Raw genomic sequence first — 57,671 nt, forward strand, 5'->3', positions numbered from 1 at the left:
TATTGAGCATGTAACGGGCAAATGGAGCCGACTGCCATGCATCCACATAATTGTTCCAGCGGAACGTCTCGGGCCAGAAGGTCGGCGGAAATTGCCAGATCTCATCATTGGTCTTGAAGCCGCTGATCACCATCCAGTAAAAAGGGAAGGCCATCGCCAGGCTGATTAACGCCAGCAGAACATATCGGATGGCAGTACCCAGTACTTTTCCCACACGGGGAGCCTTTTCTTTTTGGGTATTTTCACGACTTGAACCTTTACTTGTTTGTTTACTTATCGCGGTCATGTCCATTAGTAGTGCACCAGGCGTCTGCTGAGCAGGAACGATACACCCGACAGCAGTACGCAGATCAGAATAATGACAACAGCAATGGCCGATGCCTCGCCTACATTGAAGGATTCAAATGCAGACTGATAATACATATAGAGCAGTGTTCTTGTTGATCCGGCAGGTCCCCCCTGCGTCATTACATTAATCTGATCATAGGCCTGCAAGGACTGGATCGTCAGAATGATCGACAGGAAGAACGTGGTTGGCGAGATCAACGGCAATGTAATGCTTCGAAACTTGTCCCAGCTGCCTGCACCATCAATGGATGCGGCCTCGAGCAGATCGGATGGCAGGTTACGCAGCGCAACCAGGTAGAATACCATGGACCAGCCAATGGATTTCCACAGCGTTACAATGAGCACAGCTACAAGTGCCCAGTCCGCATCCCTAAGCCAGCCGATGGGAGATACGCCGACCCAGCCCAGCATCAGATTGGCAAGTCCCACCTCGGGTTCAAATATCCATGACCATGCAATGGATACGGCTACCGTTGGTGTAACCCATGGAGAAAACAGCAGCGTCCGAAACAGACCGGATGATTTGATTCGGCTGTTCATGAGCATCGCCAGTGCCAGTCCGCCAACGATGGTAGGGATCACACTCCCTAATCCGAACAGCAGAGTCACCTTCAGTGATTTGTAAAACTCGGAGTTGGTCAGCAGATAACTGTAGTTCTCCAAACCAACGAATAACTTGTCCGGACTCATAAAATCCCAATCCGTAAAACTTAGATAAACGATGTATCCCAGAGGCCCCAGCCAGAATACCAACAGCGGGACCAGAGCGGGAAGGGTGAACAGAATTGCCTCTGTTTCCCTCCATAATTTCACACGCAATTCACACACTCCTCGTCGTTCAATTTTTATTTAACACTAGGGATAAACTCGATTAAAAATGCTCCATATTCTCTTCTGTACAAAAATGATTGTATAATACATTTGAAAAATCAATTTCCGGGTTATGTTAAAATCACAGGAAGTCATGTAAAATATGAAGACGTAAAAGGAAATCCCATCCATGTACTAGAGGTGAGATTGTGGGAAAAAAAATGGCCGGGGAACAGGAGCCCAAAGTGGTGTCCTATCGGCAGGAACTCAGGGAGAAAGTCATAGACGCCATTGCCCATACCATGGATTTATACGGAGTTAATCATTCCTTTGGCAAGCTGTATGGCATTATGTATTTCGAGGATCGGCCCATGACATTGGAAGAAATGAAGACGTCGATGAACATGAGCAAAAGCAATATGAGCTATGCGGTACGTTCTCTTACCGAGTCACAGATGGTTTACAAACTGGAGGAGAAGCGAGAGCGGCAGGATCTTTACTTGGCAGAAACAGACTTTTTCCGTACATTTCAAAACTTCTTTGGCGCCAAACTCCAACGGGAGATTGACGTTATGCAGGAGAGTCTTCAGGAGGTCATCCCGGAGTTATCCGAGATTATCCTCGCCAGAACAACCCTGCCAGAGGAGCGGGAAGAAGCTTTGCGGGATTTGCATAAACTTCAGCATGCGGAGCAGTATTATCAGTGGCTGCAGGGATTTGTAAACCAGCTGCGGGATGGTGGGTTTTATGGCAATGCTCCAGTTGAACATAATTAAAGCCGTGTAAATGGAGTGGCTAAAGAGCAGACAGTAGGAGAAATATGGTTCGTGGCAGTAAGGTTATGTGGAATTTTTGCATCTAATAAGATATGATTCGTTCTTTAGAATACAAATAAGGTCACTCGATGGGTGGCCTTATTTATTATTGATTTTACGACTGATTATTGCTGTGCTGCAGCTTCGATATCTGCGTATGCCCAGTGAGACGCGGGTACGTCAGAGAACGATTGTGAACCTGTACTCGCTGCTGGTGTACGCTTGAACAATACATTTAATACTTTTACTGCTTCAGCCCGGGTCAATTGGTTATCCGGTTTGAACGTACCATCTGTGTATCCAGTCATCAGACCAGCAGATTGTACATACGCGATCGCTTCTGCAGCCCAGGAATCTGTGGACACATCCGTAAAGGATGCGCTGGCTTCCGTTGCTGCGGATACACTTCCTGATTGCTGCTGCATCCAGCGGTATGCAATCGTCGCCATCTGCGCACGTGTGATCGAACCCTCTGGTACAAATTGAGTTACGCTCATGCCATTCATGATCCCTGCGGATTGAGCTTGTGCAATTTCGCTGTTTGCCCAGTGCGTTGCCGCTACGTCGGCAAAATTACCGGAAATTGTAGATTTAGATTCATCCGTCAGGTTACGCGCCAGCATGGCTGCCATTTGTGCACGAGTCACGAATGCATCTGGACGGAACTCGTCACCAAAACCTTTGATATACGGTTTATTTGGTGTTTCTGCCGCTTTCAGTCCATCGACCACAACCAGTGTGAACGTACTGAATTTGCTCACAGTAAATTCGATGCCTTCACTGCCATCGTTCAGCTGAACCAACTTGCCTTGAAGCAATTCTTTGGTACCGTCACTGTGTTCAATATAGATGGCCAGGTTGTCCAAGGCCTTCTGACGTGCTGCTGCATCTGTCGGCAGACTATCACGCAGTGGCAATGTCAGTGTTACTTCACGGCTCTGCATATTCGTTTCGATTTCGACTGGACGAGCCAGTACGGTTACATTTGCATCAGGCGTAATTTGCTGAATCAATTGCTCTTGCTTCGCGCGTTCTTCCACTTGCTTGCGCTCGGATTCCTGCTTCATTGGCACAATGCGGAAGTACAAGTCTTGGTCGAAACCAGCGGTCGAAGCCGTAGGAATCGAAATGATCGCATTCTCTGTCGAGATCTCCAGCTTAAGTCCACCGTCATTCAGCTGTTTTACTGCTGCTTTTGGCAGTTCAACGCGAGTCTCGGATACGGAATCTTTGGCATCCGGAATGACGATGCGTGCTGTATCCATGCCAAGTTGTTTCGCTTTTTCTACCGATTCTTTGGCAGTCGCTTCAGACATCGTTACGAGGTCCTTCACCTTACCATTTGTTTCTGTTGTACGTGTAATCGTTGTTTTCACCAAATTGGTCCCGTTGGTACCATTCACATCCACCGTAAGTGTTTCTTTGTTGGTTGCAGGCGTTGATGTTACAGGTGTAGATGAAGATCCCCCACCGCTTCCGCCACTGCTTGGCGGAGTGACAACCGGGGTCTTAGGTTCAAAAAACTCATCAAATGCCGATTGAACCTCGGCATAGCTTCCATAACCGTTAGCCGGTTTTTTCTCCAGCATCCATTGTGCGAGTTTTTCGATCTTAGACTCATCACTCGATGCATCTGCTAATTTCGAGAAATTCAATGGGAAATCATCCAGTTTCTCATGATCCGATTGTTTGTTGTACTCCTCCACCTCTTGTTGAATCATCAGAAGTGTAAACAGGGTTTGGCTCATCTCTTCTGCTGTGTTTACATTAAGAGACGGAGAAATGGTCAAGATCATAACCATGCCGAGCACAGCCTTATCCACTGACAGACCCTCTTCTTTGAAGATGAGGCGAGCCATATAAGCGATCAATTTTTGATCTACAACAGATCCCTCTACGTACTTTTTGCTAAGCTCACGGAATTCCTCATAATCTTCGAAGTCTTCAATCGAGATATATTCATTGACTTGAGAAAGCTTCATATAGAAATGATCCAGATGATTTTGCATCTCGGCCTGACTCGTTGCCTTATAAGCAAGCACAGCTTCATATGCCAGCTCAACGATATATCTTACTTGTCCTTCATTTTCATAATCATATTTATCCGGAAGCAAATCAATCAAAGCTTGAGCTACAGCTAACTGCTCTTCAGGAGTAAGATCATTGAATCCCGCAGGAAGAATTACAAGCTCAGGGCTGTTGCGGATAATAGATAGAACCTCATCTAGATTTTCTGCATCTACTGCATCGTTTAATTGCTCCATGGGTGATAATGGGCCAAAGAAAGCATTAAACGTTTGTTGGATAGCTTGGTAGCTTGCGTAACCCTCTACTGGACGATTATCAACCATCCACTGGGCGAGTTCTTGATAGGTGTTGTGCTCCAATTGGTCAACCTTATTTAGATTAAGTGGAAACTCTTCCAAATGTCCAAGGTAAGGATCATTGTTAAATTGCGCCGACTCCTTCTGTAGTAATCGAAGGTTAACCAATGCACTGTGCATTTCAAGCTGGTTACTCAAGTTATTGATCGGGATATAAGTTGATAATTCAGCAGATAACTGATCTTTATATTGATATAAAGGTGTTGAACTGCGAATAAGTTCAAAGGTAATATTGTACACCAAAATCTGCTTATCTACTGCCGACAGATTGTTATACTTTTTCCCAACACTATAAATGGTAGAGATGCTGGAATCCATATTTCCACTGAATACGTCAGGCAGACCTCTCAGCATGTCAAAATACGTTGTAACCCTCTGTTCCACGCTCAGCAAATCACGCGTTTCAAGGAGGTTCCGAGGGTAAACAACCAGGTCAATCACATATTGCACTTGATCTTTATTTATATATCCTTTGCTGCCGTTCATAAACGTCAGAAACTCAGCCATGGATTCTTTCTCATCCTCGGTCCAGTTGCCAAAATCCTGAGGAAGAATTACTCCAACTTGAGGATCTTGAACTGCAGTAAGCACACCGGCTACATCTTCATTACTTTTTGCCAAGTTTATTGCCTCAAGTGGATCTGCTCCTCTATTCTCGGTGAAGGTCAATGTCACGTAAGGACCTACTGGAGTACTTTCAGTTGCTTTCACACGTACCCATACCGTTTGCACACCGTCAAATTGAGGTTGATTAGCAGAACTGTGAACAAACCAATCCACGCCAGCATTCGTGCTATATTCCATTGTATCGTCCGCACCTAAGATCACATTGGCCTCATCATCCGCTGTCACTGCTGGCGCAGCCACTGCGAAGAATGCGTCAAAGGCGGCTTGTACTTCTGCTGTGGTATTGTACCCTTCAACACCGGGTCTTTTATAAATCATCCAATCTGCCAGTTCCGCCCGTCTCTGCTCATTACTCTGGATGGTAGACATCTTCTCCATGTTGATTGGAAAAGGGTGAACTGTAGCATTTGGATCCATACCAATCATCCAAGTCATTTGATAGTGTGCATAGAGACTATTCAGTGCAGCATCCATGTCTGATCCAGTGATGGGTCTGTTAATTGGAAGATAATCCGACATCAGCACGTTCAGTAATTGAATCTGACCCTTATAATTAATGGGTGTTTGGTGTTGACCTAAAGCAGGTCCAAACATCACAATATTTGTGAATATTTCCTTATCAGCACCTCTTAGCATGCTGTAGGCAGCACTCGCCTCAACCATTGGTTGTGCTTGTTCAGAAGGTAGGAAGTCTCTGGCCCGACTAAAATAAAAATTATATATATTATCCAAATAAAATTGTGCGGTACTTAAATCCGTCGCTTTAGGCAATTCTACTAGAAAGTATAAGAGGAAGAAAATGTCGTTAACCTGACTTTGATTCACATAATCTGTCCCAATTGGCAGCAAAAGAATCAATCCTCGTGCCAGTTCCCTCTTTTGTTCTTCATCCAGCCCATCATAGAGCGTTGTTTTATCGGTATTATCGATTAGACTGCTGTTCTCTATGAGACTTTGAACTTGTGAAATGGTTTGCTCAATATCCTGATCTGATTTTCTGATTCCATTTAATTGCTCCAGTGGTGTAGATGCTGCATTCGCTACCCCACCCACACTAACAACCTGCAAAAACAGAACTGCAACTAATATACAACTTACTAACTTTCTATAAAGCATAAACCTGCATCCTCCCCTTCTATTCCATTCAAATGGTCCGCAATTAGGTCTATTGTAGTACACAACTCTGAACGGATTCTGAACAATCGATCTAAAAAATGGAAAAAGATCCTTCCTGAAGATAAAAAACAGGCTGAATCTCTACATTTTTCGTCATAATTCATCATTTTTTAATTCACATATAATCTCGAAGACCTAATACCCTCTATGTCGAGCCTATCAAATCAACGTCTAGTGAACATCTACAAAATTCTAGTCCAAGAACCTTAACGAATCAGAGCGGGAACTGGGACAGGATTATATCATCACTCGCGCAATCAAGTTGAATATGTCATTTGTGTAAGCCTTATCAGTCCTTTATAATTTCGTTCATATGAACAATGTAGATAGATATGCCAACATTCGAAATAACGGATGACCTATATTTAAGCAAAATGAATAGAAAGGGGGAAATAGCGTTGCTGCAGCTCACCGAGAGACAGGCACAGGAAATCGTCGACAAAATGATGCAGGACATCCCGTATAACATCAACATCATGAATGAACAGGGCATTATTATTGGAAGCGGCCAGAAGGAGCGAGTCGGAACTGTTCATCAGGGGGCTGTTCGGGCACTGACAACAGGAAGCCGAATTGAGGTCTGGCAGGACGGGAAATTAGAGAAAATGGGCACCAATGAACCGATTACGATCAACAACCAGCATGTGGGTGTCATCGGAATCTCCGGCCATCCGGATGAGGTCCGCCCGTTCTGTAACATTGTACGGACAACGGTAGCGCTCCTCATTGAACAACGTAACCAATTGGAAAGTCTGGCTCATGAAACATCGCGCAAGAAGGCCTTTCTGGAACGCCTATTGAATCATTACGGCTCCTATTCCTTGAAGATCAGGAAAGAAGCATTGCAATACAAACTGGATCTGCAGCTGCCAACCGTCCTCCTCTACATCAAGGCCAGTGGAAGTACTCCTGAATTCAATGAAAGTATAGGCAAAGTATTGCTGCAATTCCCCTCGTTCTCCATGGAGGACGAAGGTGACGCACAGATTATCATGATTCAAAGCGAAACAGATCTTGATTCACTCCTTGAGCGATTACGTCAAGAACAGCCTCACTGCTTTATTTCAGTCAGCCGAAAAGAACCCAACGTCGCCGTTTGTTATGAGCAGGCAAAATCCGTCATGAATATTTTGATGGCACTTCAGCCGGCTACTCCTCACCTCTATTATGATGATGTGCACTTTCTGGTAAGCTTCAGCAAGGCTCGCCTGACGTCTCAAGCCAACATCATTAGCAGGCTGGAAGATCATGCAGATCTGCTGGAAACCTTGCGCAGCTTCATCCACCATAACGGCAGCATGACCATGACGGCTACCGATCTGAACATTCATCGCAATACGCTGCAGTATCGCCTCAAACGCATAGAGAGCATTACGGGCAGAGACCCTCACAACTGGTTCGAACTGATCGAACTTACCCATGGCCTGCTCTCACTCCATCAGTAACACCAGCCATCCATAACAAAGAGAGACGGGCATGCAGCATCTGCACGCTGGCAGATCCGCAACCCGTCTCCGTTATACTCTCATTTATCATTTCATCCCGATTGATAATCAAGATCACAAACCCAACTTCAGCACTCTTGCAATATTCTCCATGGTCCGCTCCACATTCTCCGGCCCTTCACGAAGCAGCTTACCCAGATCGGCTGCCCCCGGTACAATACCGAATACAGCATCAATACCTTCCGTGTACAGCGTATCAATGCCTTCACCAACGTACCCTGCAATGGCGATGACTGGTTTGCCCGCTTTTTTGGCAGCCTGTGCAACGCCATACGGGGTCTTGCCGAATTTTGTTTGAAAATCGATGCCGCCCTCACCTGTAAACACCACATCTGCATCAATCAGCTTGCCCTGCAAACCTGTGTATTCGATGACAATCTCAATACCTTTACGCAGAACGGCCTGGGTAAAAATCAGCAATCCTGCACCCAGTCCACCCGCTGCTCCTGCGCCTGGAACATCCCGAATATCCTTGCCCAGCTGCTGTTTCACCACCTCCGCATAATGAGAGAGATTGGCATCCAGCAGCTGTACCATTTCCGGTGCAGCCCCCTTCTGCGGCCCGAACACCCTTGAAGCACCATGCTCTCCGCATAATGGATTGGTCACATCACAGGCTACAATGAGCTCTACTTCCTGCAAACGCGGGTCCAAACCCGACACATCGATATGGGTCAACTCGTTCAGAGCCCCACCGCCACGAGCAAGTGGCTGCCCTTGGGCATCCAGAAACTTCGCGCCGAGCGCCTCAGCCATGCCTGTGCCGCCATCGTTGGTGGCACTGCCACCAATTCCGATAATGATTTTGCGAATGCCAAGATCCAGACATGCCCGAATCAATTCGCCTGTTCCATAAGTGGTCGTGCGGAGCGGGTCCCTGCTGTCCGGGGTTACCAGATGAATGCCGCTGGCTGATGCCATCTCAATGGCTGCCGTGGTGCCGTCGCCCAGAATGCCATACTGCGCCATGACCGGTTGACCAAGCGGCCCGCTCACCTCTTTCCGGTGAATGACACCGTTCGAAGCATCCACCAATGATTGCACGGTCCCCTCCCCGCCGTCTGCCATCGGCACATGGATGTAACTGGCGGTCGGATAGATTTTACGCAATCCTTTTTCCATCGCAATACAGACTTCCTTCGCCGTCATGCTCTCCTTGAACGAATCCGGTGCCAGTACAAATGTCTTCTTTCCCATTCTTCTCACCCCATCCTTGTTATTAGAGGATAAATCCGTATAGTAATGTGGCTACAGTCGCCATCGTCCCACCTACAATAGCTTCATAAGGAATGACACCCATCCGCTGCCGGATCGTCATTTTCATGCTGTCAGCCGAAACGTGGAAGTAATTGCCCTGAGGCAGAGAATCAATGACGGTCGCCCCGGTGTGCACCATAACCGCTGCTGCGAGCGGAGCCGTTCCCATGTTCAGAATCGCGTCGCCGAACGAGCCTGTTGCCAGAATGACACCGGTTGATGTAGAGGCAGTGGCTGCTGCCATCAGAATACCCGCAATCGGCGCCAGGAAAGTACCTGAGATGCCGGATGCTTCAATTAAACTAACCACCTGACCTGACAGGTCGGATGCAGAGATCAGACCCGCAATCCCGCCCGCGCCGATCAGAATAAGCACGGTCGCTGTCATTTTATTCAATCCGGAAGTTGTGTACTTCACAATGTTTCTACCTTGTCCCATCGCCAGCATGCCGATGATGCCGGCAAGCGGCAGAATATACATCGCATCCACTTTGAACGTGGATAGTACTTCTACCCCTGTTATGGAACCAATCGGGTTAATCATTAACAAAATGATGGCTACCAGAGGTGCAACAATCGCCTTTTTCAGTGGCGGGTACTGTGAGGTATCCACTTCACCTTGTTCCGCTTCCTGATCAGTAACCATTACGCCTTTATTTTTGAGCATCGAAGCGACGATAACGGTTACAATTAATCCGCAGATGGCTGGAATCACCCCTGCCAGCATGACATTGCTGAGATCCAGATCGAATCCACGTGCCGCTGCAATCGTATTGGGATTCGGAGAGATAATGTTGCCCGCCTTACCACCGCCAGATAGCGCAAGAATCAGGGCCAATTTGGAAATGCCCATTTTGTTACCCACAGACAGTGCGATTGGTGCCACTATAAGTACGGCAACGGGGATGAATACCCCAACAGCTGTAATAATCATCGTGGCCAGTGCCAATGCCAGAATTGCCTTGCTTCCACCAAATTTTCGCACAATCGCCTGAGCTATTGTCTCTGCAGCTCCAGACTCCATCATGACACCTGCCAGAACCCCTGCCGCAAGAACGCGGAGCACGGTGCCCATGACGCTTTGCGTACCATTCACCAATATATTTACGGTCTCTTCCAGGTTTGCTCCACCAATTAAAGCGCCTACAATTGCCCCCAGAAATAAAGAATAGACCGGGTTCAGCTTCCTTAAGATCAATATGATGGCAATAGCAAGCCCTGCCAGTGCGCCAATCCAACTAATAGTTAAAGCCTCCATTGTGATTGCCCCCTTGCTCTCGTTGAACACGCTTTCATTATAGAGGCTGGCGCATCAAATAAATATTGATGAAAGGACGAAATTCATTGTGCATATGCACAACAAGATAAAAGTAAAAAATGCTCCGGTTCATCCCCCAAACGGCGAAGTCATTGAGTTTATTGAAGAAGTGGACTTTGATCATTCGGCGAGATCCTCCCTGTAACAAGAACAGCCTGCTGCTCAATGATCCGAGACAGCAGGCTGTTCTGCATTTAGGTGACTGGCTTATAGTCGCTTAACTTTCCTTCGTACACCAGCTTCAGGCGATCGCTTTGTCGAAAATCATCAGGGGTCACCAGTGCAGGCAGCTTATTCCACAGCTTAATTCCCGAACGTTGAAGGATTTCCGCCACGAACTGGGAGCAAAAGTAAGAGTTGCTGAATTCCACTGGCTCCTTCAGGGTAATGCCGATGACCCCCAGCAGATTATACATGTACTTCTGACGGCTGCGGATGAAGATCTGCAGCACGCGTTTCATTTTTTCCACCTCGCGATCCGTAACCTGAAGCTCATAAATAACACATGTCGTATTTGGATATTTGCTATATGTACCCGTCTGAATATCCTCCTTCACAAAACCGCCATTCAGCGGATTGTTCGGGTGCTTGCGGCCGAAGCTGTACAGCTCGGATAATTCCCGGTTGAAAGAGATCGAGGCATGATTGTATGGTGCTCTGGTGTAACTCTGAATAACCTTGGTAAACAGTGTCCCTGTATTCGTAAGCAGGATGTAGATTGAACGGTCGGCTGTCATAACGAAATTTCCCCTTATCAAGTTGGCACTATTCCTTCATAATAACATAGGTACCCAATTATGGGATCTTACTTCTGGAATAAGCAGGTGATTGGTTCGTGAGCAGCTCGCTCTTCACATTAACGCTCATTTTTGCAGCATTACTCGTCATACATATCGTGTACAAAATCATTGCCAAGCTTCAGCCGGATAAGGACTATTCGGGCATCGGCAACAAAATCAAGACCTGGTGGGGCATGCTCGTCATTTTCTGTCTCGCTACGCTCTTCAATCCGATTGTTTCCCTCATCTCGTTGATGGTACTCGCGTTCTTCGCGCTCAAAGAGTATTTCTCCATGATCCGCAGCACCCGAAAGGCTGACCGCCGGCTGTTCCTATGGGCTTATCTCGCTATACCAGTGCAGTTCTATTGGATCTATATTGGATGGTATGGGATGTTTATCGTCTTTATTCCGCTGTATGTCTTCCTCGTGCTGCCTCTGCCCCGCTTGATTAATAAGGGAACAGTCGGCTTCCTGCGAAGTGTAAGTTCTACGCAGTGGGGATTGATGCTAATGGTATTTGGACTCAGCCATCTGGCCTACTTTCCGTTCGCAACACCGGAGTATGGGTCGAAGCTGGTCCTCTTCCTTGTAGTGTTAACACAGCTTAACGATGTGGTCCACTATCTGGTCTCCCTCTATCTGGGGAAACGAAAAGTGGTACCCACAGCCAATCCATTTTTGACATGGGAAGGATTCGCCTGTGCATTCGTCATCACAACGGCAGCCTCCTATTTCATTCACCCTTATCTGACTCCGTTCGATTGGCAATTCGGGATCTTTATCGGTGTATTGATCAGCCTTGCCGGTTTCTTCGGAAGTCTGACGGTGTCTGTACTCAAGCGCGACTTGTTAATCGGGGACGACAACAAATTCGATGCACTCAAAAAAAGCTATCTAAGTCGGGTCGACAGCCTGACCTACACTTCTCCGGTCATGTTTCATGTCGTTCGTTATTTCTTCGATTTCATGTAGAGCAGACCACGCTTAACGCAAGATGCATTTTTAGATATCGTGCCAAACGAAAAAACTGCACCTCCAATCGTTAGATGGTGTCCAACAATTGGGGTGCAGTTCAATATCGGCTGCATTCTTTATTTCTTCAACTGAACTTCCTGCTCGGCCAGTATTTCCTTACCCGCTTCATTCTTGTAGACAAGTGTGATTTTACCCCGTTCACCCTTCATCTCATCCGAATACATAAAGCCGGAGAACTGTCCGTTCCCGCTAATATAGAAGCCTTCTTTACCGTCACCACCATGCTGAATGGCCTCTGCAGGTGAGTTAATAATGGTAATCTGGTTGGATGTCCAACGCAGCTCAGAGAGGGTGTAGCCCTCTGGCACCTGGCTCACAGAGAAGTCAAAGCTTTTGTTATTTTCTGTCGGCTTGTCCGATTGGTCAATTTGAATGGTGATCTGTTCGTCATTTGCTGATGAATCGGATTGGGCAGTCAGCTTCCCTTCATCGCCATCCGCCGTATTCGCCGGGTCCTCATTGCCCTGTTTGGCATCCGAGTTCGGAATGGAGCCTTTTCCCGCTTCCTCGATAGGCTGCTTGGATTGCGGATAAGCGTGTTCCTGAACCGATTCATTGTTATTTTTCGCGCCACAGGCGCTGATCAGCAGCAGGATGCAAAGCACTGATGCCCAAAGAGCAAATGTATTCGTGTTCTTTTTCATCATTGGAACTCCTTCCATCTTGGTCTAATCCATGTAAACGACACATGCCTTATTAATCACTACACCATATCGTCCCTCATGAAGCTCCATAATATGTAAACCCACCGAATTTGATCATTACAGCCACACTTCGATGAGTTCTTAACTATTGACGTGTTACCTTGGTTAGACAAAGGCATTACCGAATTTAGGGGGGGAACATATTGAATCGCTTGGTTTACATCATACTTGTCATCATTGCCACTTCGCTTATGGGTTCTTCTTTTGCTGTTGGCAAAATCGGGCTCGCTTATATCTCTCCACTTCTTCTCGTAGGTATCCGTTTTACACTGGCTGGGGGACTCATGGCACTATGGGTGTGGAACAAAAATCTTCCCTCCACCTTACTGGACTGGACCCGATTATTCGTTATTGGTATGTTCCAGACGACCGGGGTTATGGCCTGCATCTTTCTTAGTATGCGTACCATTCCTTCTGGAGAGACCTCTATTCTTACGTTTACCAATCCGTTATTGGTTGTTATTCTGGGAGGTCTGTTTCTCCATCTGAAGTACCGGTTTTATCAGTGGATAGGTGTCGTTATTGGTATTATAGGAGTGTTTGTTACGTTGGGATTTCACTTGCAGTTATCAGAAGGAACGTGGCTGGGCATAGGCTCCGCCTTGTCTTGGGCCATTGCTACTTTACTCGTAAAAAAGTGGGGGACCCGCTTTAGCACCTGGGTATTGACCGCTTACCAGATGTTATTCGGCGGCCTGCTCCTATTACTGCTCAGTTTAACGCTGGAGACACCACATCTGGAGCTTAACGCCATTTCCATTCGCGCTGTTCTATACCTGGCATTGCTTGGCTCCATTGTTCAGTTTGCTACATGGTACTACCTGCTGAGCAAAGGTGATCCTGGCAAAACAAGTGCCTTTCTTTTTCTAGCCCCGTTCTTTGGCATACTATCCGGCTGGCTGCTTCTTGGGGAGGTTATTCAGAGCTACGTTTATATTGGCGGGTTATTTATATTCCTGGGGATCTTTTTGGTAAACTGGACTGGAGGAAAGAAACACATTGCATTGAAATAAAAATATTCATGCCTGATTTTCGGCGATGCCCTGCGCATCGTTTTTTTATAATAACAAAGACAGATGTGACTTCCGAAAGGACTGCATCTTGCTAGCTGGAACAAAAACCGTAAGGACGTGCGTTTAATGATCTCTGCTGAACTGAAAGAACAATATTATCAGGCTCTGGTTGCCAAAGATTCGGAATACGAAGGTTTATTCTATGTTGGTGTCAAAACGACAGGTGTATTCTGCCGCCCTACCTGCCCTGCACGGAAGCCCAAATATGAAAACTGTGAATTTTACGAGACCGCACAGCAGGCACTGCTCGCTTCATTTCGCCCCTGTCAGCGCTGCCGTCCATTATCCCACCCCAACCAGGTATCCGATGTAGTCCGAATACTGGTCGAGGCCGTGGAGAACAATCCAGAAAAGCGCTGGAAAGGCCAGGATTTCAAGGATTTGTCCATCGATGAGTCCACGGCACGCCGCCAGTTCAAAAAGCGGTTCGGCATGACCTTTGTGGAGTATGCTCGCGCACGTCGTATGGGACTAGCTTTGAAGAATATCCGCTCAGGCCGTACCATTATCGATGCCCAGCTCTCGACCGGTTATGAATCCAGCAGCGGCTTCCGGGATGCTTTCTCCCGAATTATGGGCGCTGCTCCTACTCAAGTGGATGATGGTCAGGTATTGAAGGCTTCCTGGATCGATACACGTCTCGGACCCATGATGGCTGTGGCAGATGATACAGCCCTGTATTTGCTTGAATTTGTGGATCGCAGAGGTCTGGAGCGGGAAGTGGAGCGCCTTCGGAAACGAACCAGGTCCGCCATTGTGCCTGGTGTAACTGAACCTATTCGCTCCATAGAGAAGGAACTGGCGGCGTATTTTGACGGGACTTTAACGGCATTTCATACACCGTTGTTCTGTTTAGGAACACCATTTCAAAAGAGTGTCTGGGAGCAGCTTATCGCGATTCCGCCAGGCGAAACAAGGTCATATCAGGATATCGCTGTTGCACTGGGTAAACCATCCGCATGCCGTGCAGTCGCACAGGCCAATGGAGCGAATCAACTGGCCATTGTAATCCCGTGCCACAGGGTCATTAATACAAGTGGTGATCTGGGTGGGTACGGCGGTGGCCTCACTCGCAAGAACTGGCTATTAACCCATGAGAAGACTGCTTATGAACAAATTCGTTGAGACATAGTCAGTGAAGTAATCCATTAATAACGATATAACGGAGGAGAATCATCCTATGCATACCCTGAAGGAACAAGCAGAGCTATTTCACCAGCTGCACATCAAAGGTAATCCACTCGTGCTAATCAATGTGTGGGATGCCGGAAGTACAAAAGCCATTGAATCGATTGGAGCCACAGCCATAGCCACCGGAAGCTGGTCTGTTGCCGCGGCTCATGGTGAGCAGGACGGAGAGATCATGCCGTTTGAATGGGTGCTTTCCAATCTGGCTCGCATCACAACCAGCACTAAACTGCCTGTTACCATCGATATTGAGGGAGGGCATGGCAGGTATGCGTCAGAAGTGAAGGAGAATATCATCCGAATAATTGAACATGGTGCTGTCGGCATTAACATCGAAGATCAACTTCCTGGTGGAACAGGTCTCTATGCCATTGAGGAACTCGTCCTGCGCTTGAGAGCCGCTCGGGAAGCCGCTGAACGGATGGACATTCCCCTATTCATCAACGCTCGTACGGATATATTTCTGCAAACGGCCCCAGCGCAGCATACCTCATCCCACCTGGAAGAAGCCCTAGTACGATCCCACGCTTATGCAGAGGCAGGAGCCAGCGGGCTATTCGTTCCAGGTCTACAGGACCCACAACTCATTCAGGAATTATGTGAACGCTCCCCGATTCCAGTAAACGTAATGGTGACATCTAATGAACCAACACCAGCACAGCTCGCAAGGCTCGGGGTAGCCCGAGTAAGCTATGGACCTTATCCCTATCAGAGTGCCATGGAACACTTGAAGGATCTCGGACGAAGCATTCTACTCGAAACAAGCTAAGAAGATTACAGGTGCAGGCAGTTATATACAGAAAAACACGAGGCAGTGATGCACTCGTGTTTGTTTACGTTTGATTCCAGAGATCCACACAGCCTTCTAACGTATACCGGTAACTCTGCTACTCTCTTCTGCCCTTCATCGTAAGCGGCGCATTCTTCATCATGGGATAGGTGCATAGAATCAACCCCCAGCTCAAAGCCCCCAAGACCGTGGCAAACACCAGGATGTTGATACTCGTGAACCATTTTACTAGAACACTCAGGTCGGACAAAACGAAAGCCAGTGTAAGAATCAGGCCCAAGCCGAAGAACAGGATCAGGAAATTGCGCATCCCCAGCCGTATCCAGCAAACCGTCAAAAAGATAGATAACCCGAGGACAAGAAATCCGATCATCAAGTCAATCCAGAGATAGGACAGGAATTGATAATCACTTGAGTGCAGCCTACCCAACTGATAAAAGGTTACACCAAGCCATCCCGCTTCATGAAGCAGATGCATAATTAGATAGATCACATTCAGAATGGTAATGGTACCAACCACCATCCATGCAGAGATGAGATAGAAGGATTTCAGAAACTGAATCCGGGTGCTCCCCAGTCCAATTGCAACGGGGTACAGCGTAATGAGGCCTGCCACGGCAAATGCACAGATTCCCCCGTACATGGGCCCGAACAGCTGAGTGGTAAAAGCAACATCAAATATGAAACCCACTGCCAGATATACTGCCGTAAGCATAAGTGTAATGAGTGAGAAGAGCATCAGATACCAACGCATATCATCCAGAATCAGTCGATTTGTGCCTTTTACTGCATTCATCCCTTAAGCACCTCCTGTTTCCGCGTCAGGTTTACTAAATAGTCCTGCAGGGTAGCTTTTTCAATGGAAAGACCATGTGCCTGCGCTATATCTCTCCACTCCTTGGAGTAAGCAGCATCGATCATCACTTTTTTTGTTGACCCGAGCTGTGCAGACTCAATGATGTTTTCGCTTTGGGTAACCCGATCAACATCACGAATTAACCCTGTTAGGAGAATTCCCTTTTCGCGCATCTCTTCCATCTGTTCATGACACAGTACGCCGCCTTGATGGAGCACGATGAGTGACTCACATAACGGCTGAATCTCTTCAATATGATGGGTAGAAACCAGAATCAAACGGGGATGCTCTTCATAACTTTCAAGCAAGACATTATAGAAAAATTTGCGCTTCTCTGCATCCAGCCCGTTGGTCGGCTCATCCAGAATGGTAACACTCGCATGGCTTGCGAGGCCAAGAACCATCTGTGCAGCTGTTTTCATTCCTTTGGAAAATTTGACGATCTTCCTTTTGGACGGTAACTCAAACAGATCAATTAACCGCTCCGCCAAATCCTGATTCCACTCTGGATGGAAATACTGACCGAATCGTACCAGGTCACTTATCGTCCAATTCCTGCCCAGTGGGTGATTCTCCTGAACGTAGCAGAGATGCTTCTGAGCAGCCAGATTATTATAGGGGTCCTCCCCCATGACTTGAATGCTGCCCTGATCAGGACGGTTATGTCCAGCAAGCAAACTCATAAGTGTTGTCTTCCCGGCTCCGTTTCTCCCCCAGATCGCACTAATGACAGGCTCACTTTCATGCAATGTGACATGGTCCAAAACAGGTGTCTGATGATAACCGTAGCTTACCTGATCTACACGAATCATGACTCACTCTCCTTGTCTCTCTTGCCTTTAATCAGATCAATAATCATGTCTTCATTCATATGAATCCGTCTGGCTTCCTCGAGCAGTGGCATAATGTATTCTTCGTAAAAATGCTGCTTTCGCTCGACCAGCAGTGCATCTCTTGCTCCTTTGGCGACAAACATCCCAACACCTCGCTGTTTATAAATGATTCCTCTGTCCACAAGCTCCTGCAGCCCTTTGCGCGCTGTTGCCGGATTGATATTGTAGAACCGCGAGAGCTCATTCGTCGATGGAACCTGCTCTTCCGCTTGTAATCTGCCTTCCACAATATCATCCATAATCATCATGGCAATTTGATGAAATATGGGCTGTGATTCATCCAAAGTCGATTTCATGCCAATCCAACTTTCGTTATTTAGGTTAATTGGTTAGTTACTCATGTAACTAACTATAGTACACAGATATCCAAAAGTAAATAGCCGACTATCCCGTATTTTGATTTTTTGAATCAACAGGATCAAGTTAGTTCATCCATTTAAGATGGAGCCACCCCTCCTTTGTCATGGCAAAGGCAAACAAAAAAACGCCTCTGAATGAAAATTCAGAAGCGTTCCCATTTTCTAATCGGGTTAAGTGCCAAATCCATGATCAGCGGTTCTCATAATTGCAGGGTTTGGAGCATCCGTACTTAAGTCAGGCTCACTTGCAGGAGTTAGTATGCTTACCACAATGCTACATGTAGCTATCAGCAAAGCCAACTTTCTCTTCATTGAGTTTCTGCACCTCACTAATGATCATTTTGTACTGCTGCTTGGCTGTATCGGTCGCATAATCCCTATACTGTTCAAACAATCCGATACCCCTTAGCATACCCCTGCCGCTGCTAATTTCAATAGAAAATCTTAAACTATCAAGCACAAATCCCAAGCCTTTATGATATTCATCTTTCTTTAGATAATACGCTCCGAGATCAGCTAAAAGACGTAAATAACGATCATCTGTAACCTGCTTGCTAACCTTTCCAATTCGATTACTCTGTTCCTGATACGTAAAATAGGATTGATACTGTTCAAGAACATAATCGATATTTTCACCATAACGATTAGCGGCGGTGACTATATCGCAAAGCGCAGGAAAGATTTCATTTTCCTTGGTAGATATATATTCTAAATAGGAAGGCAGTACCTCAAACTGCCCAGCCATCAATTGATAGATATAACGATTTGCTTCAGCCCATTCCTGGAACTGAGTCATAACCAGAATTTCATCCTGATCGGGGTCTTTAACCCAGCTGTTATCCGCATATAATGAAACATATTTTAAAGCACTGTCGTAATCCTTAAGATGATAACATGCGCTTCCAGCAGCCAAATCAGAATAAAGGATATAGAAAACTATAGGCCTTTTGGTTTCTTCCTGTTTTCTTCTGCCATTCAATTCATAATGAATAGTTGCCTTCACCTTTAGCTTCTCAGACAGCTCCTGCACTTTGCTCCATCGGTGTAACGCTCCAAAAGCATTGATCAGTTCATTAAGAGCATCCAACTGATATCGTTCATCCAGGCGATCGACATAATACTCGAATTTGGCTGCGATGATCAGGTTTCTCTGCTGGTCATTGGTCAAACCCAACTTGAACAGCCGATACTGACATAGAGCGAGACGCTCCGAATGCTGCATTTTCTCACTCTCGGCGATCGTTTCATATAAGAGAATGGCTGGTTTAAATCTACCTTCGTGGTAGAATTCCTCTGCCAGATCAAATAAAAGGGGAATATACGATAGATTATCCATCATCAATTGGATAACCTCTTCAATACAATTTAGCTTGTCTAACTCCGCACAACGGTGAAGGAAGGGGCCCAGTCTTCGCCAATCGGGGGTAGCATGAACGAAACACTCATCTATATACAATTCATAGAAATGGCCTTCTTCAAGCTTCATGGCTGAAGTGATTCGGTCCAACTGCTGCATCGCAATCGGGCGATTTTTGTTCAAAATATTGCTCAGCGTACCCGAATTAATACCCGATGCTTCCGAAAAAAAACTGATGGACATCTGCTCGCGCTTTAGATAATTCTCTAAATGATCGCGAATCGTGGTTGTCGGCTCCAAACGAACACCACCCTCCCAAATTAAAGCCATATACAGGATTAACGGTTTGCAAAAGTAATTATATGTAATCCAAAAGAAAGGGTCAACATAATAATTTCAACTAATTTGTATTAATTACAATTTAATCCTTTTGGTAAAATAAACCCCGTTCCCCTATTTTATACCGGGAATGAACTCGCATCAAATCAGGAAAAAACAAAAAACACGAGCCGAATAAACGCTCGTGTTTTCGTATAAGAGAGAGTAGACTCCACGACTCTGTTTGTGAATCAGATTTAAGGCAGGATGTTGCCGGCAGCACGATAGATTTCGTACCACTCCTGGCGTGTAAGATGAACATCTCCGGCTTTCACACAGTCCTTCAGGCGTTCAATATTCGTTGTGCCAGTTACAGGCTGCATTTGAGCTGGGTGACGCAGCAACCACGCAATCGCGATGGTGGTGTTGCTCACATCATATTTGGCTGCAATCTCGTCGATCTTGGCATTCAGTTCCGGGAACTTGTCGCTGCCCAGGAATACACCTTCGAAGAAGCCATATTGGAACGGAGACCATGGCTGAATCGTGATATCGTGCAAACGGCAATAATCCAGAATACTGCCATCACGGTTCACAGCTGCATCGTTCTCCATGTTCACGTTGATCCCGCTGGAGATCATTGTTGTGTTGGTAATACTCAGCTGCAGCTGGTTGGCTACCAGCGGCTGTTTCACGTATTTTTTCAACAGTTCAATCTGGTTCGGATTCTGGTTGGATACGCCGAAATGACGCACTTTGCCTTCACGTTCCAGTTGATCAAAGGCTTCAGCCACTTCTTCTGGCTCAACCAATGCATCCGGACGGTGCAGCAGCAGAACATCAAGATACTCGGTTTTCAGACGCTGCAGAATGCCATCCACTGAATTCAGGATATGCTCTTTGGAGAAATCAAACATGCCCTTGCGGATACCGCATTTGGATTGCAAAATCATATTTTCACGAATCTGGGGATTCATCTGTATCGCCTCTGCAAAAATCTCTTCACATGCCCCGTTTCCATAAATATCAGCATGGTCGAAGAAGTTCGCACCGACTTCCATGGCGGAATGAACAAATTGTTCTGCCTCTTTGTTGCTGAGTGAATTGATTCGCATGCAGCCTACGGCCACAACTGGTACTTCAAGTGAGCTGCTGCCAAGTTTTATTGTTCTCAAGGTGATTTCCCTCCATATTCGGATATTGGTATATACTTGTCTTCCAGCTTTGATTGTGACACAGATCTGCAATCGGTTTCAATGGATTTTTAGACATCTTATATGGAAAAATGGTCGTTTTTGTCTCCATTTCTCGGCAGGCTTACATTTCTTGAGGCACGATCACTTCAATATGTTGAGGCAGGACGCTGATCTGGATAGGCAGTGCAGGCCCTTCCTCCCCGTCCACATTGGTGCGAACCGATTCCGTGCAGCTTACCCGGATCTCTTTTGCCGTAAAATAATCCACATCCTTATGGTCCTTCAGATGCCCAAACAATAAGGAGGTTCCCAGTGTCAGGCTGTTGAACACACTGATATTGCGGATTACAAAACAATGAATCAGTCCATCGTCCACGACTGCATCCGGAGACAGCTTCTCAAATCCGCCAACCGAATTGGTTAGCGCAGCAAGAAACAATGGGGATTCACCCTCCCACGTCAGCCCATCGTATTCAATCTTCAAAGGATAGGCGTGCGAGGATACGAGGTCCTTCAATCCCTCCTTCAAATAAGCCAGGGAGCCCAGCTTCGACTTGTCTTCTGATGAGACAGAAGATAACGCCTCAGCCAAAGAACCGGCTGCCACCACATTAGCGAATAGACGATCATTAATTCTCCCCAGATCCACCTTGCGTATCTGTTCTGAACCAAGCTGCTTAATGGCTTCATCCGGATCGAGAGACAGATGGAGCGCACGGGCAAAATCATTCACTGTACCTAGTGGCACAATACCCAGCCTGGGACGATGCTTCTGATCCATCATGCCATTAATGGTCTCATGCAGTGTGCCGTCTCCCCCAATGGATATGACCAGATCACAGCCACCTTGGCAGGCGTCCAGACAGTAACTGGTTGCATCACCTACCCCAGCTGTCTCATTAATCATTACTTGATATTGCTGCGATTCCAAAATTGCCTGAACTTGGGCCACGTACTGCTGCGCCTCTTCTTTTCCCGATGACGGATTGCTAATGATCATGGCTTGACGCATAAACGCCTCTCCCCTCCACCTGCACATATTTACTTCTTCTATACCCCTTCTCAGGGGAGAATGAATAACGCTCGCAGTCCAAAAGATTTTTTTGGTAAAGTTCACCTGAAGGAGTACAGATCAAGGCTTGTTTCATATAGAATAGAAGTAGAGTTGTTACCTGTCCCCTGAAATTGATGTTCCTTTTCTCGGCTGACGGGTTAATAACTAGAGAAATGTTGAGGATTCATTCCTGTTGACCTGACCTTTACAATGCGTGGATTACATAAAAGCTAGAAGAACTTTTGAATATCGGAGGGAATGCGTGCAATGAAAAGAATGGCACTACTATGTCTAATATTCATTCTAAGTATCAGTGCGTCGGGGCAAGCCATGGCCTACGCAACGATCGACTCAGGCAAAGGCATCATTGAAGATCCTGCACTGGAAAACGGACTTAAACTGATCTTGAACAAACCAGTAGATTCACCCTTAACTTCCTCCGACCTGGAACAGCTTACCGTTGTTGATCTGAGTAATGCAGGTATACAGAGCCTGTCGGGGCTCGAATATGCAACCAACCTGACACATCTCCGCCTATACGGCAATGAGATTGAGGATCTGACCCCGCTGAAGCATCTGGACCAGCTCCGGGAAATCGACGTAAGCAACAATTATATTACCTCCATTGAGGCACTCGCTGACCTGAAGGAACTGGGACGGCTGTACATCAGCAACAACTCGATCTCTTCCATAGAAGTGGTTCGTGGCTTCACCCGATTACATACGTTTTATGCCAGTGGCAATCAGATTTACAGCCTCTCCGCTTTGTCTGAACTAGAGCATCTAAAATTGCTGGAGATTTCCAACAACAAGATTACAGATCTGACTCCACTGGCTAATCAATCCGGGCTGCAGCAGCTGAACGCAGCAAATAATCAGCTTCAATCGCTGGCTCCGCTGGACGAGTTGGATAATACATTATTGAGGTTAAACGTGGCAGGCAATGAGATCTCCGACCTGACACCTCTGCAGCATATGACGCGTCTTCAGGCGCTAGACATCTCGAATAACCAAATTCAACACCTAAACGCACTTGAAGGATTGCTGCGATTAACCGAGCTTAATGCCGAATCCAATCAGGTCTACGATCTGGAGCCATTACGACAGCTCACCAAGCTGGAGGTGCTGAAGCTTGCGAACAATCGTGTATGGGATCTGACGCCGATTGCCGATTTTAATTTTACACAGGCTGTTCCCGTGAATACGGTACAGGACATCGGAGCCTCCACCTCTGTATCTCCTAACGTACTGACCCCGACGACGGAAGGGGAATCCGCCGGATTGACTGTGCAAAATAACTACCTGGATGTATCGAGTGGCAGCAGTACCATGAGTCTTCTTAACCAGATGAATGTCCGGGAACAGAAACGCACACCGCAAGGCCGTTTCCAGCGTCTGATCGAAGGATCGACCACAGCCTATGTGGGTGATCGCACATATGCCCTGGAAGCTGCACCTTTTATCCATGAAGGGCGTACGTATGTGCCACTGCGCTTTGTGTCCGAACAACTGAATGCCCAGGTGGGTTGGGATCGCAACAAACAGGAGGCCGTAATCAGGCAAGGTGATAAAACCATTCGCTGGACTGCTGGCAACAAACAGGTAGTTGTAGATGGTTCGCTCCTGATGAATGATGCTCCCTTGTTGATCGAGAACGGCACGGCTTTTGTACCTGTTCGCTTTGTTTCGGAGCAGCTTAATACGACCGTCGGATATATCGGAAGAAGCAAAACGATTCTGATTTTTGAGAATAAACAGATGGACAACAGTATTGAATCTTAAAGGTGTTACGATAAATAAGCCTACCGCAGGTTCTTGTATGAACGACATGCGATAGGCTTATTCTTTTCTTGCTATGTCTCTTGCAGAACAAGGGATAGGGCGGCGATCTCCTCTGAATGAAGGCCTCTAGCTGTGTGCTAGCTCCTTGATCTCCTGAATAAAAGAGTCCACCTGGATGCCATTCGTTTGTTCCGTAAATTCACGCAGCTCCTCGGATTCCCCTTCATATGCAGATAGCACATAATCCCCATCCACAATATAGTACGTTCCGTACCGGGTAAACGAATAACCTCCGACCTGCTCCCCTGCTGTCCCTTTCTTGACCACGGTGACGATTCTCATGCCTGGCTTGAGTTCCGGTTCCATACCTGCAAAGTCAGCATTATAAAAGAGAAATGTGTCCTCATTCACGTCCTCACCTGTTACAACCTGATGTACTTTCACCTTGTACGTAATGAACTCAGGCTTATAAGGAGCAATACCGGCAGCCCAATCCTTCATTGCAGAATCCCCTTCAGGTGTACCCGGTTCGGCCCTCAAGTCGACGCTAAAATTCGGGAGTTCGCTCACTACCTCTGCAACAATGACGGCTTCCCCGAAATTCATCATTTCTCTGAAACTCACTTCCCTCATATTGATCGTCGGTGGGACGCCAGTGGAAATTGGATATTCTTCTCTAAGTTCCTCTATCCGGTTCTGGGACAGTCTGTTCCCTGCATCTTCATGAGATTTGGAAAAAGGGTTAGAGCAACTCGTTAAAGTAATCAGTAATAAAACACTTATTAACCAATGCGTGGCACGAACCCGTTTCACAACCCCATCCCCTCCCTCATCCGGCGTACTCAGGTTCATACAGTCTGGTTTAATCCTGCGGCACATCCCAGTTAGCCATCATCCCCCTCGCCATCTCCATGGTCGACTCTTCCCCTGTGATTAGAGCAAACTTAGCAACCAGTACCGGGTAAGCAGCCCACTGCTCCCGAATATGCTCAAACATCCGGGGCCATGTTCTTCCCCCTGCCTTTTCGTACCTCTTTAACAGATCGCGCAATCCAGCATCCTGGAAAAGCCCATACAAGATCACAAAATCCTTCCCTGGATCGGCGATCTCCGCTTCCGTCCAGTCGATAAGCCCGGTTACCTGCTGTGTAGGATCGACGATAATATGCGGTGGATGCAGATCACCATGATTGAATGTGACGTGCTCAGGCCAGAAATGGTCTGTAGACACCCAATTCTCCCACCGCTCGGCGAGTTGCTCCGGCACCGTGAAGCTCTGCTTAATCTGCTCCATATTGGCGGCAAACTCCTGGCGCACTTCCCTAGGCGTCTTGCTCCGCACTCCGCCTTGTACCGCTGCATTCGCATCAATGCCATGCAGTTGTACGAGTGCAGCGGCCAGCGAATCGAAAAATACATCCGACAGGTCTTCCTGCGGAAAGCGCCATGCATATCCTCCCCCAGCAGGATCGACCACAGCAATCGGTTCACCGTCCAGCAAGGGGTAAGCAATCAGCTCCGGTGTACAAATTTTCCAATCCGGCACCTTAACAGACAGGTGCTTCTTCACAACCCCCAGCACTTGACGCTCATTTTCAGCACGCTCCCATACGTCTCCACGTCTCGGCTGTCGCAGAACCCACTTTTGCCCACTCTCATCCGTAGCAAAGGCCACCCTGAAGTCCATCCCGGACTCATTGATTTCCATCGAATCTTTGCGGATTCGAAGCCCATTCTGTTCAGCAAGCAGCCATATATCCTGCTGAAGTTTTACCTGTTCATTCGAAATTGGTCCTGTCATACCCATTCCTCCTCTTTTCCTCAGAAAAATAAAAAACACAGACATTCACGCCTGTGCCTTGATCTCGGATTAAGGGATATACCTAAATATGTGCAGTCCAATAGTGGTACATCAAAGAACCACTCCTACGCAAGAGTGTCCACTATCGATTACGGCATACGTGTAAATAGGCAAACCTCTCCCGATTATCTGCACACAGGCAGCAAGCAGCAACGCGCAAACAAACGTTTCGCTACTATCTCAATCGGAAAAAATGTGCCACACGTATCCCTCCGTTCAGTAAGTTACCCCTATGCTAACATATTCCAATTCCTGGTTCCAGCATGAGTTTCCTGATTTGCCCATTCACCCAGATCAATTCCTTCGCTGGCCTTCCTGCATATAGAGTATAATGAACAGGTATACGATATAGGTATGGTGTAATGCTTATAGTAAGCATCCTGCACGTCTCTGGTATGAGTACTTAAAACTAATGCAAAAGAGGTTAACAATGAGCAAGCAACAATTCAAAGATTATAAACTTGGCGAAGAGATCGTCCGGGCACTGGATAGCCTGGGTTATGAAACGCCAACAGAGGTTCAGACTGAAGTAGTTCCGGTCGCTTTGGAAAATAAAGACCTCGTGGTCAAATCACAGACTGGCAGTGGTAAAACAGCTGCGTATGGTATTCCGATCTGTGAGCTGGTGGAATGGAATGAAAATAAACCGCAGGCTTTGATTCTCACACCAACCCGTGAACTGGCCTTGCAGGTCAATGAAGACATCACCAACATTGGACGCTATAAGCGGATTAAAGCCACGGCACTCTATGGACAATCTCCTTTTTATATTCAAAAAGCAGAGCTAAAACAAAGAACACATGTCGCCGTAGGTACGCCGGGACGTGTGCTGGACCATATCGAACGCGGCACGCTGCCGCTCGAACGGATTGCCTATCTCGTCATTGACGAGGCGGATGAAATGCTGAACATGGGCTTTATTGAAACGGTACAAGCTATCATTCAGGCCCTGCCTCGCGAGCGCGTAACGATGTTATTCTCCGCTACATTCCCTGAGGATGTTGCCCGTCTCTCACGCAAGTATATGGATAATCCGGTAGAGATCGAGATCAAAGCAAGTGGTCTCACAACAGCTACAATAGAACACGAGGTTGTTCGGGTTTCCGAAGTCAACAAGACGGCTGTGCTGGAGGATCTGTTCATCGTGGAAAATCCGGACAGCTGCATTGTCTTCTGTCGTACGCAGGAGAACGTGGATAAATTGTTCCGGGTGATGGCTGACCTGGACTACCCAGCAGACCGAATCCACGGAGGCATGGAGCAGGACGAGCGGATTGAAGTCATGAATGCATTCAGAAGAGGCCAATTCCGTTATTTGGTTGCAACCGATGTTGCAGCACGCGGGATTGATATCACGAATATCACTCATGTCATCAACTATGATATTCCGCTTGAAAAAGAGAGCTATGTGCACCGCACAGGCCGTACCGGACGTGCTGGTAAGACAGGTAAGGCCATCACGCTGGTTACGCCGAAGGATGGCAGACGCCTGGCCGAGATTGAATCCTATATCGGATTCGAGATCCCGGTCGTTCCGGCCCCATCTGAAGAAGCTGTCGATCGCCGCAGGGAAGAATTCGAGAAACGTCTGAAGATTGTACCTGAACGCAAAAAAGACAAGCGTGAGCAGCTGAACCAGCAGATCATGAAGCTGAACTTCAACGGCGGCAAGAAGAAAAAGCTGCGTGCCGTGGACTTTGTAGGTACCATCGCCAAACTGGAGGGCGTCACCGCAGATGATATCGGGATTATTACCATTCTCGATAATGTGACCGATGTGGAGATTCTGAACGGCAAAGGCCCGCTTGTACTGGAAATGATGCAAAACACAACGGTCAAGGGGAAACAGCTGAAGGTCCGCAAAGGGAAGCATGTGTAAGCAGAAGATACGAATTTAATATATCTGAGAAGAGGGAGTGTCTTGAGGCACTCCCTCTTTGATTTATGCAGGTTTTCAGCAAGTGGATGAACACGTCTTATAAAAAACGCCCTGCTCTCGCCGCTTTATATCGAAAAGCACTCCTTTGTTCATCAATGGATGAATTGTTCACTTGAAACGAATGGAAGTCCAGCTAGAATATATGTGAAAGCGCTACACTTTGCTCATAACCTTGGGGAGGTGCATGTAATGAGAAGCAGGAAGCATGCATGGATTCTGGTTCTGACCCTGACACTGACGATGTTTGGCTTCCATCCAGAACGAACGGACGCGGCAAATGTAACCATTAGCAATGGCTCCGATTGGCTGGATACCTCAGGTAACCCCATTCATGCAAACAGCGGCAATATTCTGAAAGTGGGGAGCACGTATTATTGGTATGGTGAGCATGCGGTAGGTGGCAAGTTTGACAGTGTTAACGTCTATACTTCAACCGATCTGAAAAACTGGACATTCAGCAATGCCATCCTCACCAAGGATTCCGCAACGGAGCTTGCCTCCAGCAAGATTGAGCGCCCCAAAGTGATCTACAATCCCGCTACGCAGCAGTATGTGCTCTGGGCACATTATGAGAACGGAACGGATTACAATCTGGGACGTGTCGCCGTAGCGACCAGTAATACACCGAATGGCAAATTTACCTATGAGGGCAGCTTTCGGCCACTGGACTATGAGTCCCGTGATATGACGGTGTTTGTAGACACCGATGGTACGGGCTATCTCATCAGTGCCTCACGCAAGAATGGCGGCGCGAACGATACGATGGCCATTTTCAAAATGAATGCAAGTTATACAGGTGTTGAATCCTTTGTTGGCTGGTTATTTGAGAACAGCTACCGAGAGGCTCCTGCCGTTGTGAAAAAGGGAAACCGCTATTACCTCTTCACCTCCCAGGCCGCTGGCTGGTATCCGAATCAGGGGGCTTATGCGACAGCCACATCTATGACTGGACCATGGTCTGCACTGACCCCTTATGGCAATCCTTCTGCCTTTGGATCACAGATTCATGATATTGCCACGATTACGGGCAGCAGCACCACGTCCTATATTTATATGGGAGACCGCTGGAATCCAATGAATCTGGGCGAGCATAAACATATCTGGCTCCCTCTGACCCTGAACGATACCAACGGAACGGCATCACTGGAGTGGTATAAGGATTGGAGTATCGATGCTGCGACAGGTACAGTAGCGCCGTCCTCTCTCGTCAACCACGCTCAAGGCAAAACAGCTACGGCCATATCGACAGCCTCCGGTTCGTCCGCTGCCCATGTGAATGACGGCAACTACCAGACTTCGTGGGCGGCCTCTTCCAATACATGGCCTGCATGGTGGCAGGTTGACTTCGGAGCGCCGAAGACCATTACCGAGATCGATATCTCCTGGTTTATGTATAAAGGATCGGAGGGGTATTACAAATACAAGATTGAGATCAGCAACGATGGCGTCAACTATTCCACACTGGATCGGACCAATAACCTGACCTATGGGTTTACCACAGATGCAGTGCACTTTACGGCCCGCTATGTACGTATCAACATGGTGAATGCCGTGCTGTGGAACAACCCTGGTAATTGGTACACTCCAACGCTGCACGAGGTCAAAATGCTGGGTCCTGCTGCCCCGGAAGCGACAGGCTACAGCCAGTTCAGCTCACATAACTATCCGGACCGTTATATCCGGCATTCCAATTTCACAGCTCGTATTGATGCGAATGTCTCGCCTGTACTGGACTCCCAATTCCGCGTTGTTCCTGGTCTCGCCAGCTCTACAGGCATTTCGCTGGAGTCAGTCAACTACCCGGGGTATTTCCTGAAGCGTAACAGCAGCAACAAAATTGTGCTTGAAGCCTATGCAGACACAGCCGCTTATAAGGGAGATGCAACATTCCTGAGCAGCCCCGGCTGGGCAGACAGCTCCAAAATATCACTTCAATCGTACAGCCAACCCGGGTATTACATCCGGCACTATGACTACGTACTTCAGCTGGATACCATTAATGCATCCAGCAGCTCTACCGTGAGAAGTGATGCCACGTTTGGGCGAACCAACTTCTAGTTTGACGTTGTGAAGTCTGATCTCATCTGTAGGATCCCACTATCCAAAAGGCTGCATCTTAGAATTTGATCTAAGAGTGCAGCCTTTTGTTATCTTGATCGTTTCGTATCATGCTACTCTTTTACTTCATAAGCGATATCTTGCAATTCTTTGATATTATAGGTGTCGTCCTGAATACGCCATTCGCCTTGGTCCTGTAAAAAGGTGATATCACCCGATAACGGAATGTTTTTCAACTGTTGGCCTTCTCGATCTGCAAAGACCAGATTCAGTGTGTATTCTACGAGGATCCAATCGTTCTTGCTCTCTTTGATCTCGACGAGTATATTTTCCGGATGGAGTAGAGCCTTCTCCTTGTCTGCCACCATAAGAGGTAACGTTGCATACCGATTAGCCATGTAGGACTCATAGTTCTTCTCCGTCAAAAATGGTTTCATCGTCTCCCCTTTGGCCAATAGACCCTCTACGGTTAGAGTATCTTCATAATCTGCGTAATCAACAGTTAATTCTGTTTTCTTATATTCCAGGGACATATCCAGAGCCTTCTGTTCATCCTGAGCCGTAGCCTTCTCGCTCGTTGGTATATTCTGCTGGCTGGTTGGGGGTGTGCTCTCCTGAACAGGATTAGTCGTATTGGATTCAGTACATCCCATAATAATTCCTGAAAGTAATAACGTACTCATAACGCAGACTAATTTACGCATTCCACCAAATCCTTTCGCATCTTCATTACTTTCAATTATCGCCTTTATTTGGTTAAAATGTCCAGTAATTAGACAGATTCGCATGAATTACATTATCGATCTCATAAGGCTGGTTCTTCATAATCGATTATGTTATAGTCGACGTGAATTGATTGGGAGGCGATAATATGATGAACAAAATCATTACAACTGGACCCATTTCGAAGGATAGCGCCTGCTTGGTCCAATAACTGCGTGGTTCCTTCACCTATGAAGGTGTGAATGCAATGTCAACATATCAAGTCGTTCCGATGATATATGATTCTAAGGAACAGATTGGTTCCATTATTATACTTGAACAGCAATGTAAACAACTCGATTCCATTCATCTGAAAGCAGACCTTGATCATATCAGCAGAAAAGATGGAGACCATGCACTCCTATGTTACCTTAACGACCAACTGGTCGGACTCCTTAGTTGGTACCCCTCAGACGGGGTAACCGGAAACATCAATGCCATTGTACATCCACACCATCGCCGCAAAGGTGTGTTTCACAGCTTACTAGGGCGAGCAGTTGAAGACATGAAACCGCAAGGAATTACCCAGCTCAGCTATCGTGTACCTCAGAGCTTGCCTCCCGGGCTTCTTACCGCTCAGTCACTTGGTGCTGTTCATGATCGTTCGGAGTACTCCATGCAGCTTATGAACATGTCCCTCCCAGCTAATGAACAGGTTGAGCTAACCTTGTCAGTGGCTAAACCGCAAGATTTTGAGTTTATGGTCAGCTGCTCAGCGCAGGCTTTTGGAGATTCAGAAGGTTGGACCCGCAATTATTTCACGCAAACGAACGAACCCAGTCGGGTAACCTACATTGCCTGGAGGGATGAACTACCTGTTGGACTGGTTCGGATCAATTCCATTAATGAGACAACAGCATTTATTCATAACTTCTGTATCCTGCCTGCATATCAAGGCCAGAAGCTGGGCCGCCAAGTTCTTACCCTGCTCGTTGAGCTGCTTCTGAAGCAGAAAAATACGGATATTCGCTTGTCCGTTGTTACTGAAAACGAGCGTGCTCTGAGTTTATACCGCAGTGTTGGCTTTGAGGTGAATTCCGAGTATCAATATTTCATCGGCAGCTTATAAAGGGTAGGTGCTGAGGACTGTTTTCCCCATAAGGAAAGCGGTCTTTTTTATGTCCCTTTTCATCAACGGTTTGAAAATCTGAAGATCAACTTATAACCATCCGTCGTTTGTCCGTATAATTCTTCGTACTTTCCCTTGGTGTAATTGGACAGTGTTTTACGCCAGAACTGCTGCCCTGTCCTATTCTTCTCTGATGGATTCGTGAATAATTCCCAGTCCCCTTTAAACTTGTCGAAGACATTCGATGCAGCATATTCTGCAATTCCTCTACCTCTGTAAGGCTGCATCAAAAAGAACTCGTGTACAAAAAAATCAACATCTTTTGAGCAATAGGGCGAAGTTGCCACCAGGACAAAACCCGCTGGAACCTCATCTGCCATGATCAGAAACGGATAGAGGGAGCCCGGTTTTTCCCACCATATGTTTTGGACATCGTATTGATCCTGTAATGTCCGATAATCATTGCTGTTCTCAAAGATGCCATGTTGATTCGGAGTATGGTCTGCCTCTAACCCATAATGCCCGGAAAGGTCATGCAGATATAGAGGATACATATTTTTGATAATATACGCTTGGTCTTCAGTCGTTAAAATCACTTCAATGTTCATACGTAAACAACCTCCGTATTCAATCTACAAATCCCGTTGTACAGGGTGATAATTTCATTGTATGTTCTTTCACTATATATGAAGGTGTAACGAACATTTAATAACGGATCTTTACACAAAAAAACCACATTAGATTTCTCTAATGCGGCTCTTCATCTTTATTTCTTGGAATACACAATTTTCTTGATACTATCGATGGACAGGAAAAAACGTTCGGTCAGCTCATGCACGGTTAAACCTGCAGCGAACAGGCGCCGGATCTGCTCATTACGCTCTCTCACAACAGCCCTGCTGCCCGATTTTTCGCCCCACCTTTTATGAGCTTCCTTGGGTTTTGGAATGTAAACTAGCCCACCTGGGATGTGCCTCTGGATCTCTTTTAATAATTCTTCCGGCAAGATCGCATCTGCATTGATATAATTCATGCTGCTCCGCTCCTTAAAATTAGTCTTTAAGGCAGCAGAGTCCTACGACGTACACTTCTGAGTTCTATGTGGCGGAAAGGAAAGTCATGGCTCTATGCAAACAACCGCCGTTGTTCATCGCATGGACTCTGCATAGAGCGGATCGTGAAACTTCTTATGAATTGAATCATGGTAGCCCCCCATTCGGCACCCATATGTTAGGCGCTGTTTGATTCCTGCACGTTAATCCATTCGATCGACGCACGGCGATATCCTCCTGATCAGCATCATTCCATCGCCTCCACATTAAGAATACTGGCTCCAACTCTTCTCCAGCATCTCCCGAACAGCCTGCTGCAATGGTTCTGGCGAGACCACTTTAACTTCAGGACCGTAGGCAAGCAGCTTCCGTGCAGTGAATGGGAATTCCTCCAGGGGAACCAGCCCTCGCCATTCATGGCCTTGAATCGACTGGAACAGCACATCCGAATGTGCGAGCCTTGTACCAAACTCGGTGAACTGCAGCACCACTTCCACGCCTTCCCTGTTGTCGTCGGATTTAAACCACGCTTGCAAACTGGGAATGGACTCATCTATGGAATCAAGCACGCTCAATTGCTGCATGCGGTCCACGCGATATAACAACACGTGCTCCTTATGACGTGCAGGCATATACCAAAATCCATTTTCATAGTAGATGCCAATGGGATAGGCCTGTGTTTCTTTTCTTCCTTTTCGGGAATGATACGTAAATTCAATTTCTCTTTTATCTACAGCAGCATGAAGGATTTCCGTCGTCAACATCTCTGCGTGCTCACCCGGATGCTGTACAAATGTCACATGCTCTCTCATGCGTACAATCAGGTCCTGCACATCCTGCGGCAAACTGGAGAAATACTGTTCGGCCAAATGCTCGCGCATGGATCCGTACGGAAAATCCGGGACCTGCTGCAAATATTCGATCATCAGAAACAGACCGAGCGCCTCGTTCTGTGTCAGCTGCAGGGGCGGCAGAATTCGATTAGGCAAAACCCTGTAACCCCCATTCACGCCGACCTCCGTGTACAATGGAAACCCCATCTCCTGCAGCGCATCCAAGTCACGCTGAATGGTACGGACGGATACACCGAATCGTTCCGCCAGTTCACGAGCTGTAAACTTTTTTCTTGAATCCATCAGTCTCATTATGGCTAGTTTTCGACCATTCATGATTCCACCACCTAACTACGTCAACATTTGTCATAGTTAGAGTGTATCATATGAAACAGAAGGGAGCGATCTATAATGTCCAATAAAGTAGTGCTGTATATTGCGATGAGTCTGGATGGTTATATTGCAAGAAAGGACGGTTCGGTAGATTGGCTGTTTGACGTGGAAGGGGACGGTGGAGATAACGGGTATGCTGCATTTTATCAAACGATTGGAACGGTGGTCATGGGCCGGACCACGTACGAAGATGTGCTTAAGCTATCCGAAGATTTCCCTTATGCAGACCGACCCACATATGTACTCTCCCGTTCGGAGCAGCCACCCGCCCCACATGTGCAGTTTACAACCGAGCAAGTGGAGAGCCTGATTCCCCATTTACAGCAGGCATCCGATGCCGATGTATGGATCGTTGGCGGCGGCCAGGTGGTTCAGGCTGTTATGGAAAAACGGCTGCTTCATGAAATTGAAGTGGCCATCATTCCGAAAATTCTCGGAGAAGGTATCCCCTTATTTCCCGAGGGAATTGTACCGAGTAATCTGAAGATGATGGGAACACAGACACTCGGTCAGATCATATCCATCCGTTATCAGGTTCAGATTTAACCCAACCAATACGAGAAAAAGACCACGCTTCCCCAAAGAAGTGTGGTCTTTGTTTTATTCAGGCCAGCCCTTAGTACGGCATTCCTCTTTAAGCCAGAATTCCTTGCAGGTATTCCGTTAACGTCTCTGCTGCCCGCCGGTGGGATAACTCACCCGGATGAGTCCGAGCCCCAATCGTCTCTTTCGTTGTATCCGGGAGCTGCAGGACTGATACCCCCCTGTCGCCTGTCCGCTTCGTATAACGATCTACTGCACGATAGATGGCTGGCATCATGGGAAAACCAAGCATGCCATAGGCCCAGACAAGCTGAGCCTTCGGATTATTCTTACGGAGTTTGCCCAGGAACTGGTCTACCGCATTCTCAAAAGCGCTCAAGTCCTCTTCATGATAGCTCCCGTCTTCGTTTAAACGCTGCTTATGTACATTTCCAGTTACGGGATCTCTCCATTCTGGTGTCTGGAAGGCACCTCCATCGTTGCTTCCCAGGTTGATCACAACCACGTCCGGCTGCCAGGACTCAAAATCATACGGGTCCCCGGCTCCGAGTGCCTGGTTATTCTCACCTGTGAGCAGACCACAGACTTGTTCATAATAATCAGGAATGTTATTGTTCGGATTGTTATCCCAGCTGGTGAGTACACCCCAACCACTCTGGGAAACTACCCTGTAGTCCGCGTTCATTGCTTCTGCTGTCATGTACGTATAGTTATGTATCGCGCTGAACCACATTGGAATCCAGTCTTCTTCCGCTCTGGCCCCTATTGCGCCTTCTCCTGATGTGATGCTATCCCCAATAAACTCAATTTTGAACGGCTTCTCTTCCACAGGCAGGAATGCACCATCCGACTTCAGGGCATAGAACTGCAATAAGCAGCCCGGGTCTGCGCTCATGGCTTGCACATCCTTGACGATGCGTACGTTCTTCACTGTACCTTCGCTCATGCCCCGGAAGATACAGATCCAATACCGTCCTGCTGTAACCATCTGCCTGCTAACAGGAACTCCATTGATCAGGATACTGATCCACGGTTCATGGATATCGTAGTCCGACTCCACTTCCACCCAGAGCTCAGATCCTGTGACCCGAAGTTCAATTGCACTGCCTGTCCAAAATAACGTCAGCGGTGCCCGCTGCTCTGTTGTCCTGCCATGTACCTTCAGATTTTGTACCTCAGACAGAACATGCACCTGTAACTTGTCACTCTCTTTCACCCGGTATTCCTCCTCTACGAATAATAACTAATCCAAGCCATGCAGGATATGAAGCGCTTCCTCTTTTGTTTTTACGAAGAATACATGCTTGCCATTATTGCACTCATAAATGAAATCCTTCAGACTTTTGCTGCTGTAGGCGTCAAAATCACCAATGATGGCAAGCTTCACCTGGTAGTTAACATACTTTTGCAAAATCTCACCAGCCAGCTTCGTCTTCAGATCGAAGAATTCTTCCGTAATGTTGGATTTGTCGATGATCAGCTTGTATGCCTCGTTCAGATAATTTATCGATGCCATCAGATCCAGTGCATCTTGGACTTCGCTGATGACGATGTCGTCACTCTCAATAATAGCCACCTTGGAGTTACCCTGTTGATCGATCATAATATCCATTTCACGTGCTCCTTCCATATCTCATTTCCCTATACTATCTCGCAAATCCTTCGTAAAAAGCAATGTGTTTTTCACAATCGGAATGGAAATTTTCAGTCTTCCGACATTCTGGGTTTGCTTCTTATTTGTAATCATTCGCTGGAATTCCTCTGCTATAATGGATTTATTTCCTATAGAAATTATATCTCGTGATTTGCCTAAGAAAGAGGGATGTACCATGGACATGAAGTGGCTCGATTGGGCTAAACAGATTCAGGCTATTGCTCAGACCGGTTTAACTTATGGCAAAGATGTATACGATATCGAACGCTACGAGGAATTGAGAAAGATTAGTGTGGATATCCTGGCTAACTATACTTCTGTAAACAAGGAGAAGATATCACTCACTTTCGCAAGTGATTCCGGATATGCAACGCCCAAAGTCGATATTCGAGGTGTTGTGTTCAAAGACAACAAAATTCTTTTGGTGCAGGAAAAAATCGATGGAGCCTGGGCATTGCCAGGGGGCTGGAGCGACATCGGTCTCTCTCCATCGGAAGTAGCCGTGAAGGAAATCAAGGAAGAATCCGGCTTCGATGTAGTGCCCCTGCGCCTATTGGCCGTATTGGATAAGAAATTCCATAGCCACCCACCCGAACCTTATCATGTATACAAAATGTTTATTCAATGCGAGATTACAGGTGGTACAGCTGAATCCGGTGTGGAAACCAGTGCAGTCCAGTTCTTCGACAGGCATGATCTGCCTGAGCTTTCGCTTGAAAGAAATACAGCAGAGCAGGTGAAGACCATGTTTGAATTTCTGGATCATCCCACCAAAGAAGTCATTTTGGATTAAAGTCGAACACGCCAGATAGCGACTCTCCCTTAAGTAGGGTACAGTCGCTATCTTTCTGTTTATCACAGATTTTGATCTGGACGGATCGTGTTCTCGAGTTCCGCACCTTTAATCAGGTTCCTTTTGGGAATCAACACATCAAAGGCAGTTCCTTGCCCGCCTTGCTCTGCATACTCCACCGTGATATGTCCCTCCATGGACTGGACAATATCTCGAACATGGGACAGACCAATTCCTGTTGCGGCAATACCTGCCTGATTGAATTTTGTCGTATAGCCAGGCTCGAAAATAATATTTCGCTTGGCTTCAGGTATTCCTTTGCCAGAATCGATTACTGCAAAATGTACATCCTCATCCTGTTCATATACCTGTATCCGAATAGTCCCTTCGAGCTCGATCACTTCCACAGCATTGGCGATCAGATTGTTCATCACCGTTAAGAGTGGAATGTAAAAAGGCGACTCACAATCATACTGCTGCTCCATTTGAATTTGTATTCTTTTATCCAGCATCTCAGCGTATTTAAGATTGCCCTTCACGGCAAAATTCAGCACCTCCGACAGGCTCATGTTGACTGCCTTCTCACTGTCATATAGTTTCAGCAGTCCGGCCAGGATGCGCTGCGAGTCTTTCTTCACCTCATGGATCTGCTGAGCAATCCCCAGTGTCCGCTGACTGTATTGATTCATTTCTTGTTCCCTTAGATCCCGATATAGGTCGTAGCTATCCGCCGTTATGTCTTCGATTGTCTTCATGGCCTTTTTCAGATAAAAGACCTCGCCGTAGAGACCGGAGTTTACATTGAGCATTTGCTCCATCCGCTTCTCCTGCTCGGCATGCATGAGCCTCATCTGTCTTACCGCGATACTGTTATACAAACCGCTGATGAAATAACTTCGCAGCCCACCCACAACGAGCAGATACAGCCATTCTCTCATATCGAAGATGCTGGTCCCATTCAATACACCGCGAATGAAAAGCTCAATGAGATTGGAGGAAAAATCCACACATGTAATTAAGCCACCCAGGAGCAGTGGTTGGATCTCGTGGAACCTGCTCTTGAACTTGCTAAGACCATAAGAGAAGGCAATGTAATAGATGCCCGCTCCGATGTTGTCATGCAAACTTTCCAGGACCGACATCGAGTTCACATCGTACAGTAAATCTACGGATTGAACGATAAAGCTCACGATGCCCGTCAGAATCCCCGTCTTCACATAAGACAGATGCGGCATGATCATAAGCAGGAACAATAGGATACTTACGCCCAAGCCAATTCGAAAATAGTCTTCCTGAAAAGGATTGATCTTAAATTGCGCACCAATGGCTGTAGCCAGGGCAACCGCCGTCATTTGTACATTCTCATTTTTAAGCCAATTACGCATATTTTTCTCCTACATGCCCGATTAGCGCTTGCGAATACCGTCCGGGCTTCTAATGCTGTATATAGTAACATACGCATTCATCTTTAGAAAATTAACGATGCAGCATAGCAGCATCCGAGAGTTTTTTACTACATTTCCAAAGCCCGTGAACCTGCCTAACAGCCGAAATATTACTTTCAAGTGCGTATATGACTTCAAGGTGCGTACTTCACACCTTTCTTTTGCTGGCTCACAATAATGTACAGGAAAAGAAAGGAGCATGCCCATTGAAACCCGATCAACCTATTACACGCCACACTGCTCTCGTTATTGGTGCGGGCGGAGTCATTGGAAGTAACCTTATTGATTATCTGACGACACTTCCGGAATGGAATGTCATTGGGGTATCACGCCGCGGAGGGCAAAACTCTCCGAGACTTCGTTATATATCGGTGGATTTATTGAATAAAGCCGATACTCAGGCCAAGCTGAGTCCATTGACGACGGTCACTCACATTTTTTATGCTGCTTATCAGGATCGTCCTACATGGTCCGAATTGGTACAACCCAACCTGGCAATGCTCGTCAATGTGGTTAATGCCGTTGAGCCCATCGCCCCCAACCTCCAACATATTAGTCTAATGCAAGGTTATAAGGTATACGGTGCTCATCTGGGCCCGTTTAAAACACCTGCACGGGAAACGGATGCACACCATATGCCACCTGAATTCAATGTGGATCAGCAGCAGTTTCTTGAGAAAAGGCAGCCCGAAAGCGGCTGGACCTGGTCGGCCCTGCGTCCGTCTGTTGTATGTGGTTTTGCACTCGGCAATCCAATGAATCTCGCCATGGTTATTGGAGTATATGCGTCCATCTCCAAGGAACTTGGGCTGCCACTTCGTTTCCCCGGTAAGCCTGGTGCTTACCACTCCCTGCTCGAAATGACCGATGCTGCCCTGCTGGCTCGCGCTACCGTTTGGGCGGCAACCGACCCCCGCTGCGCCAATCAGGCGTTTAATATTACCAATGGCGATTTGTTTCGCTGGAATGAACTTTGGCCCAAAATTGCTGCCTTTTTTGAACTGGAAACGGCACCTCCACTGCCGCTCTCGCTCGCCACGGTGATGGCAGACAAAGAAAGTCTGTGGAAATCCATGATTGAGAAATATGGCTTGATGGAAACCTCCTATGATGACGTCTCTTCCTGGGCCTTCGGCGACTTTGTATTCTCATGGGATTATGATTTCTTCGCAGATGGTTCCAAAGCCCGCCGCTTTGGCTTTCATGATTTTGTTGAAACCGAATCTATGTTTATGGATATATTCGCGAATTTGCGTGAGCGCAGGATCATTCCGTAACGGAATATTAAATGCAAAACAAGCGGATTCCCAAACCTCGGGAATCCGCTTGTTTTGTACTCCCCGGTTAACTATCCGAGGTGGGAGGCTTAAACAGAATTTTCGCTCGATTACCGTATACTTTCTCAACATGGATATCTCCCCATCTGCACATCGAATGGAGAATCTCCTTGAGACTCCACCCATATTCCGTTAGCTCATATTCAACCTTCGGTGGAATTTGATGATGGGAAATACGGGATATGATTCCCGCCTCCATAAGTTCACCAAGCTGCTGGGTCAATACTTTCTGGGCAATGGCAGGCATGAGCTTCATCAATTCGCCATTACGTTTTTTGCCAAACGTAAGATGGAACAGAATAACGGGCTTCCATTTGCCGCCGATCACTTCAAGTAAAGCTTCGACCGCAGTATTATATACTTTGATCGGTTCCTGCATATATCTCCTGCCTCCCTCTACAGCCATTTTCCCTTCTAGTCTACAATACAATTCACGTTGCAATTTAATTATAGACCATGGCACATCGTTATCAGCCAATAAAAAAAGCAGCCCTCGGGGCCGCTGGACATTCTTCATTTCAAGCTCTGCAGAATGTTTTTCATTTTGTTGTAATGCCCGCTTACCCGGTCAACCATGTAGTTATACATGAGCTGGTTCTCCGACAGGTTCGCCATCTCGGCATCAATGTCCACATTATTGCCGTTGTTGTTCATCGTTGTTTCGTTGTTCTCCACAATCCGGTATGGAACGACGGAAGAATTGAGATCTTTGGCAGGCAGATGCTTCGGATGTGTCCGGTGCATATCCAGCTCCCTGGTTGTACCATTTTCAACGATACGTCTCAGTGCTTCTTCAAACTCCACCGATTTCTTTTTGTAATTGGGTGTGTCTGCATTGGCAATATTGTCAGTGGTGACCTTGTGCTGCACGTTCAGCACTTGCAAAAGAGATTCATTGCGTCTTGACGTGTTGGTTTCAATCACGGCTCAGTCTCCTTCAGAGCATAATGGTGCAGTCCCACTTATCATAAGAAAAAAAGTTGCCCTCTGTCAACATTCACTCAATTCTTACATATAAAACTCAACACAACATTAGCGATTCAGCTTCTCAAAAATCTCCGCTAACTTCTCCCGGTCCTGTGCAGTTAACTTTTCAAATAAAGCTCTGCGCAGCTTTTGTCCCTCCATGGATGCTCTGCCAAGAACTTCGGAGCCATCCTCGGTGATATCCAGGTAACTATTGCGGCGATCGGATTCATCAACGACCCTGACAGCCAGTTTCTTTCCGACGAGCTTGTCCGATAAATAACTGAGAGTCGGCGGGGTAAGCCCCAGTACTTTCGCAATATCCGAAGGTCGACTTTTTCCGTTTTGCTTCAAATGGGAAAGCACAAGCACATGAGATACGCCCAGGTCCTCATTAAATGATTTGTTCCACTGTATAATCAACTTGTTGGTGAAGGTATCCATATTGTGTATGATTTCAAAAATTGTTTTCTCTTCCATAACTGCCTCCTCATAAAAAAGACAGCCCCTAATGAAAATTAAGAGCTGTCATTATTCTACACACTATTGTGCGGAGTATCCACCATCAATAACCAGCTCGGAGCCGGTAATATAGGAGGAATCATCGGAAGCCAGGAACAGTGCCGCTTTGGCAATATCCATAGCTTGACCCAGACGCTGCAGAGGCGTTGCCTGAATCAGCCGACCGAGCAGTTCTTTGGACGTGCTCAAGGATTGAGTCATAGGTGTTTCGATAATCCCTGGGAAAAGAGCATTGACACGAATGCCCTGACGTCCGAATGTCGTAGCCGCTGCTTTGGACAACGCACGTACCGCGCCCTTCGACGCCGAGTAGTGATTGAAGCCCTGCCCAATCATTGCAGTATACGAAGAAATATTAACGATGGAACCTTTCTGCTGAGCGGCCATATATGGAGTCACATGCTTCATGCCCGCAAACGGGCCAAATCCGTTAATGGAAAGCATCTTCTCCCAGTCCTGTGCATTGATCTCCTCAAATGGTTTTTCGGATGAGATACCTGCATTGTTGACCAAGATGTCTATTTTGCCAAATCGCTCGTTGACGACCTTCGCCAGTGCCTCCCAGTTCTCATCTGATGCCACGTTTAATTTCATTCCATATACATTCTGCTTCTGGCTAGCTGTCTCCAGCGCCGCCTCATTAATATCCGCTGCAATCACGATGGCACCTTCCTGCGCAAAAAGATCCACCATACACTCGCCAATGCCTGAAGCCCCGCCTGTAATAATAGCTACTTTACCTTCCAATTTTCCCATGTCAGTTGCTCCTCACTTTGTTTGAATGTTTTTTTATTGAAATAAAGCCAGCAATGAAGGCTTATACGCTTTGCATATATTGCTCGAAATCAGGAACCGTTGGATTAGCGATATAATGCCCGCCTTCCACCTGAATCGTCTGGCCGGTAATAAATTTGGACTCATCGGAAGCCAGGAATAGGACGGTATGTCCAATATCATCCGGTTCTCCGTGATAGGGCAGTGCATTATATTTTGCAAACATATTCAACACGTCCGGTGGCATGTTATCCTCCGCTGCCGGTGTCAAAATCAGACCGGGTGCAACAGCATTACAACGAATGTTGTGCTTCCCGTATTGGGCTGCAATGTACTTGGTAAGATTGACAACACCTGCTTTGGAAGCTCCATAAGCCACACGAACGGCATCACCTGTAAAACCTGCCATCGATGCTGTATTGATGATGGAACCCCCGCCAGCACGGATCATATGAGGAATGGCAAATCTGCTGCCCAGCAATACACTCTTGAGGTTAACATTCATCAGTCGATCCCATTCATCCAGGTCTACATGAACGACGTCCAAGTCCTTCTTGAGGTTGGTCAAGCCCACATTATTAAACAAGCATGTGAGTTTACCATACCGCTGTACCGTAAATTCAACCGCTTCCTTAATCGTAGTTTCTTTTGCAGCATCGACAAATATGCCTACGGCATCGCCTCCTCGGAGTTGAATGTTTTTGGCAGCTTTTATAGCCCCATCGACATTAAAATCGGCAACGACGACTTTAGCACCTTCCGCAGCCATCAAGTTGGCAGCAGATAAGCCTATGCCAGAAGCTCCTCCGGTAACAAGCACGACCTTGTCTTTCATTCTGTCCATATTCACCACGCTCCTTATATTTAAGAAACCTGTAATGGTTCTAAGATGATTATTATTTAGATATATAACTATTAGATGTCTAAATAATAGCACCAGTCTACCCGATATGCAATGGCATGGATACATTTAACTTATTTTGGTCATCGCGAGAATTAAAACACCCTGTCCAACGCTCTCATTTGGAATGAAAGAGTCAGACAGGGTATTGGGTAGACTAACTTAAATTGAATCAGAAAGGTCAGGACGGCGATTGTCCTCATTGACCAGACTACGGACAAAGGTATCAAAGTCGGGAGCAATCCATGTGATCTTATAGTTGTTTCCCTTATCCACATGAACAACCTCAGGCTCACCGGCATTATCCGATGCACGGTAATCCAGCATAATGATCTCAGCGTCCGATGGGCACTTACATAGAACCACACCAATCTCCGGATAGCCACCTTGCTCAATGATCCATCTGCTGCCTTCTTCACCGCACAGGGAATGCTTCTTCTCCTGGCCGATGCCCAGCATTCCGGAAATCTCAATGAGTCTCTTCTCTGCGGCCCCTGCCTCGCTGACAGGAATATACCTGTAACGAGGGATCCCACCATTATGTATTTTCATCATGTCCACATAGGCTCTAGGCAATTTGAAAACGAGCCGCTCCTCTACCGACTCAACCAGGTCGTCCGTAGGTGAAGGCAGAACCCAGTTCTGCAAAGCCTCGGCATTGTCATCCCAGAAATCCGTGGAATTTGGATCACTAACACTGAGCTGCTCCCTGGAGATTGCCGGGACGGAGTGAGCCGTCTCCTGAGCTGTCTCCTGAGCTGTCTCCTGAGTTATCTCCTCAGCAGGCTCCTCGGCTGTTTTACTGCGAATCCATTCGAGAAACTCCTGTGTATCTTCATCTCCCGGATCCAGTCGGTCTGCTGTTTCAAAAGCCTCACGTGCATTCTCATATTGCTCCAGGTAATAGTATGCCAGACCAATGCGATAATGCCACAAGGGGTCGTCCTGACCCTCTTCGGCAACCGTCAGAAATTGTTCAACTGCCTCTTCGTAACGCTCCAGGTTGTTCAGCGCTCTACCCAAATGACCGATCAGCTCATAGTCGCGCTCTTCCACATCAATGGCTGTAATCGCATCCACAATCTCTTCGAATTCATCCTGTTCATGCCACTCTTCCAGCTGCCCCAATAACTCTTCTCTCATCCTTCGTACCCCCTGTTCATTCGCTCGATATCCCTTGCTGAAAATTATACCATTTATCAGATTGCCTTCTCCAGCGATGCCATTCCTGACTAGTATTCAAGTTGGCCTCATGCCATATTCAGCACGAGCGAATAGGTTGTGAAGATCCATGAGTTTGCCAGGTCGGCTGCTGCATCTCTACTAACCCGCACAGAGGGTTTCAGCTCCTGCACATCATCCGTTGAAGATCCTACTGAAAAGCGCAGCAGCTTCGTGTGTTTCTTGATATACTTTCCCACTTCCTCGTAGAATGCATGCGTTAACGGGAGATGTTCACGAATATCTTCATAGACGTAATACTTCCCTTTTTCATCTTCAAGATGCAATTGAAATCCTTTGGGCAGTGAGAGCATAATGCTCGGTAATTCGTCCTCCGCCCACGCTCCGCGATAAGGAAAGCTGATTCCTTCGTTTTTTATAAAAAAACCAGAGGTCTTATCATCCAGCTTCATCGTTATGGAGTATACAAAATGGGGGTGGTAATGGAGCTTTTCCTGTCCTGTAAAGTACTGATAATAAGCAGTATAAGCCTCATGCACCTGATTTAGATCATGGGTAGTTCTCGCAGCATTCGAAAGACTAAACTGAGCTTCCTTTTGTTCAAAAAGCTCTAAAATTCCTTTGAATTCCTCTGGTGTTACCAGAAACTTAAGCTTATAAAATCCACTGTTTTTCAAGCGATCCATGGTTACCACCCCCATGTATGATGTCATACTAATGAATGAATGTAATTCTTCCAATGTTTATGAAACAGGTTGGTTACCCTTTCCACGTATCTGGCCTATTTTCCTGCTTCATCTTAGGAATACTAAACGTTGCTTTAGCTCTTACGGATCGGAATCCATATCTCGCTTCTGTACTGTGGCAAGGTGACATCCTTGTGCTCATTCCACAGCATTTCCGGTCCTTCGCTAAGTTCATAATCGGACGAAGGAAACCACTCGGCGTAGATTCGTCCCCACACATCCTGAAGCGCACTCGGAAAGGGGCCAATTGCAGTAAACACAGCCCATGTCGATGCGGGTACTTCCAGGCATGCAAGACCCTCGGGGGCCACTTGGGTGGTGGCTGCACCGATATAATGATCCAGTTCGCCCTTCTCCTCCATCCGCTCTTCGCTAAAATGAGCAGAAGCACTGATGATCCCCAGCGGCTGAACATTCGACACCCTTTTGATAATCTCGATCAATTCCGGGGTGAGCTGCTGATACATCGCAGCAATGTCGGGGTTTACCCCGTTGAACACGATCGGCACCCTTTTGCTGATTCCCACAATCCGAAAGGCTTCTTTCTCTTCAATACGATAGTTCATTTCACTTCCTCCTTGAATGGTCAATTGAAATGTCATCCGGGGGAAGGCCTTCAGCGAAGGACCATGATTCCTCGCTTCCGAGGGTGTAACCCCATGCATGCTCTGAAATGCCCTGGCGAAGGAGTCCGGTGAGGTATATCCATATTTGAGCGCAACATCGATGACTTTGCTGTCATGACTGCTGAGCTCCATTGCTGCCAGCGTCAAGCGCCGGCGACGGATGTACTCGGATAAGGTAATACCGCTAAGAAAGGAAAACATTCGTGTAAAATGGTATTCCGAGCAGCACGCAATTCGCGCGACCTCTTTCATATTCAATGTCTCCGTCAGATTCTCCTCAATATAGGCCAATCCCTCATTCAGCCGTGCCAGTGTATTCATCATCATTCCCTCCCCCATTGATCCAAGCATAACAAAGCCTTTCTTTCGGCATCCGACATTCCCTGCACCATTCTGCAGGCAGCAATTTATTGATCCGCAGACGACCAGCATAGACGGCGAATTCTCCATTTTATATCAAGGCCGTTCCTCTTACTTGTCATGTACATATTTTATAGAAAGATAGTTTTGAACCTCACAGATAAGGAGCGCGATCGAATGGGAGCCAGCCCGGGAATAGTCAAGACCAAACAAGGCATGTCTATCATTGCTTGCACCAAACGCCAGCACTATATCGATAATCTATTTAAGAATTACAGCCGACAGAAGCACTCCAAGAAAGAGATGATCGTTATCGTCAACAACGATAATATCCCTCTTGCTCCTTATCAAAGCTTAGCCAAAAAGCTTCGGAACGTATACGTTTTTCGTCTGCCGGAACGTACCTCTCTCGGTGCTTGTCTCAATTACGCAATCAATAAAACAAAATACAGCTATATTGCCAAGTTTGATGACGACGACTACTATGCTTCCTACTATTTGACGGAAAGCCTGCAAACCTTCAAAAGAACGGATGCCGATGTCATTGGCAAGCGGGCACATTATCTATATTTAAAAGGATCCAGGAATCTGCTCCTTCGTTTTCCTCAGGATGAACATCGCCCTGTAACCCTCCTCCCTGGTGCTACGCTTGTCTTTAAACGACATGTATTCACCCATGTCCAGTTTCCGAATCGAAGCGTCGGTGAAGATGATCTGTTTTGCATAAGAAGTAAACGGAAGGGTTACAAAGTATACTCGGGAGGCAGGCATAATTTTGTCGCGATCCGCAGGAAAAACTCCTCCGGCCACACGTGGATCATCAGTGATCACGAACTCCTCTCGCAAAGCAAGAAGATCCGAACAGCAAAGCATTATAAGCAATATGTACAGAAAAAACCGAAGGGCAAATTCTGATGGCAGCTGATCTACGCGCTTAATTTAAATTTCCCTTCCAAATAGTTAAATGATTTGAAGCATAAGTGAGTAATCAGCTTATTGTTTCATAACTCTATACCGAGTCTACATTCACAAAAAAAGAAGAGCAGCGGAGCTGCCCTTCTTTTTGCACAAATCACATTCGTTATACTCAAGCCAGGTACTCCGCCATAATCTGCTCGATGTCATACGGGGTAACCCCTTGCTCCACCGAATAGATCGTATCTGCCTGATTCAGCGTATCTACCAGTTCGCCCCGGGCCTTTGCATGAAGCATAAACAGATCGTACAGATCGGGCTTGCGCAACCCTGTCATGGCTTTGCCCATCAAGACCATTCCCTTTTCATTGCCCTCTACATTGTTGTAATAGTGTGGGTGGCTGGTTAGGGCAAGATCGGTCCAGATCACCGTGCGATCCACCAGATCAAGTATGACAGGAATCGTAATCTGTGTATCGGCTGTAATATCAATTTTGTTAGCCACCGTAGACGGTTCAAAAATCTCGCCCGACCCTGGCTTCTTGCGCATCATCCACCCCGCGAAGCATTCCGGAAGATCGCAATACGGATGACTCGTGAACGACAGCAACGAAGCGACAACATATCGGCCGCCATAATTAACGATTGACGGAATATGCAGGTCAATGAACTCGCATGCACCCTGCGGAGCCGATACGATATCTCCGCTGTGAACAGCCTTGTACTTCGTGGAACGCAGATTCGTATAGGAGATGTGCTCAACATAATTCCAGTTCTCGTCATACATCACCGCAGACAGGTCGATATCGACACGTCCTGTGTCCTGCCCGTTGACCATGCCTTCCTTCCACCAGTTGAAGAAACGAATTGTATCTCCTTCGCCCATGGGTACCCGGCTCCCTCTCACGAGGGTACGCAGTGCCTTGCTCGCGGAACGTTGGGAAAACGGCACAAGATAGTCATGGAGCTGTTCATCGATATACGTCTTACCCAGTGGGGGAAGAGCTGCGAACCGTTCAACCAGTGCCTTCTCGCACAATTGCACAACTTCCCGGCACGTCGCCTCATCCAGCTCTGGCAGCTGATTCGGAACGCCAAATGCCTTTGCCACGTTGCCTTTTGGGAAAAAGACACGAAGATCCTGTGGTTCATTACGCTGGGCAAAATGTTGTCTCACCTGCAGCAGCACCGGCGTCGATACCTGTGCAGTTACCTCACTAAATGCCAACAATACATAGGCCTCATCCTCGGTGATTCGCAGCAGATGATCCAGCCTTCTGGCAAACTCACCCGGACGCTGTGACAGCAGATCGATCAGGCTCCAGGTGTTGTGATACTGGAACGCCAGCTCCACGCTTCTATTAAAGGTGGCAAACGGCTTGTTGTTGCGCAGAATATCAAAAGCTTCTTCGCAGCGAGGATACCGAAGTTTATATTCGGAAGGATGCAGAATCTCCCCCAGACGAACCCAGCGATCCTTATACCGGAGCATATCCTCAGTGATCTGTCCGCATTGCTCCAGTAAACCCAGCAATAGACGTCTCTCACGACGTTTGAACTTGCGGAAGCGTGAAGGCGCAGCCAGACTGACATCACCGTTCGACCAGGCAGCAGCCAGACGCAGGACGTCTGTGGCTGTTTTGAAGTACGGGCCAATTCGTTCCAACCTTGCCTTTTCATGTTTCAACAGCGAAGCCACTACGAAGCCCACATTCTCCTTGAATGGAATTTCAGCAGGCAGTATCGCATCTACTTCATCCGATTCCGCATGTTCCAGTACTGTATCGATGTCATTTTTGTCCGTCTCCGAAATGGAGCCCTTTGCTTCAATCAGCTGGCGGATGAGTGTTCTGAACCCTCCCTCACTTCCCAAGTGGATCACTTTCAGATCTGTCTTGGCAGAGAAAGGCTGTCTATCAACAAGTTCACGATCAGGATATACCAGGGTTAGGTAGTGAAGGATAGCATTGAGATACAGCTCCGCTTCATCTTCCTGCATGACCTGCATGGGAAATCCAGGATACATCGGTTTGTACTTCACATGTGCCCCGACCATCAATCTTAGATCCACTACCAACTGAACAACGAATGCTTCAAACTGTTCCTTGGATAATCCTCGTACGGATCGCATCAGTTCATCCGAGAACGTGTATCCCAGCGTTTCAATATTTTTAAGGGCAGTAGCCAGGTAAGACTTGGGCAGTTGTTCCTCCCCTTGATGTTCAATAATCAGTTTGTTTGCTCGCCTTAAATAAATGGTGTTATGGTTCATGATAAAAGAGTCCAGGAGAGCTATATCCCTATATAACGTGAAAGGTTAGCTTGAGAAGGAAGGAATATAATAGCCTGGACGCCTCCTCTCTTGATTAGAAATCCTTCAGGAGAGCTGCGACCCTATTCATCCAATTGAGTTAGAAGGAAGGATCGCAATAGCCTGAGGGCCAGAGGTCCGAAGTTCGTGACCCGAACCTTTGGTAGACCCATCATCTCAGATTCCACGATCTCCCAACAGGGTGAAAGTATTACGACTGCATCAATCATTTCCCAATATCACCCCTAATCAATACAGCTAGCTTGATGGAAGGACGAATAGGAACAACCCAATTGGCGTCGAATACCACTATGTAAGACTTAGTATAGAACTACGCATGAATCGAGGTTAGGATAGATGGAACTTCAATCGATATATAACGAGTATCTGAACATCAAATTCAAACGCGCATTACCGCCTGTACGGACGAGTCCGTTCGAATACGGCTTGTATGAAGATGACCGTGCTGATCTGTTTCTGACAGATCACCTGGATGAGACCTTTACAAATTGGATGTACGATTTACAACCGAGAGATCCCCATTATGTTTCTGAGCCAGACTGGAAGCCTGTTCTCCGAGAGCTTTTTCAGCAGATGGATATATATGATGAGCAGGTCCTGTATTATCTTCTGTTCACCCTCAACACTGCGCTGTCCATTAACTCGCACAACGCTTACAGCACCATGAATGATTTCATGAAAAACTACAGCTTCTTGCAGCTGTCTCACTTGAGCGAGATCACCCGTTTAAATGAGGAACAGAAGCACCAGCTAAGAGACTTTTTCTTCTTTTTCTACCTCTACGCGCATCCGGTTAACGAGGAAACGCTCTACGCGTGTTCATTTGAAGGCCAGAACTTGGTGCATACCAAAACTGATATTTCATTGGAGCGTTATTTCACAGCATTTCATGATCACTATAGTACAAATATGAATCAGTACAGCGAGCAGATCGCCATTGCTCCACACGACATCCAAGCCTGCAAACACCTTACATTGGAGATTTTGCGGTGTATTGAAGGGAAATCTGCCAAGCTGAGCATGCCTGAGGAGGAAGGATTAGAAGCAATGCTGCGGCTCATCAATGACGTGGATCAGATGCTGCAAATGCATGACGAAAATAAAAGCGCGTTGTTTGAGATCATAAAGGATTTTCTGACTGAAGCTCGTTCCACTCCCTATCGGGAACACTGTTTCACGACGCTGCTCCAGAACTATACCTCGTATATCCTGTTTTTCAGGTTTGATGAGATTCATACATTAGTGGATTATTTCGAAGACACCCCTGTGTGGTGCAGAACGATCATCAATAAAATCTTCATGGACACAGTTTTCATTGATCGGGTAATGAAACAGAACCGCATCGATATAACCGCGTACCCGAATCTAACTCAGTTCTTTGAGGACGAAGCGAAACGGATCTATCTGTAGCTCCGTTCCGAGTGCCGTGCACTAATCCGAAATAGTACGTCAAAAAGCCTTCGCCGACGTTAATGTCAGCAAAGGCTTTTTATACTTTATTCTTATCCATTGTCATAATTAAAGTAAATATGATGCAATGGCGTTCTATCTCCTTTGCTTTTTACACCGAAGCAACCTTCTTCTCATCCGTCAGCCCAAGTGCCTTGGCTGTCGTCGTGTGAACCTTGCGAAGAAGATCCGGATTCTCCACCAGGGACTCGCCGTATGAAGGAATCATTTCCTTAATCTTCGGCTCCCATGAATCCATATGCTGCGGGAAGCATCGCTGCAGAATCTCCAGCATGACTTGCACCGCAGTGGAAGCCCCTGGTGATGCGCCGAGTAATGCGGCTATTGAGCCGTCGGCAGCAGTAACGACCTCTGTACCGAATTGAAGTGTACCTTTGCCGCCTTGCACCGTATCCTTAATGACCTGCACGCGCTGACCTGCCAGAACCATATCCCAATCTTCGCTTTTGGCACCTGGAACAAAATCACGCAGTTCCTCCATGCGCTGCTCTTTGGACAACATAAGCTGTTGAATCAGGTATTTGGTCAGTGAGATTTCTTTGACCCCTGCAGCAAGCATGGTTAGAAGGTTATGTGTTTTAACTGACGTGATGAGGTCGGCATTCGAACCCGTCTTCAGGAATTTGGGTGAAAAGCCGGCAAACGGGCCAAATAGCAACGACTTCTGGTTATCAATAAATCGGGTATCCAAATGCGGAACCGACATCGGCGGAGCGCCCACCGAGGCTTTACCATATACTTTAGCGTGATGCTGCTCCACAACCTCCGGATTTTTACACACCATGAAGAGTCCGCTAACTGGGAATCCGCCAATATGTTTGCCTTCCGGAATGCCGGATTTCTGCAGCAAATGCAGGCTTCCGCCACCCGCACCAATAAAGACAAACTTGGCTGTATGGCGCTCTACTGCACCATTCGTCAAATTCTTCACTGTTAATTCCCAAGCGCCATCTTGCTTGCGTTTGATATTTTTCACACTATGTTGGTAGTGGATGCCCACGTTTTGATTCTTCAAGTGATCTAGCAGCATACGCGTTAAAGCACCAAAGTTAACATCCGTACCGGAGTCGATTTTGGTGGCTGCGATCGGTTCTTTCCCCTTGCGGCCTTTCATCATAAGCGGAATCCATTTCCGCAATTTTGCCGGGTCGTCCGAAAATTCCATACCTTCAAATAGAGGATGGTTTGATAAGGCTTCGAAACGTCTTTTCAAAAACAGGACATTGCTCTCTCCATGCACATAACTCAAATGGGGAAGCGGCATAATGAAGTCCCGCGGATTACGAATCAGATTGCTATTAACGAGATAGGACCAAAATTGTCTGGAGACTTGAAAATGCTCATTCACCTTAATGGCTTTGCTGATATCTACGGTTCCGTCCGGTCGTTCAACGGTATAGTTCAATTCGCAAAGTGCAGAGTGGCCGGTTCCGGCATTATTCCATTCGTTGGAGCTTTCCTCTCCTGCACTGGCGAGCTTTTCATAAACCTTAATATTCCAATCTGGTGCCAATTCCTTCAGCAAGGTTCCCAATGTTGCACTCATAATTCCGGCACCAATCAAGATAACATCTGTACTCGTTTGTCCCTGGCTCATGTCTACCGTCCTTATATCCTATATTTGCCAAAAGGATGTAAGCGTTATCGATTTGGCATTTGCAGCGAGCCCGTTCTTGAACTGGCCCAAACCTCTTCTGAACGAAATAAAACCTTGGTCATAGTGTATCAATATTACGGTTAGATTGAAATATGCAATTTTAAGTTACTTGGTTTACCTGTTAGTATACTTCAGTTTCAACCTCACCGCTAACCCGCTTATAGGGGTGAAAGATTTATTTTTTCAAGATAATAGAAAACATGGCAAGCCATAACGCCATTCTGGGTCAGGTTTCTAGTTCGTATTTCTCCTCATGAGGAAAAAAGAATTCGAATCTGCCGGCTCTCGGCAAGGAAAAAGCCTATTCCAGAAGGTGAATTCCTGGAATAAGCTTTGTTTTACTTTGTCCTCTTAGACCTAAACGTCCGAATAGCATGTTACTCGCCAGCATGTACATGGTATCTTCCCCGGGGTACGACCAAGGGGGAGCCTGACAACGGATCTTCCACCACAGTACAGTCCAGGCCGAATATGTCTTTCACCATGGTGCTTGTAATGACGTCAGAAGGAGCGCCCTCTGCGACAAGCTTCCCTTCCACCAGCGCAATGATATGATCCGCATAACGGGCTGACAGATTGATGTCGTGCAGCACCATGACAATGGTTGTTCCATGCTTCCGGTTAAGGTCGGTGAGCAGATCGAGAATCTCGACCTGATAGGTAATATCCAAAAAGGTTGTTGGTTCATCTAAAAAGAGAATATCCGTCTCCTGCGCCAGAGCCATCGCAATCCAGACCCGCTGTCGTTGACCGCCTGAAAGCTCGTCGATGTTATGGTTGGCAAACTCGGTAATGTCCATAATCTCCATGGCTTCAGCAACCGCTGCGTAATCCTTCTTGGTCCATCCGCTCAGCAAGGACTGGTGCGGAAATCGCCCTCTTCCCACTAAATCGGCAACAGAGATACCTTCCGGGACAATAGGGGATTGGGGTAACAGTCCCACCACCCTGGCCAGCTGCTTGGGTGGAATTTTGCTGATCGGTTTCCCATCCAGCGTAATTTTTCCCGATATCGGCTTGATCAGCCGGGCCAATGTTTTTAGAAGCGTAGACTTCCCACAACCGTTAGCTCCAATGATGACACTGATTTGATTGCTGGGAATCGCAAGGTCTACGCCATGAATAACGGTTTTATTGTCATAGCCAGCCACTAAGTCTTCCGCTTGGAACACATGCGTCGGTTTCATTATAATTCTCCCTTTCGATTCATTCGGATGAGCAGGTAGATCAGATAAGGTGCTCCGAGAATGCCGGTGATGATGCCGACAGGATATCTGACCTCGAACGCAAATTGCCCGATGAGATCTGCAGCCAAGACTAGATTAACCCCAACAAGCCCCGCCGGAATGGCGTTTGAAAAGCCTGATCCAGCTAGTCTCTTCGCGATAGGTCCCGAAAGGAAAGAAACAAAAGCGATCGGACCGGTAGTGGCTGCCGCGAGAGCGATCATACCTACAGAACACAAGATGAGTACCACTCTTGTCTTATCCGTAGCAACGCCAAGTGATGTAGCCGATTGTTCTCCAAGCTCCAGTAAACCAAGATGTTTGCCTAGCACAATAATAAACGGCGACAGGATCAGAACTGCTATGATTAAAGGCGGAAGCTCGTCCATCTTGGAGCCGTTGAGACTGCCGCTGAGCCAGCGAAGCGCAGTTGGAATGTCCTGCTGCGAACTGACCAGCAAAAGATAGGATATGACCGCATCCAGCATGGCCTGTATACCTATTCCGACAAGAATCAATCTTCTGATCGAGAAGGTTCTTCCCTTGGATAATACATAGATCAATACTACCGTCGCTAGACCCGCAATGACTGAAGCAATAGAAACAACGGCTCCGTTTGCATGAATGACCGTGATACAAAACACAGCTGCCGCACTTGAACCGGAGGTTATACCGATGACATTCGGATTCGCCAAGGGGTTGCGCAGCATGGTCTGAAAGATATAGCCCGCCATACCGAAGGCGAATCCTGCAAACAATCCTGCAAGCATCCTTGGTAAACGTATGGTATGGATTGCAAACGTTGCCCCCTTGATCTGCTCACCGGAAAGGACCCTGATGACATCTCCAAGCGGGTATATGGTATTTCCCAGCAAAAGCATGGCACAGCATAGAGCGAGCGCGAGTATGGCAAGTAATGCAGTAACAACGACCCACCGACGTCGTCTTTGACGTCTGCCCGATATAATCAATTCCATCGTATTATTTCTCATAATGAACGCACTTTCGATTTGATCGCTAGAATGATGAGAATTGGAGCTCCAATGAAGGCTGTAACCACACCGACCTCAAGCTCTCCCGGACTGCCGATGAGCCTGCCAAGTACGTCGGATATCGTCAAGATAATCGCACCTGAGATCGCCGACATCGGAATAACAAAACGCAAATCAGAGCCGAGTATAAGCCGAATCACATGCGTCGCCAAAAGTCCGATAAAACCAATGGGACCGGCGAGTGCCGTTGTTGCACCACACAATAGAACTGCCGCAAGTGCTGCGATCAGCCTGAGCACTCCGGTTCGAACACCCAGCCCAGTTGCCACGTCATCACCCAGTGCCAATGCATTCAGTGCTGGAGCCGTAATAAAAGCAATGATGATACCCATGGCCAGAAACGGCACAAACGTACCGATATCGCTCCAGTTGCCTGAACCGACGCTGCCGACTTGCCAGAACCTGAATTGATCCATAACGTAAGCGCGTGGAATCATGATGGCAGTCACCAGAGAGGAAAGGGCTGCCGTTATGGCCGCTCCCGCTAGCACCAGTTTGATGGGTGTAGCGCCGCCCCGACCCATGGAACCGACAGCAAATACAAATACAGCGGTAAGCGCAGCACCGACCAAGGCCAGCCAGATATATTGGCCTGCCGTGTTTATGCCCAGAAAGGCAATGCCGAAAACAACAAATAGAGTCGCCCCCGTATTGACACCCAGAATACTCGGGTCTGCGAGCGGGTTGCGCGTTACCGATTGCATCAATGCTCCGGAAACGCCCAGTGCAGCTCCGCAAAATAAACTGAACACGGTCCGGGATATTCGTTTGCGGACGATATTTGCCCCGTAGGAGTCCACATTGGAGTGAAACAAACCGTCCATCAGTTCATTCCATCTCACAAGCCGGGAACCCAGTGTGAGTGATGCCAGCACGCAAACGCCGAGCAAGACGATGCAAAGGAACAGCACCGTCTTGAAATGTTTAGGCATATGAAGTTTTAAAGAATGGTTTGGAGAAGTCGAAGAACTATTCATTGATCTTGTCGATCGCTGCCCCGATTAATTTCAGGTAATCATCAATGGTATACGCGATCGAAAGCGGGTTAGGTGTTCCGGCAGCCACCAGAGGTGTGTCGCTATCGATGAAGGCAACAGAGCCTCTCTCGATCGCAGGGATTTTACCCAGCAAGGAATCGGCTTGAATGGCCTTTAACAATTCATCATTGCCGTATCCGATCAGCAGATCGGCATCGTTAAGAGCCTCTGCATTCTCAGCACTTAGTTCCAATGAGTAGCTTTTCGGATCCTTAATGAGTTCGGTGATACTTTCGGGATTACTCAATCCCAGTTCTTCCAAGAAAGAAACGCGAGAGTCGACTGGGGTATAAATATGCAGTTTGGACGTGTCTTGTGCAGAGAAGTTCACCCACACTACTTTTTTGCCAGCAATCTGAGGATAAGCACTCAGTTTCTCTTTAATCATGTCTTCGGTATCTTTGATCAGCTGCTCACCTTCCGCTTCCATGCCCATGCCTTTAGCGTTAAGGCTTACTTGTTCACGCCACGTCGTTGCCCATGGAGCTGTTGGATAAGCCACAACTGGAGCAATCTCACTTAATGTATCGTAGTCTTCTTGTGTAATACCGGAGTACGCGGCGAGAATCACATCAGGGTTAGCATCCGAAATGGCTTCAAAATCAAGACCATCTGTATCCTGGAACACGTTCGGATCTGTTACACCAAGCTCGTCCAGCTTCTCTTTGGTCCAAGGAAGCAGCCCGCTATCATCCTGAACACCGAAGTTTGCCGCTGAGAATCCAACAGGAACAACGTTAAGAGCAAGGGCAATATCATGGTTGGCCCATTGAACGGTAACCACTCGTTCAGGCTTGCTTTCAATCACTGTCTCACCAAGAGCGTGCTTGATGGTAATTGGATATTGTGTACTTTCATCTGGAGTAACCGCTGTTTCTGTCGTTGATTCATCCGTGTTTGCCGAACTGTTCGCTGCTGGAGTTGAACCTGTCGTCGAATCAGATTGCTGTGTAGAGCAGCCCACCAGTGCCAAGATCATAATCATCGAGATGATTAGTGCTTTTAATGAAATGTTTTGTTTCCCCTTCATGTGTAGACCCTTCCTTTTCCCCATTAAATTATTTGGATATCATGATGACTATCCTGTCTTGCTGTTACTGTAACTACGGCCATAAATTACTTCGAGAACGTTTTCAATCGGCCTAGGCAATTGAATGAAGCTGATGTCCCGAATTGTTGTGGCATGCATCTGCTCACCTGAAACTCAGTCTCTATGTATATCGTTGCCCAAACAACCTATAGCAAAATTAGAGAATGATATTTTCGTATATTTATGCATTTATACTTAATGTGACAGTGATAATGATTATCGATATCACAAATCTACCTTTGTTTTAGTAGATTGTCAACAAAAAATATGGATGCATACTATCGGGAATCATGAAATAAAGGGGGGACACAAATTATTAATAGGTATCTTACGTTAATAATTAAAACGGCAAAAGTATTAACTGTTCGGACTCACAGACAAACAAAAATAACATCAAAAAGCCACATTCAATATTCATTGAAAGTGGCTTTTTAATTTGGGTATGTCTAAGTCCCTCTGTATTGGGATTTACTCAGAAAATTGAAATGAGTTCCTTCGTATACGGATGACGTTCCTCTGCGAATAGCGCATCTGCACCAAATCGATCGACGATTTGTCCTTCTCGCATGACGATGATACGCTGACTCATACGGTGTACGGCAGCCAGATCATGCGAGATGAACAAGTATGAAAGTCCCAGTGATATCCGTAAGTCGGTTAGCAATTGCAGAACAGCGCCCTGTGATATCACATCCAGGCTGGCTGTCGGTTCGTCAAGAACGATAACGTCCGGTTCAATGCCAATGGCACGTGCAATCGTTACGCGCTGACGCTGCCCCCCGCTTAGCTCATGTGGATAACGCCCCGCTAGTTCACTTGGAAGCTCAACAGCTTCAAGCAGCTGCTTCACGTAGGCGTCCTTCGATGTATAGGCGAAGTGTGACAGCTTAAGGTCTCGCCCGAACTGTTCATACGGATCGATCAGTGAATCAGCGATCTTCAGCTTAGGATTCAGCGCCGCAGCCGGATTCTGAAATACAATCTGGATCTTCCTGCGATGCGGACGCAGGCGTCGGCCGCTAAGCCGTGCAATGTCCTCTTGACCCAGCATAATCGAGCCGGAATCAGCATCTTCTATCCGCAGCAGACAGCGAGCGAGCGTACTCTTGCCACAGCCGCTCTCACCAACCAGGCCGAGGCACTCTCCTCGATTTAAGGTGAAGGAGACGCCGTTTACAGCTGGACGCTCAGCGCCAGCATAGGTCCGGCTGAGATGTTCCACGCCCAGCACGCGTTGGGCGGACAACTCGGATTGACCCTTGTCCTGTTGGACGGGTGCCTCAACCGGGAATGATTCCTTGGGGTAATCCATTTCAGTTGTCTTCATTGCGTTTCCGCCTCCTTTAGACCCGATTTCAACGAGCGGCTCAGGACAGGAGCTGCTTCAATCAGTTGACGTGTATACTCATGCTGAGGATGGTCAAGAATACGGTGTTTCCCGCCCGATTCG

At 47.0% G+C, this 57,671-nt stretch carries 53 protein-coding genes (2 of these 53 only partly in view); 15 read left to right on the forward strand and 38 right to left on the reverse strand.

Annotated elements, in window-relative coordinates; all coding sequences use genetic code 11:
- Both MHB82_RS29205 and MHB82_RS29210 read right to left on the reverse strand, forming a co-directional pair.
- A protein-coding gene (locus tag MHB82_RS29205; protein ID WP_341176494.1) for a carbohydrate ABC transporter permease crosses the window boundary here: on the reverse strand, positions 1-292 show its beginning. It extends 623 nt beyond the left edge of the window; only the first 292 of its 915 coding nucleotides appear in the window; it begins with the start codon at positions 290-292; its stop codon lies off the left edge, out of view.
- Positions 292-1,167: a carbohydrate ABC transporter permease gene (locus tag MHB82_RS29210; RefSeq protein ID WP_336782517.1), complete on the reverse strand. Its 876-nt coding sequence runs from the start codon at positions 1,165-1,167 to the stop codon at positions 292-294. Before MHB82_RS29210 ends, MHB82_RS29205 begins: the two co-directional genes overlap by 1 nt.
- Positions 1,168-1,379: 212 nt before the next feature.
- On the opposite strand from MHB82_RS29210, the gene MHB82_RS29215 reads away from it, so the two are divergent.
- Positions 1,380-1,934 (forward strand): GbsR/MarR family transcriptional regulator, encoded by a 555-nt coding sequence (locus MHB82_RS29215; protein WP_341176718.1) that lies wholly within the window; start codon positions 1,380-1,382, stop codon positions 1,932-1,934.
- Between the two features lie 164 nt (positions 1,935-2,098).
- Here MHB82_RS29215 and MHB82_RS29220 read toward each other — a convergent pair whose 3' ends face one another.
- Complete coding sequence (locus MHB82_RS29220) at positions 2,099-6,100, reverse strand: DUF4073 domain-containing protein (RefSeq protein WP_341176495.1); 4,002 nt, start codon at positions 6,098-6,100, stop codon at positions 2,099-2,101.
- Positions 6,101-6,558: 458 nt separating this feature from the next.
- On the opposite strand from MHB82_RS29220, the gene MHB82_RS29225 reads away from it, so the two are divergent.
- Complete coding sequence (locus tag MHB82_RS29225; protein ID WP_341176496.1) at positions 6,559-7,605, forward strand: CdaR family transcriptional regulator; 1,047 nt, start codon at positions 6,559-6,561, stop codon at positions 7,603-7,605.
- Positions 7,606-7,719: 114 nt separating this feature from the next.
- On the opposite strand, the gene MHB82_RS29230 is transcribed toward MHB82_RS29225, so the two are convergent.
- From MHB82_RS29230 to MHB82_RS29240, 3 genes are all read right to left on the reverse strand, one after another.
- On the reverse strand, positions 7,720-8,862 hold the full coding sequence (locus tag MHB82_RS29230; RefSeq protein WP_110758256.1) for a glycerate kinase: 1,143 nt from the start codon (positions 8,860-8,862) through the stop codon (positions 7,720-7,722).
- A gap of 22 nt (positions 8,863-8,884) precedes the next feature.
- On the reverse strand, positions 8,885-10,180 hold the full coding sequence (locus MHB82_RS29235; RefSeq protein WP_095360268.1) for a GntP family permease: 1,296 nt from the start codon (positions 10,178-10,180) through the stop codon (positions 8,885-8,887).
- A 254-nt stretch (positions 10,181-10,434) separates the two neighbouring features.
- Positions 10,435-10,977 (reverse strand): hypothetical protein, encoded by a 543-nt coding sequence (locus tag MHB82_RS29240; protein ID WP_095360269.1) that lies wholly within the window; start codon positions 10,975-10,977, stop codon positions 10,435-10,437.
- A 98-nt stretch (positions 10,978-11,075) separates the two neighbouring features.
- On the opposite strand from MHB82_RS29240, the gene MHB82_RS29245 reads away from it, so the two are divergent.
- A complete protein-coding gene (locus MHB82_RS29245) occupies positions 11,076-11,993 on the forward strand; it encodes a phosphatidate cytidylyltransferase (RefSeq protein ID WP_095290686.1) in 918 nt (305 codons plus the stop codon).
- 119 nt (positions 11,994-12,112) lie between these two features.
- On the opposite strand, the gene MHB82_RS29250 is transcribed toward MHB82_RS29245, so the two are convergent.
- Complete coding sequence (locus tag MHB82_RS29250; protein WP_341176497.1) at positions 12,113-12,700, reverse strand: hypothetical protein; 588 nt, start codon at positions 12,698-12,700, stop codon at positions 12,113-12,115.
- A 203-nt stretch (positions 12,701-12,903) separates the two neighbouring features.
- Here MHB82_RS29250 and MHB82_RS29255 point away from each other — a divergent pair, with 203 nt between their 5' ends.
- The 3 genes from MHB82_RS29255 to MHB82_RS29265 all read left to right on the forward strand — a co-directional run bounded on the left by MHB82_RS29255 (position 12,904) and on the right by MHB82_RS29265 (position 15,790).
- The gene (locus tag MHB82_RS29255; protein WP_341176498.1) at positions 12,904-13,773 is read left to right on the forward strand and encodes a DMT family transporter; all 870 of its coding nucleotides are present in this window, start codon (positions 12,904-12,906) and stop codon (positions 13,771-13,773) included.
- A 126-nt stretch (positions 13,774-13,899) separates the two neighbouring features.
- Positions 13,900-14,958 carry a bifunctional transcriptional activator/DNA repair enzyme AdaA gene (locus MHB82_RS29260; protein WP_341176499.1) on the forward strand — a complete coding sequence of 353 codons (1,059 nt, stop codon included), beginning with the start codon at positions 13,900-13,902 and terminating at the stop codon, positions 14,956-14,958.
- A gap of 55 nt (positions 14,959-15,013) precedes the next feature.
- Positions 15,014-15,790 carry an isocitrate lyase/PEP mutase family protein gene (locus MHB82_RS29265; RefSeq protein WP_341176500.1) on the forward strand — a complete coding sequence of 259 codons (777 nt, stop codon included), beginning with the start codon at positions 15,014-15,016 and terminating at the stop codon, positions 15,788-15,790.
- Between the two features lie 118 nt (positions 15,791-15,908).
- Here the strand turns inward: MHB82_RS29265 and MHB82_RS29270 are convergent, their stop codons facing one another.
- The 6 genes from MHB82_RS29270 to MHB82_RS29295 all read right to left on the reverse strand — a co-directional run bounded on the left by MHB82_RS29270 (position 15,909) and on the right by MHB82_RS29295 (position 21,802).
- Positions 15,909-16,607, reverse strand: a complete 699-nt coding sequence (locus MHB82_RS29270) for a hypothetical protein (protein ID WP_341176501.1) — start codon at positions 16,605-16,607, stop codon at positions 15,909-15,911.
- Positions 16,604-17,479: an ABC transporter ATP-binding protein gene (locus tag MHB82_RS29275; RefSeq protein ID WP_341176502.1), complete on the reverse strand. Its 876-nt coding sequence runs from the start codon at positions 17,477-17,479 to the stop codon at positions 16,604-16,606. The genes MHB82_RS29270 and MHB82_RS29275 overlap by 4 nt, the downstream gene beginning before the upstream one ends.
- A complete protein-coding gene (locus MHB82_RS29280) occupies positions 17,476-17,856 on the reverse strand; it encodes a GntR family transcriptional regulator (protein WP_095290679.1) in 381 nt (126 codons plus the stop codon). The genes MHB82_RS29275 and MHB82_RS29280 overlap by 4 nt, the downstream gene beginning before the upstream one ends.
- Before the next feature lie 337 nt (positions 17,857-18,193).
- Positions 18,194-19,576: a helix-turn-helix domain-containing protein gene (locus MHB82_RS29285; RefSeq protein ID WP_341176503.1), complete on the reverse strand. Its 1,383-nt coding sequence runs from the start codon at positions 19,574-19,576 to the stop codon at positions 18,194-18,196.
- 275 nt (positions 19,577-19,851) lie between these two features.
- Positions 19,852-20,769 (reverse strand): aldo/keto reductase, encoded by a 918-nt coding sequence (locus MHB82_RS29290; RefSeq protein ID WP_341176504.1) that lies wholly within the window; start codon positions 20,767-20,769, stop codon positions 19,852-19,854.
- Positions 20,770-20,911: 142 nt separating this feature from the next.
- Complete coding sequence (locus MHB82_RS29295) at positions 20,912-21,802, reverse strand: diacylglycerol/lipid kinase family protein (RefSeq protein WP_095360280.1); 891 nt, start codon at positions 21,800-21,802, stop codon at positions 20,912-20,914.
- Between the two features lie 309 nt (positions 21,803-22,111).
- Between MHB82_RS29295 and MHB82_RS29300 the strand changes: the two genes are divergently transcribed.
- A complete protein-coding gene (locus tag MHB82_RS29300) occupies positions 22,112-23,626 on the forward strand; it encodes a leucine-rich repeat domain-containing protein (protein ID WP_341176505.1) in 1,515 nt (504 codons plus the stop codon).
- Positions 23,627-23,752: 126 nt separating this feature from the next.
- On the opposite strand, the gene MHB82_RS29305 is transcribed toward MHB82_RS29300, so the two are convergent.
- The gene (locus MHB82_RS29305; RefSeq protein ID WP_341176506.1) at positions 23,753-24,478 is read right to left on the reverse strand and encodes a hypothetical protein; all 726 of its coding nucleotides are present in this window, start codon (positions 24,476-24,478) and stop codon (positions 23,753-23,755) included.
- Positions 24,479-24,488: 10 nt separating this feature from the next.
- Positions 24,489-25,427, reverse strand: a complete 939-nt coding sequence (locus MHB82_RS29310; protein ID WP_341176507.1) for a macrolide 2'-phosphotransferase — start codon at positions 25,425-25,427, stop codon at positions 24,489-24,491.
- Positions 25,428-25,917: 490 nt separating this feature from the next.
- Between MHB82_RS29310 and MHB82_RS29315 the strand changes: the two genes are divergently transcribed.
- The gene (locus tag MHB82_RS29315) at positions 25,918-27,366 is read left to right on the forward strand and encodes a DEAD/DEAH box helicase (protein WP_341176508.1); all 1,449 of its coding nucleotides are present in this window, start codon (positions 25,918-25,920) and stop codon (positions 27,364-27,366) included.
- Positions 27,367-27,666: 300 nt separating this feature from the next.
- Positions 27,667-29,484: an AbfB domain-containing protein gene (locus MHB82_RS29320; protein WP_341176719.1), complete on the forward strand. Its 1,818-nt coding sequence runs from the start codon at positions 27,667-27,669 to the stop codon at positions 29,482-29,484.
- A gap of 113 nt (positions 29,485-29,597) precedes the next feature.
- Here MHB82_RS29320 and MHB82_RS29325 read toward each other — a convergent pair whose 3' ends face one another.
- Entirely contained in the window at positions 29,598-30,167 is a 570-nt protein-coding gene (locus tag MHB82_RS29325) for a hypothetical protein (RefSeq protein WP_341176509.1), read from the reverse strand.
- Positions 30,168-30,454: 287 nt separating this feature from the next.
- Between MHB82_RS29325 and MHB82_RS29330 the strand changes: the two genes are divergently transcribed.
- Positions 30,455-31,315, forward strand: coding sequence for a GNAT family N-acetyltransferase (locus MHB82_RS29330; RefSeq protein ID WP_341176510.1), 861 nt, complete (start codon positions 30,455-30,457; stop codon positions 31,313-31,315).
- 62 nt (positions 31,316-31,377) lie between these two features.
- Here MHB82_RS29330 and MHB82_RS29335 read toward each other — a convergent pair whose 3' ends face one another.
- From MHB82_RS29335 to MHB82_RS29345, 3 genes are all read right to left on the reverse strand, one after another.
- Positions 31,378-31,923: a GNAT family N-acetyltransferase gene (locus tag MHB82_RS29335; protein WP_341176511.1), complete on the reverse strand. Its 546-nt coding sequence runs from the start codon at positions 31,921-31,923 to the stop codon at positions 31,378-31,380.
- Between the two features lie 158 nt (positions 31,924-32,081).
- Positions 32,082-32,348 (reverse strand): CD3324 family protein, encoded by a 267-nt coding sequence (locus tag MHB82_RS29340; protein WP_341176512.1) that lies wholly within the window; start codon positions 32,346-32,348, stop codon positions 32,082-32,084.
- A 285-nt stretch (positions 32,349-32,633) separates the two neighbouring features.
- Positions 32,634-33,536 (reverse strand): helix-turn-helix transcriptional regulator, encoded by a 903-nt coding sequence (locus MHB82_RS29345; protein ID WP_341176513.1) that lies wholly within the window; start codon positions 33,534-33,536, stop codon positions 32,634-32,636.
- A gap of 75 nt (positions 33,537-33,611) precedes the next feature.
- Here MHB82_RS29345 and MHB82_RS29350 point away from each other — a divergent pair, with 75 nt between their 5' ends.
- The gene (locus MHB82_RS29350; protein WP_341176514.1) at positions 33,612-34,139 is read left to right on the forward strand and encodes a dihydrofolate reductase family protein; all 528 of its coding nucleotides are present in this window, start codon (positions 33,612-33,614) and stop codon (positions 34,137-34,139) included.
- An 88-nt stretch (positions 34,140-34,227) separates the two neighbouring features.
- Here the strand turns inward: MHB82_RS29350 and MHB82_RS29355 are convergent, their stop codons facing one another.
- Together MHB82_RS29355 and MHB82_RS29360 are read right to left on the reverse strand one after the other, a co-directional pair.
- Positions 34,228-35,352 carry an SGNH/GDSL hydrolase family protein gene (locus tag MHB82_RS29355; RefSeq protein WP_341176515.1) on the reverse strand — a complete coding sequence of 375 codons (1,125 nt, stop codon included), beginning with the start codon at positions 35,350-35,352 and terminating at the stop codon, positions 34,228-34,230.
- Positions 35,353-35,379: 27 nt separating this feature from the next.
- Positions 35,380-35,748: a DUF4180 domain-containing protein gene (locus MHB82_RS29360; protein WP_341176516.1), complete on the reverse strand. Its 369-nt coding sequence runs from the start codon at positions 35,746-35,748 to the stop codon at positions 35,380-35,382.
- 217 nt (positions 35,749-35,965) lie between these two features.
- On the opposite strand from MHB82_RS29360, the gene MHB82_RS29365 reads away from it, so the two are divergent.
- Positions 35,966-36,583, forward strand: coding sequence for an NUDIX hydrolase (locus MHB82_RS29365; protein ID WP_341176517.1), 618 nt, complete (start codon positions 35,966-35,968; stop codon positions 36,581-36,583).
- A 62-nt stretch (positions 36,584-36,645) separates the two neighbouring features.
- On the opposite strand, the gene MHB82_RS29370 is transcribed toward MHB82_RS29365, so the two are convergent.
- On the reverse strand, positions 36,646-37,968 hold the full coding sequence (locus MHB82_RS29370) for an ATP-binding protein (RefSeq protein WP_341176518.1): 1,323 nt from the start codon (positions 37,966-37,968) through the stop codon (positions 36,646-36,648).
- Between the two features lie 266 nt (positions 37,969-38,234).
- Here MHB82_RS29370 and MHB82_RS29375 point away from each other — a divergent pair, with 266 nt between their 5' ends.
- Complete coding sequence (locus tag MHB82_RS29375; RefSeq protein WP_258377633.1) at positions 38,235-39,305, forward strand: SDR family oxidoreductase; 1,071 nt, start codon at positions 38,235-38,237, stop codon at positions 39,303-39,305.
- A gap of 67 nt (positions 39,306-39,372) precedes the next feature.
- Here MHB82_RS29375 and MHB82_RS29380 read toward each other — a convergent pair whose 3' ends face one another.
- The 8 genes from MHB82_RS29380 to MHB82_RS29415 all read right to left on the reverse strand — a co-directional run bounded on the left by MHB82_RS29380 (position 39,373) and on the right by MHB82_RS29415 (position 45,403).
- On the reverse strand, positions 39,373-39,744 hold the full coding sequence (locus MHB82_RS29380; protein ID WP_095360295.1) for a winged helix-turn-helix transcriptional regulator: 372 nt from the start codon (positions 39,742-39,744) through the stop codon (positions 39,373-39,375).
- 134 nt (positions 39,745-39,878) lie between these two features.
- Positions 39,879-40,289 (reverse strand): flagellar basal body rod protein FlgB, encoded by a 411-nt coding sequence (flgB, locus tag MHB82_RS29385; RefSeq protein WP_095360296.1) that lies wholly within the window; start codon positions 40,287-40,289, stop codon positions 39,879-39,881.
- A 108-nt stretch (positions 40,290-40,397) separates the two neighbouring features.
- Positions 40,398-40,811, reverse strand: a complete 414-nt coding sequence (locus MHB82_RS29390) for a MarR family winged helix-turn-helix transcriptional regulator (RefSeq protein ID WP_095360297.1) — start codon at positions 40,809-40,811, stop codon at positions 40,398-40,400.
- Between the two features lie 63 nt (positions 40,812-40,874).
- Positions 40,875-41,609: an SDR family NAD(P)-dependent oxidoreductase gene (locus MHB82_RS29395; RefSeq protein WP_095360298.1), complete on the reverse strand. Its 735-nt coding sequence runs from the start codon at positions 41,607-41,609 to the stop codon at positions 40,875-40,877.
- A gap of 61 nt (positions 41,610-41,670) precedes the next feature.
- Positions 41,671-42,471 carry an SDR family NAD(P)-dependent oxidoreductase gene (locus MHB82_RS29400; protein WP_095360299.1) on the reverse strand — a complete coding sequence of 267 codons (801 nt, stop codon included), beginning with the start codon at positions 42,469-42,471 and terminating at the stop codon, positions 41,671-41,673.
- A 219-nt stretch (positions 42,472-42,690) separates the two neighbouring features.
- Complete coding sequence (locus MHB82_RS29405) at positions 42,691-43,671, reverse strand: SMI1/KNR4 family protein (RefSeq protein ID WP_341176519.1); 981 nt, start codon at positions 43,669-43,671, stop codon at positions 42,691-42,693.
- 107 nt (positions 43,672-43,778) lie between these two features.
- A complete protein-coding gene (locus MHB82_RS29410; protein ID WP_341176520.1) occupies positions 43,779-44,396 on the reverse strand; it encodes a hypothetical protein in 618 nt (205 codons plus the stop codon).
- 134 nt (positions 44,397-44,530) lie between these two features.
- Positions 44,531-45,403: an AraC family transcriptional regulator gene (locus MHB82_RS29415; RefSeq protein ID WP_341176521.1), complete on the reverse strand. Its 873-nt coding sequence runs from the start codon at positions 45,401-45,403 to the stop codon at positions 44,531-44,533.
- 216 nt (positions 45,404-45,619) lie between these two features.
- Here MHB82_RS29415 and MHB82_RS29420 point away from each other — a divergent pair, with 216 nt between their 5' ends.
- Positions 45,620-46,357: a glycosyltransferase gene (locus MHB82_RS29420; RefSeq protein ID WP_341176522.1), complete on the forward strand. Its 738-nt coding sequence runs from the start codon at positions 45,620-45,622 to the stop codon at positions 46,355-46,357.
- Positions 46,358-46,529: 172 nt separating this feature from the next.
- Here the strand turns inward: MHB82_RS29420 and MHB82_RS29425 are convergent, their stop codons facing one another.
- Positions 46,530-48,629, reverse strand: coding sequence for a TerD family protein (locus MHB82_RS29425; protein ID WP_341176523.1), 2,100 nt, complete (start codon positions 48,627-48,629; stop codon positions 46,530-46,532).
- Between the two features lie 396 nt (positions 48,630-49,025).
- On the opposite strand from MHB82_RS29425, the gene MHB82_RS29430 reads away from it, so the two are divergent.
- Positions 49,026-50,099: a hypothetical protein gene (locus MHB82_RS29430; protein ID WP_341176524.1), complete on the forward strand. Its 1,074-nt coding sequence runs from the start codon at positions 49,026-49,028 to the stop codon at positions 50,097-50,099.
- 151 nt (positions 50,100-50,250) lie between these two features.
- On the opposite strand, the gene MHB82_RS29435 is transcribed toward MHB82_RS29430, so the two are convergent.
- The 7 genes from MHB82_RS29435 to MHB82_RS29465 form a co-directional block, all read right to left on the reverse strand.
- On the reverse strand, positions 50,251-51,756 hold the full coding sequence (locus MHB82_RS29435; protein ID WP_095360305.1) for a malate:quinone oxidoreductase: 1,506 nt from the start codon (positions 51,754-51,756) through the stop codon (positions 50,251-50,253).
- A gap of 437 nt (positions 51,757-52,193) precedes the next feature.
- Positions 52,194-53,003, reverse strand: coding sequence for an ABC transporter ATP-binding protein (locus MHB82_RS29440; protein WP_341176525.1), 810 nt, complete (start codon positions 53,001-53,003; stop codon positions 52,194-52,196).
- The gene (locus tag MHB82_RS29445) at positions 53,003-54,034 is read right to left on the reverse strand and encodes a FecCD family ABC transporter permease (RefSeq protein WP_341176526.1); all 1,032 of its coding nucleotides are present in this window, start codon (positions 54,032-54,034) and stop codon (positions 53,003-53,005) included. The genes MHB82_RS29440 and MHB82_RS29445 overlap by 1 nt, the downstream gene beginning before the upstream one ends.
- A complete protein-coding gene (locus tag MHB82_RS29450) occupies positions 54,031-55,071 on the reverse strand; it encodes a FecCD family ABC transporter permease (RefSeq protein ID WP_341176527.1) in 1,041 nt (346 codons plus the stop codon). Before MHB82_RS29450 ends, MHB82_RS29445 begins: the two co-directional genes overlap by 4 nt.
- Complete coding sequence (locus MHB82_RS29455) at positions 55,064-56,161, reverse strand: iron-siderophore ABC transporter substrate-binding protein (protein WP_341176528.1); 1,098 nt, start codon at positions 56,159-56,161, stop codon at positions 55,064-55,066. The genes MHB82_RS29450 and MHB82_RS29455 overlap by 8 nt, the downstream gene beginning before the upstream one ends.
- A 532-nt stretch (positions 56,162-56,693) precedes the next feature.
- On the reverse strand, positions 56,694-57,548 hold the full coding sequence (locus MHB82_RS29460) for an ABC transporter ATP-binding protein (RefSeq protein ID WP_341176529.1): 855 nt from the start codon (positions 57,546-57,548) through the stop codon (positions 56,694-56,696).
- A protein-coding gene (locus MHB82_RS29465) for an ABC transporter ATP-binding protein (protein WP_341176530.1) crosses the window boundary here: on the reverse strand, positions 57,545-57,671 show its 3' portion. It continues 674 nt past the right edge of the window; only the last 127 of its 801 coding nucleotides appear in the window; its start codon lies off the right edge, out of view; its stop codon occupies positions 57,545-57,547. Before MHB82_RS29465 ends, MHB82_RS29460 begins: the two co-directional genes overlap by 4 nt.

It is taken from the genome of Paenibacillus sp. FSL K6-2862, from assembly GCF_038005125.1.
Classification (GTDB): Bacteria; Bacillota; Bacilli; order Paenibacillales; family Paenibacillaceae; genus Paenibacillus; species Paenibacillus illinoisensis_A.

Coding starts and splice junctions, on each gene's coding strand:
- MHB82_RS29215 (WP_341176718.1), top strand. CDS start 1,380: ATGGCCGGGGAACAGGAGCCCAAAGTGGTGTCCTATCGGCAGGAACTC.
- MHB82_RS29220 (WP_341176495.1), bottom strand. CDS start 6,100: ATGCTTTATAGAAAGTTAGTAAGTTGTATATTAGTTGCAGTTCTGTTT.
- MHB82_RS29230 (WP_110758256.1), bottom strand. CDS start 8,862: ATGGGAAAGAAGACATTTGTACTGGCACCGGATTCGTTCAAGGAGAGC.
- MHB82_RS29235 (WP_095360268.1), bottom strand. CDS start 10,180: ATGGAGGCTTTAACTATTAGTTGGATTGGCGCACTGGCAGGGCTTGCT.
- MHB82_RS29240 (WP_095360269.1), bottom strand. CDS start 10,977: ATGACAGCCGACCGTTCAATCTACATCCTGCTTACGAATACAGGGACA.
- MHB82_RS29250 (WP_341176497.1), bottom strand. CDS start 12,700: ATGAAAAAGAACACGAATACATTTGCTCTTTGGGCATCAGTGCTTTGC.
- MHB82_RS29260 (WP_341176499.1), top strand. CDS start 13,900: ATGATCTCTGCTGAACTGAAAGAACAATATTATCAGGCTCTGGTTGCC.
- MHB82_RS29265 (WP_341176500.1), top strand. CDS start 15,014: ATGCATACCCTGAAGGAACAAGCAGAGCTATTTCACCAGCTGCACATC.
- MHB82_RS29270 (WP_341176501.1), bottom strand. CDS start 16,607: ATGAATGCAGTAAAAGGCACAAATCGACTGATTCTGGATGATATGCGT.
- MHB82_RS29275 (WP_341176502.1), bottom strand. CDS start 17,479: ATGATTCGTGTAGATCAGGTAAGCTACGGTTATCATCAGACACCTGTT.
- MHB82_RS29280 (WP_095290679.1), bottom strand. CDS start 17,856: ATGAAATCGACTTTGGATGAATCACAGCCCATATTTCATCAAATTGCC.
- MHB82_RS29295 (WP_095360280.1), bottom strand. CDS start 21,802: ATGCGTCAAGCCATGATCATTAGCAATCCGTCATCGGGAAAAGAAGAG.
- MHB82_RS29300 (WP_341176505.1), top strand. CDS start 22,112: ATGAAAAGAATGGCACTACTATGTCTAATATTCATTCTAAGTATCAGT.
- MHB82_RS29305 (WP_341176506.1), bottom strand. CDS start 24,478: ATGAACCTGAGTACGCCGGATGAGGGAGGGGATGGGGTTGTGAAACGG.
- MHB82_RS29310 (WP_341176507.1), bottom strand. CDS start 25,427: ATGACAGGACCAATTTCGAATGAACAGGTAAAACTTCAGCAGGATATA.
- MHB82_RS29315 (WP_341176508.1), top strand. CDS start 25,918: ATGAGCAAGCAACAATTCAAAGATTATAAACTTGGCGAAGAGATCGTC.
- MHB82_RS29320 (WP_341176719.1), top strand. CDS start 27,667: ATGTTTGGCTTCCATCCAGAACGAACGGACGCGGCAAATGTAACCATT.
- MHB82_RS29325 (WP_341176509.1), bottom strand. CDS start 30,167: ATGAGTACGTTATTACTTTCAGGAATTATTATGGGATGTACTGAATCC.
- MHB82_RS29330 (WP_341176510.1), top strand. CDS start 30,455: ATGTCAACATATCAAGTCGTTCCGATGATATATGATTCTAAGGAACAG.
- MHB82_RS29335 (WP_341176511.1), bottom strand. CDS start 31,923: ATGAACATTGAAGTGATTTTAACGACTGAAGACCAAGCGTATATTATC.
- MHB82_RS29340 (WP_341176512.1), bottom strand. CDS start 32,348: ATGAATTATATCAATGCAGATGCGATCTTGCCGGAAGAATTATTAAAA.
- MHB82_RS29345 (WP_341176513.1), bottom strand. CDS start 33,536: ATGAATGGTCGAAAACTAGCCATAATGAGACTGATGGATTCAAGAAAA.
- MHB82_RS29350 (WP_341176514.1), top strand. CDS start 33,612: ATGTCCAATAAAGTAGTGCTGTATATTGCGATGAGTCTGGATGGTTAT.
- MHB82_RS29360 (WP_341176516.1), bottom strand. CDS start 35,748: ATGGATATTATGATCGATCAACAGGGTAACTCCAAGGTGGCTATTATT.
- MHB82_RS29365 (WP_341176517.1), top strand. CDS start 35,966: ATGGACATGAAGTGGCTCGATTGGGCTAAACAGATTCAGGCTATTGCT.
- MHB82_RS29370 (WP_341176518.1), bottom strand. CDS start 37,968: ATGCGTAATTGGCTTAAAAATGAGAATGTACAAATGACGGCGGTTGCC.
- MHB82_RS29380 (WP_095360295.1), bottom strand. CDS start 39,744: ATGCAGGAACCGATCAAAGTATATAATACTGCGGTCGAAGCTTTACTT.
- MHB82_RS29390 (WP_095360297.1), bottom strand. CDS start 40,811: ATGGAAGAGAAAACAATTTTTGAAATCATACACAATATGGATACCTTC.
- MHB82_RS29395 (WP_095360298.1), bottom strand. CDS start 41,609: ATGGGAAAATTGGAAGGTAAAGTAGCTATTATTACAGGCGGGGCTTCA.
- MHB82_RS29400 (WP_095360299.1), bottom strand. CDS start 42,471: ATGGACAGAATGAAAGACAAGGTCGTGCTTGTTACCGGAGGAGCTTCT.
- MHB82_RS29405 (WP_341176519.1), bottom strand. CDS start 43,671: ATGAGAGAAGAGTTATTGGGGCAGCTGGAAGAGTGGCATGAACAGGAT.
- MHB82_RS29410 (WP_341176520.1), bottom strand. CDS start 44,396: ATGGATCGCTTGAAAAACAGTGGATTTTATAAGCTTAAGTTTCTGGTA.
- MHB82_RS29415 (WP_341176521.1), bottom strand. CDS start 45,403: ATGAATACACTGGCACGGCTGAATGAGGGATTGGCCTATATTGAGGAG.
- MHB82_RS29420 (WP_341176522.1), top strand. CDS start 45,620: ATGGGAGCCAGCCCGGGAATAGTCAAGACCAAACAAGGCATGTCTATC.
- MHB82_RS29425 (WP_341176523.1), bottom strand. CDS start 48,629: ATGAACCATAACACCATTTATTTAAGGCGAGCAAACAAACTGATTATT.
- MHB82_RS29430 (WP_341176524.1), top strand. CDS start 49,026: ATGGAACTTCAATCGATATATAACGAGTATCTGAACATCAAATTCAAA.
- MHB82_RS29435 (WP_095360305.1), bottom strand. CDS start 51,756: ATGAGCCAGGGACAAACGAGTACAGATGTTATCTTGATTGGTGCCGGA.
- MHB82_RS29440 (WP_341176525.1), bottom strand. CDS start 53,003: ATGAAACCGACGCATGTGTTCCAAGCGGAAGACTTAGTGGCTGGCTAT.
- MHB82_RS29445 (WP_341176526.1), bottom strand. CDS start 54,034: ATGAGAAATAATACGATGGAATTGATTATATCGGGCAGACGTCAAAGA.
- MHB82_RS29450 (WP_341176527.1), bottom strand. CDS start 55,071: ATGAATAGTTCTTCGACTTCTCCAAACCATTCTTTAAAACTTCATATG.
- MHB82_RS29455 (WP_341176528.1), bottom strand. CDS start 56,161: ATGAAGGGGAAACAAAACATTTCATTAAAAGCACTAATCATCTCGATG.
- MHB82_RS29460 (WP_341176529.1), bottom strand. CDS start 57,548: ATGAAGACAACTGAAATGGATTACCCCAAGGAATCATTCCCGGTTGAG.